The organism is Acidovorax kalamii (genome assembly GCF_002245625.1).
GTDB classification, from domain to species: domain Bacteria; phylum Pseudomonadota; class Gammaproteobacteria; order Burkholderiales; family Burkholderiaceae_C; genus Acidovorax; species Acidovorax kalamii.
The window spans coordinates 283,958-340,060 of record NZ_NOIG01000001.1; the positions used below are offsets into that span (position 1 = coordinate 283,958).

Consider the following 56,103-nt stretch of genomic DNA (forward strand, 5'->3'; position numbering starts at 1 on the left):
CGCGCCGATGCTCCAGGGGCGTGATCCAGGTGCGCAGGTGGCAGAGGATCAGGCGGCCTTTTTCAGGGCCTTGATGGATTTGACGGTCTTGAGGACTTCGTCCACATGGCCGGGCACCTTGAGGCCGCGCCATTCCTGAACCAGCAGACCGTCAGGACCGATCAGGAAGGTGCTGCGCTCGATGCCCTTGACCTTCTTGCCGTACATGATCTTGTTCTTGACCACGCCGAACATGTGGCACATCTTCTCTTCGGTGTCGGCGATCAGCTCGAACGGCAGTTCCAGCTTTTCCTTGAAGTCGTCGTGCGACTTCATGTTGTCGCGCGACACGCCGAACACGGCAGCGCCCGCCTTCACGAAATCCTTGTACTTGTCGCGAAACTGCATGGCCTCCGTGGTGCAGCCAGGCGTGTTGTCCTTGGGATAGAAGTACAGAACCAGAATCTGGCCAAGGTGGGAGGTGTTGGAAACCTTGATTCCACCGGTCGCGTTGGCTTCAAATTCAGGGAGGGGTTTGTTGACAACGATCGCCATATCACTTCAATCTCTCAGGATGTAGTCGTTGGTAAGCCGGGGGAGTGGGGTGTGTTATTGCTCTTGGTGGTGCCCCCGACCGCAACCGGTGATTTTACCCCGAAATCGATTGCCAGCCAAATGTAAGACTGTGTGTCTTGCCTCGTGTGGCGGGCACTTTGGCAAGGGTTTGCATAGGTGCGCCCCGCCTGTTGCAAGGGGCTGCAGGCAGGCTTTCAGGTTTCCAGAATCAGCGCTGCCACCACATTCCGGCCTTCTCCGGCCAGGATGTTGTAGGTGCGGCAGGCTGCGGCCGTGTCCATGGTCTCCAGCCCCAGCCGCCGCGCCATCAGCGGGGCCAGCCAGGCGGGGGGCGGAAAACGGTTGCGGGTTCCGCTGCCGAGGATCACCAACTCGGCCTCCAGGGTGGCCAGTTGCACGAAGTGGTCCGGGGTCAGGTCCTCGAAGCGCGTGCAGGGCCAAGCCTGGCGCAACCCGCCGGAGCCGAGGATGACGCTGTGGGTGATCTTCTCTGCGTCCACGCCGATCCAGCCGGGGCCGTAGCCGCTGATGGTCTGTGCGTTCGAGCGGTCAGGCTGAAATTTCATGGAGGTCGGAGTGGCAGGCAGGGCGGTTGGCAGGGCGTGGCCAGAGGCGCTTGCGCCAGGGGAGGGCGCCGGTTCTGTGGTCAAATTATAGGTTTCGCCAAAGTACCCGTTGCTTTGGCCGCCCCCTGACCCCACCGCACCACCGTCAGCGCATGAAAACCGTCCAAAAATCCGCCAAGCTTGCCAACGTCTGCTACGACATCCGGGGGCCGATCATGGACGCGGCCAAGAAGATGGAGGAAGACGGGCACAAGATCATCAAGCTCAACATTGGCAACCTGGCCGTGTTCGGCTTCGATGCGCCCGAGGAAATCCAGCTCGACATGATCCGCAACCTGCCCAACTCGGCAGGCTACTCGGACAGCAAGGGCATTTTTGCCGCGCGCAAGGCCGTGATGCACGAGACCCAGAAGCAGGGCATCAAGGGCGTGGCGCTGGACGATATCTACCTGGGCAATGGCGCCAGCGAACTCATCGTGATGGCCACGAACGCGCTGCTGGACACGGGCGACGAGCTGCTGCTGCCCTCGCCCGATTACCCGTTGTGGACGGCGGCGGCCAGCCTGTCGGGCGGCACGCCTGTGCACTACCTGTGCGACGAGGCCAATGGCTGGATGCCCGACCTGGATGACATCCGGGCCAAGATCACGCCCCGTACCAAGGGCATCGTGGTCATCAACCCCAACAACCCCACGGGCGCGCTGTACTCGGACGCGCTGCTCAAGGGCATCGTAGCCATTGCGCGCGAGCACGGCCTGGTGATCTTCGCCGACGAGGTGTACGACAAGGTGCTGTACGACGGCGCCAAGCACACGGCGATTGGCTCGCTGAGCGAGGATGTGCTCACACTCACCTTCAACTCGCTGTCCAAAAGTTATCGCTCCTGCGGCTACCGCGCGGGCTGGCTGGTGGTGTCGGGCGACAAGAAGCCCGCCAAGGACTACATCGAGGGCTTGAACATGCTCTCGAACATGCGCCTTTGCGCCAACGTGCCCGGCCAGTGGGCCGTGCAGACCGCGCTGGGCGGCTACCAGAGCATCAACGAGCTGGTGGGCGAGGGCGGCCGCCTGCGCAAGCAGCGCGACTTGGCCTATGAGCTGATCACCGCCATTCCGGGCGTGAGCTGCGTGAAGCCGCAGGCGGCGCTCTACATGTTTCCGCGCCTCGACCCGGCCGTGTACCCCATCGAGGACGACCAGCAGTTCTTCCTGGAACTGCTGCAGGAGACCAAGGTGATGCTGGTGCAGGGCACGGGCTTCAACTGGGCCGCACCCGACCACTTCCGTATCGTGTTCCTGCCCCACGAAGACGACCTGCGCGACGCCATTGGCCGCGTGGCGCGTTTCCTGGAGCAGTACCGCAAGCGCTGCGGCACCGATCTGCGGCGCGTCGGCTAATACTCATTTTTTGATAGCTGCTAGCGCTTGCTGGACAGGCGCAAACACCATTTTTGACTGGTAAATCTTCCATGAAACCCATCCAAGTAGGCCTCCTGGGCATCGGCACCGTCGGCAGCGGCGTGTTCAACGTGCTCGCACGCAACCAGGACGAAATCAGCCGCCGCGCGGGCCGTGGCATCGAGATCACCATGGTGGCCGACCTGGACGTGGAGCGCGCCAAAGCCGTGGTGGGGGATGGCATCCAGGTCGTCAACGACGCCCGCGCCATCATTGCCAACCCTGACATCGACATCGTCATCGAGCTGATCGGCGGCTACGGCATTGCACGCGCGCTGGTGCTCGAAGCCATTGCGGCGGGCAAGCATGTCGTCACCGCCAACAAGGCGCTGCTGGCCGTGCACGGCACCGAGATCTTCGCGGCCGCATCGGCCAAGGGTGTGATGGTGGCCTTCGAAGCCGCCGTGGCCGGTGGCATCCCCATCATCAAGGCACTGCGGGAGGGCCTCACCGCCAACCGCATCCAGTGGCTTGCCGGCATCATCAACGGCACCACCAACTTCATCCTGTCCGAGATGCGCAGCAAGGGCCTGGACTTCGATGTGGTGCTGAAGGAAGCGCAGCGCCTGGGCTACGCCGAAGCCGACCCCACCTTCGACATCGAAGGCGTGGACGCCGCCCACAAGGTCACGCTGATGAGCGCCATCGCCTTCGGCATCCCGGTGCAGTTCGACAAGGCCTATGTCGAGGGCATCACCAAGCTGGGTGCGGCCGACATCAAGTACGCCGAGCAACTGGGCTACCGCATCAAGCTGCTGGGCATCACCAAGCGCGCGGACAAGGGCATCGAGCTGCGCGTGCACCCGAGCCTGGTGCCCTCCAAGCGGCTGATCGCCAACGTCGAGGGCGCCATGAACGCCGTGGTGGTGCAGGGCGATGCCGTGGGCACCACGCTGTACTACGGCAAGGGCGCGGGCAGCGAGCCTACCGCCAGCGCCGTGATCGCCGACCTGGTGGACATCGCCCGCCTGCACACCGCCGATCCTGAGCACCGCGTGCCCCACCTCGCCTTCCAGGCCAACACGCTCGCCGACGCCATGGGCACGCTGCCTGTGCTGCCCATGAGCGAAGTGGTCACCAGCTACTACCTGCGCTTGCGCGTCGCTGACCAGGCGGGCGTGCTCGCCAAGGTCACGGGCCTGCTGGCCGAGGCGGGTGTGAGCATCGACGCGGTGCTGCAGCGCGAGGCCGACGAAGTGGGCGGCGAAGGATCGACGCAAACGGACCTGATCATCCTGACCCACGACACCCGCGAAGGCACCATGGACGCCGTGATCGCCCAGATGCAGGCCCTGCCCACGGTGCTGGCCCCCATCACGCGCATCCGCAAGGAAGAGCTGAACTGACCCTGCGCTACACAGGGCCCCAACGCGCCATGATGCCGCCCCGCCATGCCCACCCTGGTTGCCGCCCTCACGTTGTCGGCGCTGTTCAAGATGGCGCATGTCGATCTGCCGCGCTGGCACCTGGCGTTCTGGTTCGGCCTGCTGGTCATGCTGGCCCTGTTCGGGTCCATGCCACGCGGGCAGGCCATCCTCAATGGCGTGGGCAGTTTTCTGGCAGCCTGGCTGTACTTTGTGCTGCTGGAGCGCACGGACAATTACGAGGACAAGCCACTGCACTGGCTGATCCTGATCGGCGGCTTCCTGCTGCTGATCGCCTCACGTTTTTACCTTGATATCCGCGTGTACGGCATCAGTCTTTGAGCGACACCGACGGGAACCCCCTCATGAAATACCTCAGCACACGCGGCCACGCAGACCGCAAACAGTTCTGCGACATCCTGCTTGAAGGCCTGGCGCCCGATGGTGGCCTGTACCTGCCCGAGCACTACCCGCAGATCAGCGACGCCACGCTCACCCAGCTGCGCAAGGCCTACCACGAGCAGGGCTACGCCGAGCTGGCGTTCCGTATCCTGTCGCTGTACATCGACGACATCCCTGCCGCCGACCTCAAGGCCCTGTGCGCCAAGACGTACACCGCCGAAGTCTTTGGCACAGGCGAGATCGTGCCCCTGCGCCACCTCGAAGACGGCCTGTGGCTCGAAGCCTTGTCCAACGGTCCCACGCTGGCCTTCAAGGACATGGCCATGCAGCTGCTGGGCAACCTGTTCGAATACGAACTGGGCCGCCGTGGCGAGCAGCTCAACATCCTGGGCGCCACCAGCGGCGACACCGGCAGCGCGGCCGAATACGCCATGCGTGGCAAGGCGGGCGTGCGTGTCTTCATGACCAGCCCGCACGGCCGCATGAGCGCCTTCCAGCAGGCGCAGATGTTCAGCCTGCAGGACGAAAACATCCACAACATCGCCATCGAAGGCGTGTTCGACGACTGCCAGGACATCGTCAAGGCTGTGAGCAACGACCACGCCTTCAAGCACAAGTACAAGATTGGCACCGTCAACTCCATCAACTGGGCGCGCCTCTTGGCGCAGGTGGTGTACTACTTCGCGGGCTACATCCAGGCCACCGAGACCAACAACCAGAAGGTCAGCTTCACGGTGCCCTCGGGCAACTTTGGCAACATCTGCGCAGGCCATGTGGCGCGCATGATGGGCCTGCCCATTGCCAAGCTGGTGGTGGCCACGAACGAGAACGACGTGCTCGACGAGTTCTTCCGCACCGGCGTGTACCGTGTGCGTGGCAGCGCCGACACGCACGAGACATCGAGCCCCTCGATGGACATCAGCAAGGCCAGCAACTTCGAACGCTTCATTTTTGACCTGCTGGGCCGCAACGGCCAGCGCACCAAGGCCTTGTTCAGCGCCGCGCTGCAAACCTATGGTCGCTTCGACCTGAGCGCCGAGCCGCTGTTTGCCGATGCGGCGGGCAAGTACGGCTTTGAAAGCGGCAAGAGCACCCATGCCGACCGCCTGGCCACCATCAAGGACACCTTCGAGCGCTATGGCGTCACCATCGACACCCACACTGCCGACGGCGTGAAGGTGGCGCGCGAGCACCACAGCGATGCCAAGGTGCCGATGATCGTGCTGGAGACCGCCCTGCCCATCAAGTTCGCCGAGACCATCATCGAGGCCCTCGGCCATGCGCCCGAGCGGCCCGCCAAGTTTGCAGGCATTGAAGACCTGCCCAAGCGGGTGCAGGTCATGCCTGCCGATGTGGAGCTGGTCAAGGCCTACATCGAGCGCCACTGCGTCCCGGCCGCACAGGGCTGAGGCGACGCCCCTTTTGAGGGGGATTTGAGAAAAAAACGCCCCTGGCGCGCGTCTGGTAAGCGCTAGTAGCTATAAAAAATATAGCTAACCAAGGAGCACTGGATGAAGGTTGTCGGTTTTGCCGGGTTCTCCGGCAGTGGCAAGACCACGCTGGTCGAGCAGCTGATCCCCGAGCTGCGGCTGCGCGGGCTGCGGGTGTCGGTGGTCAAGCATGCCCACCACAGTTTCGACATCGACCACCCGGGCAAGGACACCTACCGCCACCGCGAGGCAGGGGCCTTTGAGGTGGTGGCCGCATCGGACAAGCGCCTGATGCTGGTGCGCGAGTTCGAGCAGCCCGCCACGCTCAGCGTGCACCACCTGCTGGCCGAGCTGTACCAGGGTGTGGACTGGGTGCTGGTGGAGGGCTTCAAGGACAGCGACCTGCTCAAGATTGAAGTCTGGCGTGCCCCCGAGCCCGGCCAGGTGGCCAAGCCCGTGCGCTATCCCGAGGACGACTTCGTGGTGGCCGTGGCCACCGATGCCGCCGCGAGCCTGCCCCAGCCCACCCAGCTGCCGCTGCTGGACCTGAACCAGCCCGCGCAGGTGGTGGACTGGCTGATCGAGTACGGGCACCGCTTTGAATACAACTGGGAATTGCACGGAGGCCTGCTGCCATGCGCCCCCCAATGAAGCCCCTCAAGGCGCTGGACGACGCACTGGCCGAGCTGCTGGCCCATGCCACCCCGCTGCCGGGCACCGACACCGTCACCACCTTTGACGCCGACGGCCGCGTGCTGGCACAGGACTGCGTCTCGGCCCTGCAGGTGCCCCCGCAGGACAACAGCTCCATGGACGGCTACGCCGTGCGCTGTGCCGATGTGGCGGCCGCGGGGGTGGTGTTGCCCGTGTCGCAGCGCATTCCTGCGGGCAGTGCGGGCGACCCGCTGCAGCCCGGAACGGCAGCACGCATCTTCACCGGCGCGCCGGTGCCTGCTGGCGCCGATGCGATCCTGATGCAGGAAGACTGTGAGGCCCTTGCAGCCCCCGATGGCCTGGGTTCGGTGCGTATCAACGCCGTCCCCCAAGCTGGCCAGTGGATCCGCAGCGCGGGTGAGGACATCACCCGGGGCGCCGTGGTGCTGTCTGCGGGCACACGCCTGACCCCGGCCGAGCTGGGCCTGGCCGCCAGCATCGGCCAACACCAGCTGCAGGTGGCGCGCCGCCCGCGCGTGGCGCTGTTTTCCACTGGCGACGAACTCGTCATGCCCGGCGAAGTGCCGCCCGAGCAGATGCGCCCCGGTGCCATCTACAACAGCAACCGCTTCTTTTTGCGCGCCATGCTGCAGCGCCTGGGCTGCGAGGTGACGGACTTCGGCATCGTGCCCGACCAGCGGGATGCCACCATCGCCGCCCTGCGCGACGCGAGTGCCGCGCACGACCTCATCCTGACCAGCGGCGGCGTGAGCGTGGGCGAGGAAGACCATATCAAGCCCGCCGTGGAAACGCTGGGCACGCTGGACCTGTGGCAGATCGCCATGAAGCCTGGCAAGCCCTTCGCTTACGGTCGCATTGGGGCGGCGCATTTCATGGGCCTGCCCGGCAACCCGGTGTCGAGTTTTCTGACCTTCGCGCTGCTGGTGCGGCCCTTTGTGCTGCGGCTGCAGGGCGTGCGCGATGTGGCACCCCAATCCGTGGCCGTGCGGGCAGATTTCAGCTGGCCCAAGGCCGACAAGCGCCGCGAATTCTTGCGCGTGCGGCACAACGCGGCGGGTGGACTGGACCTGTTTGGCAACCAGAGCTCGGGCGTGCTGACTTCGGCGGCCTGGGGCGATGGCGTGGTGGACAACCCGGCGGGCCAGACCATTGCTGCGGGCGATACCGTGCGGTACATCGCCTTCTCGGAGCTTCTGGCATGAACGTTAACCCCCACGCTTCCCACTTCGTGTGGTCGCTGCCCCCCGAGGGGGCTGCTTTTCATCTTGGGGCGGCCCGGCGATGAACAGGATCACCGTCCGCTATTTCGCCTCCATCCGCGAGGCCATCGGCCAAGGCAGCGAGCCGGTCGAAACGAACGCCGCCACCCTGAGCGCCCTGCGCGACGAGCTGATCGCACGCGGCGGAGCCCATGCCAGCAGCCTCGCCCGTGGCAGGGCCGTACGCATGGCGCTCAACCAGACCCTGAGCGATGAATCCGCCACCCTGCCCGACGGGGCCGAGGTGGCGTTCTTCCCGCCCGTTACCGGGGGCTGAGTCCTGCCTGGGCCTGAAGGCGTTGCCCCAGCGCCTCGGAGGCGGCCATCATCGGTGCGCGCAGCTCGTTGTTCATCTCACCGGCATGGGCCAGCACGGCCTTCAGCGGTGCCGGGTTGGGCTCGGCAAAGCAGACCTCGATCCAGGGCAGCAGGGCCTGCCACACGCGGCGGGCTTCGCCCAGGTCGCCTGCGCGTAGCAACGCCATCAGTTCCACAAAGCGGGGCGTCTGCCAGTGCGCGCTGGCCGAGATCGCGCCCGCGCCGCCCAGCGCCAGCGTGTGGAAGATCTGCGCGTCTTCGCCCGCCAGCACCTGCAGGCGGCCATCGGCGATCAGGGCCTGTGTCTTGGCCGGGTTGCCGCCGCAGTCCTTGATGGCCTGGATGCGCGGATGCGCGGCCAGCGCCTGCAGCGTTTCGGTGCTGAGCGTGGCGCCCGTGCGGTAGGGAATGTCGTAGACCAGCAGCGGCACGGCGCTGGCGTCGGCCAATGTGCGGAACCAGTGCAGCAGGCCCTCTTGCGAGGGGCGGATGTAGTGCGGGGCCGACACCAGCAATCCCGCCACCGGGTAGCGTGCCAGGGCCTGCACTTGCTCCAGCACCTGGCCCTGGTGGTAGCCCGACACACCCATCACCACGGGCAGGCCCTGGGCGGCCTGGAGCACCGTTTCCAGGACCTGCAACTGCTCGGCCTTGTCGAGTGCAGCGGCTTCGCCCGTGGAGCCGCAGGCGACAAAACCTGAAACGCCCTGGGCGCGCAGCCTGGTGGTGAGGGCGGCGAGTGCCGGGTAGTCCACGGCCCCGTCCTTGAAGGGCGTGACCAGGGCGATCCAGAGTCCGCTGAACAGCGGCTGGCGGGAGGGGGTGGTAGCGGTGGCAGACATGCGAAACATCCTTTCAGGGTTCGACCAGGGGAAGAACCGTCCGGAAGGAACGCGCGCGGAATGCCGGGGAGGGAAAGAGAAAAAAGAAGGGAATTTCTCTGCCAGGTGGTTCCGTCGCTCATCCGGACGGAACCACAGCTCCGGTCAGATGAGCTCTGGTTTTTTGGCTTTGCCCACACATTGCAATGCCGCCGCGGTTGCGGCAGTCATGGCAAAGGAGTTGTGTGCGGGCATGGGGCGCAGTATAGCCAAGCGTTGGATCAAGGGCCTGCCACGGGCTGCGGCGTGGGCGCGACCAGCTCCGGGCAGGGCCAGTTAATCAGCTCGGCCAGCCGGGTGGTGATCCACGTGGCCTCGGCCACGGACACGCCCGATTCGGCCGTGCACAGCCCGGCGTGGATGCGCCGCAGGATCTCAGCTTCGGACGGGGCCTGCACGTGGTAAAGCGTCTGCGCATGCTCCACCAGGTGGCCTGCCAGGTCTTCGCACAGCTCGTAGCGGGCGCGCACCACGGCGGGCTTTTCGGTCAGGCGCTGGCGTGTGTCGCTGTACACCGCCATGAACGAGGGCGGCACGTGGATCTGGTTGTCGTCGTCCATGGCGCTCGTCAGTCCGGGGTGAACAGGCGTTCGAACTTGGCCTGGTCTGCCGCCAGCTCGAAGCTCACGAGCTGGCCCATCTTCATGTCCGACAGCCGACAGGCCGCAAACAGCGTGGTCTTGCCGGCCAGCTCCATCACCTCCAGGTCGATGATGGCGTAGGGATAGGGGACAAAAACCTGGTGCTCGAAAACGTCCTTGTGCGTGTTGCGGGGCGAGGGGTAGAGCTTGTACAGGTCGGTCTGAATCGTTTGTGTGGCCATGGTCGTTGATGCGAGCCTGTTCAAAGAGGGCGGCAGTGCGGGTACAGTGCGGGCGAATCGTACAGTTACTTCAAGCATCCCATGGCAAGACCCAAAAGTGAATGGCCGGGCAAGGTCCTGGCCCTGATCCAGGGCGGCAACCTGCCCGCCGCCATCGCGCAGATCAAGGTGGCCCCTTCGGTGGCCGACGTGACGCGCCTGCAGACCCTGCTGGCCAAGCTGCCCCCCACTCCGGCGCTTGCCCAGTTGAACAAGTTCGTGGAAGAAGAGCGCGCCCTGCTGGCAGCGCCGCGCCTACACCGGTCGCCGTGAGCGCGCCGCCTGCCCCAGTGGTTACCGAATTGCCCGAAAGCCCTGTCGCCATGACTGTGCCCCGCGTTTCCATCCAGACCGAAGACTTCGACCTGTCCGCCGAGGTGGCGGCGCTGCGCCGCGAAAACAAGGGCGTGGGCGCGGTGTGCAGCTTTGTGGGCACAGTGCGCGACCGCAATGAAGGGGACCAAGTGGCGTCCATGGAGCTGGAGCACTACCCCGGCATGACCGAAAAATCCATCGAGGCCATGGTGGACGAGGCCTTCCGGCGCTTCGATATCTTCGGCGCCCGCGTCATCCACCGCGTGGGGCTGCTGCAGCCTCTCGACCAGATCGTGCTGGTGGCCGTGACCAGCGCCCACCGGGGCCAGAGCTTCCAGGCCTGCGAGTTCCTCATGGACTACCTCAAGACCCAGGCCCCTTTCTGGAAGAAGGAAGAAACGGCCCAGGGCGCCCGCTGGGTCGATGCGAGGGTGAGCGATGACGCTGCACTGGCGCGCTGGGGAATCACGCTGGGCAACGCGGGCTGACGCGCGGAGCCCGATGGGGCAGAAATTTGAAAAAATTGGCTGCCTCCGCGCTTTGGCAATGCGTTTGTTGCTATAAAAGTAGTAGTAATTGGTGTTTCTCTGGCGTGGCGAATCACTGATGCAGGTCAACGGCAGGCCATGAGGCGGGGTGGGGGACTGTCTTGAAATCAGGCACACGGTGCCTCAAGTGTTCTGCAATTCGGAGGACATTCCCCATGCGTCTCGACAAATTCACCACCAAGTTCCAGGAAGCCCTGAGCGATGCCCAGAGCATTGCGCTGGGCCATGACAACGCCTACATCGAACCCGTGCATGTGCTGCTGGCCATGCTGCAACAGGACGATGGCCCCAAGGCGCTGCTGCAGCGTGCAGGCGCCAACGTGCCCGGCCTGCTGACAGCGGCCGAGGCGGCCGTCAAGCGCCTGCCCCAGGTGCAGGGCAACGACCAGGTGCAGGGCGGGCCCGAGCTGGGCCGCGTGCTGCAGGCCACCGAGAAGGAGGCCATCAAACGCGGTGACCCGTTCATCGCGAGCGAGCTGTTTTTGCTGGCCGTGATCGACAGCAAGGGCGACGCCGCCAAGATTGCCAAGGACCACGGCCTCACGCGCAAGAGCCTGGAGGCAGCCATCGACGCCGTGCGCGGCGGCCAGAAGGTGGACAGCGCCGAGGCCGAGGGCCAGCGCGGTGCACTCGCCAAGTACTGCCTGGACCTGACCGAGCGCGCGCGCATCGGCAAGCTCGATCCGGTGATCGGGCGCGACGACGAGATCCGCCGCGCGATCCAGGTGCTGCAGCGCCGCACCAAGAACAACCCTGTGCTCATTGGCGAGCCCGGCGTGGGCAAGACCGCCATTGTGGAAGGCCTGGCCCAGCGCATCGTGGCGGGCGAGGTGCCCGAGTCGCTCAAGGGCAAGCGTGTGCTGTCGCTCGACATGGCGGCGCTGCTGGCGGGCGCCAAGTTCCGCGGCGAGTTCGAGGAACGCCTCAAAGCTGTGCTTAACGAGCTGGCCAAGGACGAGGGCCAGACCATCGTCTTCATCGACGAGCTGCACACCATGGTGGGCGCAGGCAAGGGCGAAGGCGCGATGGATGCGGGCAACATGCTCAAGCCGGCCCTCGCGCGCGGCGAGTTGCACTGCGTGGGCGCGACCACGCTCGACGAATACCGCAAGTACATCGAGAAGGACGCCGCGCTGGAGCGCCGCTTCCAGAAGATCCTGGTGGGCGAGCCCACGGTGGAGGCCACCATCGCCATCCTGCGTGGCCTGCAGGAAAAGTACGAGGTGCACCATGGCGTGGACATCACCGACCCGGCCATCGTGGCCGCGGCCGAGCTGTCCAACCGCTACATCACCGACCGGTTTTTGCCCGACAAGGCGATCGACCTGATCGATGAGGCCGCGTCCAAGATCAAGATCGAGATGGACTCCAAGCCCGAGGTCATGGACAAGCTCGACCGCCGCCTGATCCAGCTGCAGATCGAGCGCGAAGCCGTGCGCCGCGAGAAGGACGAGTCGTCGCAAAAACGCTTTGCATTGATCGAGGAAGAGATCGGCAAGCTGCAAAAGGAAATCGCCGACTACGACGAGATCTGGCAGTCCGAAAAAGCCCAGGCGCAAGGCAGCGCGCATGTGCGCGAGGCCATCGACAAGCTCAAGTTCCAGATCGAAGAATTCACCCGCAAGGGCGACTTCAACAAGGTGGCCGAGCTGCAATACGGCAAGCTGCCGGAGCTGGAAAAGCAGCTCAAGGAAGCCCAGGCGCAAGAGGCGGGCAAGGACGGCGCGCCTGCCGCGCGCCGCCTGCTGCGCACCCAAGTCGGTGCCGAAGAAATCGCCGAGGTGGTGAGCCGTGCCACGGGCATCCCGGTGGCCAAGATGATGCAGGGCGAGAAGGACAAGCTCTTGCAGATGGAAGCCAAGCTGCACGAGCGCGTGGTGGGCCAGCAAGAGGCAATAGCCGCTGTGGCCAATGCCATCCGCCGTTCGCGCTCGGGCCTGTCCGACCCGAATCGTCCCACGGGCTCCTTCCTGTTCCTGGGCCCCACGGGCGTGGGCAAGACCGAGCTGTGCAAGGCGCTGGCGGGCTTCCTGTTCGACAGCGAGGAGCACCTGGTGCGCATCGACATGAGCGAGTTCATGGAGAAGCACTCCGTGGCCCGCCTGATCGGCGCGCCCCCCGGCTATGTGGGCTATGAGGAGGGCGGCTACCTGACCGAGGCCGTGCGCCGCAAGCCCTACAGCGTGCTGCTGCTTGACGAGGTGGAGAAAGCCCACCCCGACGTGTTCAACGTGCTGCTGCAGGTGCTGGACGACGGTCGCCTGACCGACGGCCAAGGCCGCACCGTGGACTTCAAGAACACGGTGATCGTGATGACGAGCAACATCGGCTCGCACCTGATCCAGGCCATGGTGGGACAGGACTCGCAGGACATCAAGGATGCGGTGTGGGGCGAACTCAAGAACCACTTCCGTCCGGAGTTCCTGAACCGCATTGACGAGACCGTGGTGTTCCATGCGCTGGATGCGCAGCACATTGCGTCCATCGCCAAGATCCAGCTGCAGTTGCTGCAATCCCGGTTGGCCAAGATGGATTTGGAGTTGCAGGTGTCGGATGCGGCCTTGGCAGAATTGGCCAAGGTGGGGTTTGACCCCGTGTTTGGTGCGCGGCCGCTCAAGCGGGCGATCCAGCAGCGCATCGAGAATCCGCTGTCCAAGCTGCTGCTGGAGGGGCGCTTCCCGCCCAAGAGCGTGATCCCCGTCACCGTAAACCCGGTGCTGGAGCCGGGCGTGTTCCAGTTCGGCGTGGCCCCGCAGGGGTGATGCGGGTGTGGGAAGGGGTGGTGGCGCGCATCCGCGCTGCCGCCCCTTTCCCAAATTGTGAAGGAGAGGTGTCGTTTGAATGATTTTGTTGCGGGCGCTGTGCGCCTGTTGCTGCGTGTAGTGGTCATTGCCATGGGGCTGGTGCTGTTTGCCAGCCTGCTGGTGGCTGCCCTGGTGCTGGCCCTGGTGTGGGTGCTGCGCGCAGGCTGGGCGCGCCTCACGGGGCGGCCGGTGACACCCTGGGTTATGCGCATGGATCCGCGCACGGGTTTCAGCACCGTGTTCCGCTCTACCGAGCGGTGGTCTTCAAGCCGCCGTGGCGCCGCCGCACCGGCCGATGCCGGTGAAGAAGCGGCTGCGTCGCGCCGGGGCGGCATCCTGCCGGGTGCGGCCCAGGTGACCGACGTGGAAGCGCGCGAAGTCCGTTGACGAGGCATGGCCCCACGGGCCGCGCCCACCTCTGTGTGTGGGCGCCTGCCAGCAGTTTTTTGACGGCGGCACACCCGCCTGGTGCGTGATGCGCCCACGGGGGTGTCTTCTATGATCCAAGCATGACACCAGCCGATATCCACGCCCATTTCGATCTCCAACGCCAGGCGAGCCGCGCGCATGTGGATGTGCCACTGCTCGTGCGCCGGGAGCGGCTGTTGCGCATCGCCAAAATGCTCGACGAGCATGGCCCCGTGCTGGCGGCGGCGGTGCAGGCCGACTTTGGCATGCGTTCGCCGCGCCTGACCGAGGTAGCGGATTTTTTTGTGCTGCGCACGCTGCTGTCGCACACCCTGAGCCACCTCGCCCACTGGATGAAGCCCCGCAAGGTGCGCACCCCGCTATACCTGCAGCCCGCCAGCGCACACATCCAGCGCCAGCCGCTGGGGGTGGTGGGCGTGATTTCGCCATGGAACTACCCGGTGCAGCTGGCCCTGGCGCCCGCCATCACCGCGCTGGCCGCAGGCAACCGCGTGATGCTCAAGCCCAGCGAACTCACGCCCCACACCTCGGCCCAGCTGGCGGCCCTGGTGGCCCAGTTTTTTGCCCCCGACGAGTTCTGCGTGGTGCAGGGCGATGCCAACCTGTCGGCGCTGTTTGCCTCGTTGCCGTTCGACCATCTGGTGTTCACCGGCTCCACGGCGGTAGGGCGCAAGGTGGCGCAGGCGGCGGCGCAGAACCTCACGCCCACCACGCTGGAGCTGGGCGGCAAGTCGCCCTGCATCATCGACGGCCACTGCGACATGCAGGACGCGGCGCTCAAGATTGCGCACGGCAAGCTGCTCAACGCCGGGCAGACCTGCATTGCGCCCGATTACGTGCTGCTGCCCCGAGGGCGCGAGGGCGAGTTTGCGCAGGCCTACCGCGCAGCGGTGGCGCGCCTGTTCCCCACCATCGAGGGGAATGCCGACTACGCCTCCATCATCACGCCGCGCCACCATGCGCGCCTGCGCACCATGCTGCAGCAGGCCCAGACGCAGGGGGCCGAGGTGCAGACCATCGACCCGGCTGCAGGCAAGCCCGTGGTGCACACCGTGGGCACGCTGGGCGATGGTGCCAGCCGCCAGATGCTGCCCACCCTGGTGTTCGGCGCTACGTCGCAGATGCAGCTCATGCAGGAGGAGATTTTTGGCCCCATCCTGCCGGTGATCTCTTACGAGCGGCTCGACGATGCCATAGCCCACATCAACGCCGGGCCCCGCCCGCTGGCGCTGTACTGGTTCGGGCAGAGCGAAACCGTGCGCGATGACGTGCTGCGCCGCACCGTGAGCGGCGGCGTGACGGTGAACGACACGCTGATGCACATCGCGCACGACAACCTGCCCTTTGGTGGCGTGGGGGACAGCGGCTGGGGCGCCTACCACGGCGAGCAGGGCTTTCTGCGTTTTTGCCACCAGAAGTCGGTGCTGGTGCAGTCGCGCTGGGCGATGGGCTCGCTTTTCTATCCGCCCTATGGCGCCCGGTTCGACCAGATCATGGGCTTGTTGCGCCGCTGGCTGTAGTCGAGGCCGGCTCGCTCTCGGGCCCCTTTTGTGCTGGCGCCGCTGCGGGCCCGCCATCCGGCGGGGCCGGGGGGCGGGTGATGAGCTGCACGATGGCATCGCGCAGCTGGCCGGTGGACACCGGCTTGTGCAGCAGCAGGGCCGATGTGGACTGCGCATCGCGCAGGCGCTGGGGCGATGTGTCGCCCGTCATGATGATGGCGGGCACGGGCGTGCCCAGGTAGGTGCGCAGCGCCTGCAGCACCTGCTTGCCTGTCTCTTCGTGGCGCAGGCGGAAGTCCGTGATGATGATGTCGGGGGTCACATCCTCCAGGGCCTCCAGCGCGTCGGCACTGGACTCGGCCGTGAGGCATTGGCAGCCCCAGCTTTGCAGCAGCGACTGCATGCCCAGGCGCACGGCCTCGTCGTCGTCGATGGCCAGCACCTTCAGCCCGGCCAGGCTGCGGGCCGAGGGGGTGGGGCTGGCGTCGTCCTCCAGCGCGCCCTGCCAGCGGTCCAGCCACAGCCGGAAGACGGAGCCCCGGCCGGGGTGTGAGCGCAGCTCCACCGAAGTCTTCATCTCACGCGCCAGCCGCTGCACGATGGCCAGGCCCAGGCCCAGGCCCTTGCGCCGGTCGCGCTCGGGGTTGCCGAGCTGGTGGAACTCCTTGAAGATGTCCTCCCACTGATGCACGGGAATGCCTGCCCCGGTGTCCCACACCTCCAGCGCCAGCCGCTTGCCACGTGTGCGGCAGGCGATGAGCACACCGCCCCGTGCGGTGTAGCGCAGGGCATTGGAGATGAAGTTGTGCATCACCAGCCCCACCAGCGAGCGGTCGGCAAAGGCTGCGGCCGAGGTTTCGCGGGTGCGGTACACCAGCCCGGCCGTGTCGGCCTGCACGCCGAATTCCTGCTCCAGCGCCGTCAGCAGCGGCTGCACCGCAAAGGCCTCTGGCCGCACCTTCACCACACCGGCCTCCAGCCGCGAGTAGTCCAGCAGGGTGGTGAGCATTTCGGCCGCCGCACCCGAGGCCGCGTGCGCGTGCTGGAGCACCGTGCGCTGGTGGTCGTTGAGGGGGCTGCGCTGCAGCGATTCAAGAAACAGTCCCATGGCGTGCAGGGGCTGGCGCAGGTCGTGGCTGGCAGCGGCCAGGAAGCGCGATTTGTCGCGGTCGGCCTGCTCGGCCGCCCCCTGCGCGGCCAGGGCGCGCTGTGATTCGGCGCGCAGCTCGTTCACCAGGCGCTCGTTCTCGAGCTTGAGGGCAATGCTGCGCCGCGTGGCCCGGTCAGCGGTGCGGGCCTGCAGGCAGGTGAGGATGTAGTACACGCTGGTCAGGAACAGCGCCGGCCACATCACAGGCCCCCCGGCCAGCGCCACGGACACCATCACCCCGCCGATGGCGCTGGTGAGGTAGGTGACGTAGGCCCGGTACAGCGGCGCCCCCAGGCCCAGTGCGCCGGACGAGACGGTGCTGATGATGCCTATGGCGTAGATCACGCTGTCGGATGTGCCCCAGTACAGCACCACATAGCCCAGGCTGCCCCAGCTCAGTCCCATGGCGGCCATGCAGGCAATCAGCTTGCGCGCGGCCTGGGGCGCGGGGTCGGTGAAGGGGGAGATGCTGCGCAGCGTGAGGTAGACGCCCGCAATCACCAGCGCATGGGTGGACAGCCAGACGGTGGTGGCCTGCGTGTCGGCCACCCGGGCCATCACCCACAGGGTGCCCAGTGCGGTGGCCAGCGACGCCAGCAGCGTCATCGGAAAGTTCTGCCGCAGCAGCGCCACCTGCTCGCGCAGCACCTCGTCGCGCTCCCACACCGGCCAGCCCCAGCGGGTGGGGGGCTGCGCGCCTGGAGGCTCGGGCGTGGTCTCAGAGGGGGTCATGGAGCTGCGGTGTGGACAGGCCCAGGCGCTGCGCGGCCAGCAGCGCGGCGCTGCGGCTGTTCACGCCCAGCTGCGCAAAGATGGCCGCCACATGCACGCGCACCGTGTTTTCGCTCAGGCCCAGGTCGCGGGCAATTACCTTGTTGGGTTTGCCGGTGCACAGCAGCGACAGCACATCCAGCTGGCGCGCCGTGAGCGAGGGTGCATCGGGCCCGCGTGTGGTGGCGCTGTTGCCGCTGTTGATGGGGAAGCAGGGCTGGCCCGACAGCGCGCAGGTGATGGCTTCCAGGATGTCTTCGGCGTTGGCCGACTTGGGCAGAAAACCATCGGCGCCCCGGGCCCGCGCCTCATGGACTGCGTCGGGCGCCACGCTGGCGGACACCAGCACGATGCGGGCCTGGGGGCAGGCCTGGCGCACCAGGCGCAGGCCGTCCAGTCCGCTCATGCCGGGCAGCTGGATGTCGAGCAGCACCAGATCGATATCGGCCCGCTGCAGCGCGCAGGCGTCGGCAATCGACCCCGCCTCGGCAATCGCGCCCACGCTGGGGTGGTCCTGCACGATCAGGCGCAGCCCGGTGCGGAACAGGGCGTGGTCGTCCACCAGCAGGAGGCGGGCATTCGGACGGGCACTTTGGAGGGCACTCATTGGACAAGTATTGCGCACAACCGGGTGTTGCGGGCTAGTCCATTTGTGCGATGGACGCAGGCTAGGTCAATTTCTAGACTTTCCGTCAAGCATTGAAAAGCACTTTGGGTGCCCGCCGATGCGCAAACCTTCGTCGTCTCACCTCGTTTTCAAAGGGCTTCCCCATGACCACCACTGCGTTGATCCACGGCTCCACCCCTTCTGCAAGTGCCCACCGGGGGGCCGAGCGGCGACCGGCCGCCCCTGCGGGCAATGGCCTGGGGGGCAATACGCTGGCACAGATCATCGAAGAGAACTGCTCGGACATGCTGGCCGCTGCGGGCGTGGTGATCGAGCACCTGGATGCCCAGGCCGGGGCTTGGCAGTTCTCTGCCGACCAGGGACAGACCTGGCGCGCCATCCGCACCGACCTGATCAACCGCCCAGGCAACCTGGGGCTGGCGCTGGACCGCGATGCACGCCTGCGGGTGCTGCCCTTTGGTGGCCACCGGGTGACGGGCGCCCGGGTGGCTTTCCATGCCGTGCAGCGCAGCCATGGTGCAGGCAACGGCAGCTACCGCGCCTATGCCCCCGACGATCGGGACGGGGACTCGCGCACGGTGACCCTGGTGCTCAGCCTGGCGGCCATCAACGGTGCACCGCCGGTGGTGCATGTGCCGCGCCCACGCAACAAGCGGGCCATGGTTCAGCGCGCGGCGGCTTCGGTGGGGGTGGGGGCTGCGCTGTCGGGCTCGATGGCCATGGCCTGAACAAGGCCGCAAAGCGTGGCCGGGTGCCCGGCCGTGCATGCCACAAAGACCGCATTTTGGGGAGCGAAGCCGAACGTTTGACGAGGATAAAACAGGGGCCTCTGGGAGGCAAAAAACCGTTTGCGGCGACAATGCCGACCTTTCGCATTTTCATTCTCTGTTTTCGTTCGGTTTTTTCATGTCCAGTATCCAGGTTCGTCCCGCCACGCTTCGCGATGCAAAAGCCATCGCCCAGATCCACACCGCTTCCGCCCAAGAGGCTTACAAAGGGCTGGTGCCAGACGAGCAGTTGAAATCCATGTCGTCGGTCGAAAAGCGCCAGGCCTACTGGCGCGAGGCCATTGAGTATTGCGAGCCCCAGGTGCAGGTGGCGGTGGACGGCGAGAAGATCGTCGGCTTTGTGGGCTACGACCGCTCGCGCGATGAAAAGTCCCGCCCCACCACCGGCGAAATCTGGGCCATCTACGCCGCCCCCAGCCACTGGAACCAGGGCGTTGGCCTGGCATTGTGGGATGCCGCCCGTGACGGCCTGCACGAAGAAGGCTGCACCAACGTCACCGCATGGGTGCCATTGCGCAACGAGCGTGCCATCCGTTTCCACGAAATGGCGGGCTTCAAGCAAGAACTCTCTACCGCCAAGACCAATGTGATTGGCGGCGTGAAGATCGAAGAAGTGCGCCTGAAACGGCCCATCAACGCATAGGGCACACGATGATTGAATGGAGCCGCCAGGGCCAGACACAACAAGCCCAGTGGCGCTCCGAAGCTGGCGCCCCGGCGCCGCGCCGGGTGGTCACCGCCGACGACACGCTCCCCGCCGACACGGCCTACCGCATGGCTTGTGAAGGCACGGGCCTGCTGTGGCAGGGCGATTTCCAGAACGCCCGGCACCTGCTGCAGGCGCTCATGCGGCGCACCGATTCCAAGACCGGCAAACACCGCCGCGCTGCCGCCAAGGCCGCTCAGAAGGCGGCGGTGGCCACTCCCTCCGAGGTTTTTCACCTGCACCGCCAGGCCCAGGCGCAGCGCGCGCGGGTTCTGGCGTCGGTGCTGATTCCGCTGGAGGGCGACTACAGCATTGCACTGCGCCGCGCCCCCGATTGGCGCGAGGCCTGCACCCAGGCCTGGGGGCCTGCCACCGGTGAGCGTTGCGTGGCCACGCTGCGCGAATTGCTGGGCCTGGTGGGTGCCTACGAATGGCGCAAGAAAGGCGTGGAGGTGCCCGCACTGGGCGCAGCGCCCCGCAACCGGATCCATCCGCACTACGGCGTGTTCTCGCCCGTGCGGGGCGAGTATGTGGACCTGGTGGCCAGCACCCCGTTGCCCAGCCAGGCGCTGGCGTTTGACATTGGCGTGGGCACGGGCGTGTTGTCTGCGGTGCTGGTGCGCCGGGGGGTGCAGCGGGTGGTTGCCACCGACCAGGACCCCCGGGCCCTGGCCTGCGCACACGACAACCTGCAGCGCCTGGGCGTGCTGCCCCAGGTCGAGCTGCTGCAGGCCAATCTGTTTCCGCCCGGCCGTGCGCCGCTGGTGGTGTGCAACCCGCCCTGGGTGCCGGCGCGTGCCAGCTCGCCCATCGAACATGCGGTGTACGACGAAGGCAGCCGCATGCTGCGGGGTTTTCTGGCGGGGCTGGCCGAGCACCTGGAGCCTGGTGGCGAGGGCTGGCTGATCCTGTCGGACCTGGCCGAGCACCTGGGCCTGCGCCCACGCGAGCAGCTCCTGGGTTGGATTGCCGAAGCAGGTCTGGTGGTCCGGGGGCGGCACGATGTGAAGCCGGTCCATGCCAAGGCGGCCGATGCGGGGGATGCCCTGCACGCGGCGCGGGCGGCCGAGGTGACTTCGCTCTGGCGGCTGGCAGCAGTCGTCTGAGGCGACCTGAGCCCGCTTGAACCCGCTGAGGCCCGCCTGCGGTGGCGGCCCTCAGCCCTCCAGCAGTGCGGGCTGCGTGGCCGCGTAGAGGCCGGGCGTGGCCTCGGGGGACCGGGGCAGCAACTGCTCCAGCCGCTCGCGCAGGCTGGCCGCGCGTTCTGCCCCTGCGGCCAGGGCCACTTCCTCGAACATGGCGTCGCCCACGTCCAGCATGCTGGCGCGGTCCCGCGCGGTGCGCAGAGCCTCGCGAAAATGCTGCGCCAGCACCGGGTCGCGGCGGGCAAACAGCCGCTCGCAGGTGTCGAACAGGTACATGCGCGCACCGGCCAGCGAGCGCAGGGATTCACCCGGCTCCGGCCGCTCGATGGAGGGGGCCTGGCTGGTGGCTTCGGCCCCAGCTGGTGGGGGGAGGAGGGCGGTGGAGGGCGTGGGCAGCTCGGCCGGGCCCGTCAGGTAGCCCTGGCGCATGAGGTTGTCCACAATCTGCGCGCCGATGCCGTTGTACATGGCCTGCAGGTCGGACAGCGGTTTGCCGTCAGCCAGCAGCAGCAGCGAACGTTCGCGCAGGCTCAGGGTGCGCACACCGGGCGATAGCTCTTGGCGGGCTTTGTCGGTTTTTTGCAGCAGCATGGAGGGGCTCCGTTCAGGCACGAATGCCCGCCATTGCAGCCGTCTGCCATGACGCCGTGATGACCCTTTGCCGCACAATCCGGAGGCTTGGCCCCGGCTCGCCTGGCCGTGGAACGGGGTTTGCTCATTTTTTGATAGCTAAAAAGGCATACCTATCAGGCGCAAAGGCCTGCTTTTATTCATATTTTTGAGGCTGTGGCGTGTGTGCCCAGCCTTGCAAAGCCCCCAACTGCGATGACCTTGCTGCTTGCCCCCATGGAGGGGCTTCTGGATTTTGTGCTGCGCGATGTGCTCACGCGCGTGGGGGGTGTGGACCGCTGCGTATCAGAGTTCATCCGCATCACCGGCACGCTGCTGCCCGACAAGGTGTTTCTGCGCTACCTGCCCGAGCTGCGCAACGGCAGCCGCACGCTGGCGGGGGTGCCCGTGCGTGCGCAGCTGCTGGGCTCCGACCCGGTCAGCATGGCCGAGAACGCCGCACGCCTGGCCGCGCTGGGCCCCGAGGGTATCGACCTGAACTTTGGCTGCCCGGCCAAGGTGGTCAACCGCCATGGCGGCGGGGCCGCGCTGCTGCAGGAGCCTGAGCGTATCGCTGCGGTGGTGGGGGCTGTGCGCCGCGCCGTGCCTGCGCATCTGCCGGTGTCGGCCAAGATGCGCCTGGGCTTCAACGACACGGGGCTGATGCGCGAATGTGCCCAGGCCATGCAGGCCGGTGGCGCGGCCGAACTCGTGGTGCATGCCCGCACCAAGGCCGATGGCTACCGCCCACCTGCGTACTGGGAGCACATCCCCGCCATCCGCGCGGCCGTTGCCATCCCGGTGGTGGCCAATGGCGAGATCTGGACTGTGGCCGACGCCCTGCGCTGCCGCGCGGTGTCGGGCTGCGACGCCCTCATGCTGGGGCGCGGCATGGTGGCCGACCCGGGGCTGGCCCGCGCCATTCGGGCATTCGACGCCGGGTTGCCGGATGCAGACCCGGTGGTCTGGGCCGATTTGATCCCCCACCTGGCGGCCTTCTGGCAACTGGTGTGCGACGACCTGGAACCCCGCCAGCGCGCGGGGCGCCTCAAGCAGTGGCTCAATCTGCTGCGCAGGCGGTTTGTGGAGGCCGAAGTGGCCTACCAGCATGTGCGCACGATGACGGACCAGCGCGCCATCACCGCCTGGGTGGCAGCGCAGCAGGCCGAGGCCCGCAACAGCGCCTGATCCGCCCCGGACCGCAGGTGCTGGCTACAGCAGGTGGTCGGGCGCCAGGGGGCCCAGCAGCTGCAGCATCAGGCGCAGGGGCAGGCTGGCGTCGGGCTCCGTGGTGGCGTCGACCAGGCCGCTGTCCTTCGGAGCGCGCCACACCAGGCCCTGGTCTGTCTGCTGCACCTGCCAGGCGGCGTCTTGCAGGGCGGCGTCGATCTGTGCCGTGGCCCGGCGCGACAGCTCGCCGCTGCGTATCAGCAGCGCCACCTCGGTGTTCTGCCGCTGCGAGCGCATGTCCAGGTTCATCGAGCCGATGACCAGCAGGCGTCCGTCCACGATCATCAGCTTGGAGTGCAGCATGGCGCGCGAGCTGCCACCGGCCCCGGCGGCGCCCTGGCTGCCCATGCTGCCGGTGCCACCGAAGGCCCCGCGCAGAACCCCCGTGAGCTCGCTGCGCATCTCATACAGCTCCACCCCCATGGCCAGCAGCGTGGGCCGGTGGCGCGCGTAGCCAGCGTGGGCAATGGGCGCATCGTTGGAGGCCAGCGAGTTGGTGAGCACCCGCACGCGCACGCCCCGAGCCCGCGCGGCCGCAAAGGCACGCTCCATGTCAGGCCCGGGCACAAAGTAGGGCGAGATGATCAGCAGGTCGCGCCGCGCCTGGCCCATGAGCTGCAGCAGGCCGTCCACCACGGTGTCGGTCTGGGCCTCGGTGGTCTCGCTGTCTGGTGCGGGCGGCGCAGGCGGGTTGCCATTGCCATTGCCCGGGGGGGCATTGGCGGGCGCGGTTGGCAGCGCTGCGGCCAGGGCCGTTTGCGGGGTGGCGGCGACGGCATCTGCCGATGGGGCGGTCGCCGTCGTCGCTGCGGTGGCCGAGGCCCGGGGCCGGACCAGTGCTGCGATGGTGGCGGGGCTGGGCCGGGGCGGGTTCTGGTCGGGCAAGGGAGCGGCGGATATGCCGTCGGGCGGGATCTTGGCAGGCCGGTCTACCAGCACGGCGGCAGGGGCCCAGACAAGCGGCACCTGCTGCAGGTCCATGGGCTCCTGGTTCCAGATCCGCGCACGCCGCGTGCCCGGGGTGGTGCTGCGCCCGGTGGTGAGGGGGGGGCTGGGGGCTCCTGTGGCAGCAGCGCTTTCCACACGTTCTTGCTGTGTGGCCTCGGCGGTGCGGATGCTGTCGCGCAGGCGGTCCAGTTCCTCGCGGGTGATGAGCGACTGCACGGGGTAGGCGCGCTCGTTGTTCCAGTAGCTGTCAAAGCTGCGCGACATGTCCTGCACGATGCTCCCGGCGGCCAGCACGTCCAGGTCCACAAAATTGCCGGAGTCCGAGTTGCCGAAGTAGGCGTCCCCCAGGTTGCGCCCCCCTGTCACGCCCACGGCGTTGTCGGCGATGAAGAGCTTGTTGTGCATGCGCTGCTGCACCCGGGAGAAGTCGCCCAGCAGGCTGAACATGCGGCCCACGGGCGAGCCGCGCGCGCCGGTGAGCGGGTTGAACATGCGCATCTCGACATTGGGCACAAAGGCCAGGCGCATCACCAGCGCATCGCGCCCGGTGCTGTGAAAGTCGTCTAGCAGCAGCCGTACGCGCACGCCGCGCCGGGCAGCGGCGGCCACGCTGAGCAGCAGGCGCTCGCTGCTGGCATCGGCATGGATGGCGTAGTACTGCAGGTCCAGTGTTTTCTGGGCGGCATCGACCAGCGCCAGGCGGCTGCTGTAGGCCGCCTGGGGACCGCTGAGCAACACAAACCCCGAGGGGTGGCGCGCCTTCTGCGCTGTGCGGCGGGCCTCTACCCATTGGCCCAGTGTGGTGTCGCCGGGGTTTTGCAGGGCGGTGGAGATGGGCCGCTCCACATCCTTGGGCAAGCCCGCGCAGCCCATCAGGGCCACGGTGGCCACCAGGGCAAGAGCCCACAGACTGCGGCGGGCCAGGGATGTCAGCAGGGGGGAGAAGGAGGGCAGGTGGGGCATGGCGCGATGGGCGATTGTGACCTTGGAGCCGCCAGGGCGTTGCTCCAAGGTGTATCCCGGTGCCCGGCCCGGGCCTGTCGGACGAGGCCCCAAGTCGCCCAATAGATGCACCAACCCGGGGCCTGCCCATGCCCCGCCAGACTCGGTGCTGTGGGTTTACCAGCTCACTTCGCGGTCGGGTGTGGCGCTGATCTTGTGGATGGAGAGGTCGGCCCCGTCGAACTCTTCTTCCTGCGTAAGCCGCAGGCCCACCGTGTGTTTGAGCAGGCCATAGACGATGAGACCTCCCAGCAGTGCCCAGATCACCCCGAGGCCCGTGCCAATCAGCTGCGCCGACAGGCTGACGCCGCCCAGGCCCCCGAGCGCCTTGCTGCCAAAAATGCCCGCCGCCAGCCCGCCCCAGGTGCCACACAGGCCATGCAGGGGCCACACGCCCAGCACGTCGTCGATCTTCCACTTGTTCTGGGTGAGGGTGAACATCAGCACAAAGATGGCGCCCGCCACCGAGCCCACCACCAGCGCCCCCAGGGGATGCATCAGGTCCGAGCCTGCGCACACAGCTACCAGCCCGGCCAGCGGGCCGTTGTGCACAAAGCCCGGGTCGTTCTTGCCCAGCACCAGCGCCGCCAGCGTGCCGCCCACCATGGCCATGAGCGAGTTGACCGCCACCAGGCCCGAGATCTTGTCCAGGGTCTGCGCACTCATCACGTTGAAACCGAACCAGCCCACCACCAGGATCCACGCGCCCAGCGCCAGAAAGGGGATGTTGGAAGGCGGATGGGCCGAGATCGCGCCGTCCTTGCGGTAACGGTTTGCGCGCGAGCCCAGCAGGATCACAGCAGGCAGGGCAATCCAGCCGCCCATGGCGTGCACCACCACCGAGCCCGCAAAGTCATGAAACTCTTCGCCCGTGACGGCCTTGATCCAGGCTTGCACGCCGAAATGCTGGTTCCAGGCAATGCCCTCAAAGAAGGGATAGACAAACCCCACAATCACCGCCGTGGCCATGAGTTGGGGCCAGAACTTGGCCCGCTCGGCAATCCCCCCGGACACGATGGCCGGAATGGCGGCCGCAAACGTGAGCAGGAAGAAGAACTTGACCAAGGCATAGCCGCTTTGTTGTGCCAGCGACTCTGCCCCCATGAAGAAATGCGTGCCATAGGCCACGCTGTACCCCACCACAAAATAGACGACCGTGGACACCGAGAAGTCCACAAGGATCTTCACCAGCGCATTCACCTGGTTCTTCTTGCGGACCGTGCCAAGCTCCAGAAAGGCAAAACCGGCGTGCATGGCCAACACCATGATCGCCCCGAGCAGAATGAACAGAGCGTCCGTGCCCTGTTTGAGTGCTTCCATAACATCCTCGCGCTAGTGATTGATCGACTCTGGTGCATTGCGGCTGTCTGCAACAGATTTGCACCAGATTGATGCAAAAGTCGTGCCAGATATTGGTGCGAATGTTTGCACTGATATGGGGCGTTGCGGGGGGTGGTGCGTGGCTGTGTGTAGTCCGGTGCCGTGCATCGGGGGGCGGGAGATTGTTTCTCTGGCAAGGTCCTCGCTCGGCCCGGCTTAGGGTGTCTACCGGGTTAGTCATGAAGGTGTGGCGTCTGGAAGCCGCCTGTGCCAGAGGGATGGCAGGCATCGGTCGCCATGCCGCGAGCGGTTGCTACCACTGCGCCCTCATCCACCCGGTGCGACAGCAGGGGGCTGTGTGGGGGGGAGGGGCAGGCGGTCCCGACACTGAATCGGCCGTGCGACTACTGATTTCAGCGCACCGGCATGTCGAAAAAAAGCAGGGGAGGGGCCGGGTCCCGTCAGAAGGTGTCGTGCCCTGGCACCCGGGCCACGATGCGCAGGTCAGGCCCCAGCCGCTCCACCGACATGAAGTCCAGCTTCAGCCCCTGGGCCAGGGCTTCAAAAGGCCCCACCTGGGCTAGTCCGAGCCCGGGGCCCAGCAGCATGGGAGCCATGTAGATCAACAACTCATCGACCAGCCCCTCGCGCAGCAAAGAACCGTTGAGCTTGTGGCCGGCTTCCACATGCAGTTCGTTCACTCCCCGCGCAGCCAGGTCGCGCAGCATTGCGGCCAAGTCCACTTTGCCCTGGGCGTTGGGCAAACAGATCACGGTGGCACCGCTCGCCTCCAGAGCGGCCTTCTTCTCGTCGTTCTGGATGGCTGCGTAGATGTAACAAGCGCGGCCAGCCATGAACAGGCGGGCGTCTGGAGGGGTTTGCAACTGGCTGTCCACCACCACCACATGGGGTTGGCGCGGCGTGGGCACCTCGCGCACGTTCAGGCGGGGGTTGTCGTCCAGCACGGTGCCGATGCCGGTGAGCACTGCGCAGGCGCGTGCGCGCCAAGCATGGCCGTCGGCGCGCGCCGCGGGGGAGGTGATCCACTGGCTTGTACCGTTGGGCAAAGCGGTGGCGCCATCCAGCGAGGTCGCAGCCTTCATGCGAACCCAAGGGATGCCCCGCACCATGCGACTGAAAAAACCGATATTGAGTTCGCGGGATTCAGCGGCCCCGGGACCGACTTCCACGGCCACCCCCGCCGCACGCAACCGGGCAAATCCCTGTCCCGCCACCAAAGGGTTGGGGTCTGTGAGGGAGGCCACTACCTTGCCAATCCCGGCAGCCACCAGCGCATCGCAGCATGGCCCCGTGCGCCCCTGGTGCGCGCAGGGCTCCAAGGTCACGTAGGCGGTCGCGCCTTGGGTGCTGTGCCCCGCTTCTTGCGCAGATCGCAGCGCCATGACTTCCGCATGGGCCCCTCCCGCCTGCTGGGTGTGACCGCTACCTATTTCCAGCCCATCCGGCGCCACCAGTACGCAGCCAACGCGCGGATTGGGGTTAGAAACAAAAAGCGCCTGGGCGGCGAGCCCAAGCGCTTGCTTGATATAGCGGAAAGTATCTTGCATAGCGCCGCGATATTAGCGCTCTTTCCCGACTATTTACCCCAACAGTCTGGGTTGTAGCCTGTTTGGCCTGATGTTTTGTTAGCCGCTCCACGCAAGCCTGTATTGCTCAGTGTGTAAGTTCCACATTTATCGCTGGCTTGGGAGCCAGCTTTGGGCGTCGCCGTCAATGTATAGGCGGTTGTTGTATTGCTCGCCGCAAATGCGATGGTGTAACGCTTACTGTCGTCCGAGGACCACGTCAGCGCAGAGGGAAGAGAAGCGGTTGGGTAACTGCCGGTGGCAGTCGCTGCCCGCTCAAGCCATTGCTGTGCCTGAAGCAGGCCCGCGCGTGCCTCTGCGCGATGACCTCTGCGTACATATTCTTGATAACTGGGGTATGCAACGGCAGATAGGATGCCCACAATCGCCACAGTGATCATCAATTCAATCAGCGTGAAACCTCGGGCATTGCTTGGTAATGGGCTGTAGTGCATAAAATTTCTCATCAATACTTCAATGGTTACTTCAATTGCCGCCATCCTGGGCGCAGAAGCAACGGAGGATAGATTTTAAGAGCATCGGTCTTACCGTCGTTGCCTTTGCGGATCTGCTTCGTTCCTGTAGTGAAGCGGAGTTCTTTGCTGGAGGAGGACATGCGCGCATAGTTCAAACTACCACTCATATCGGAAGTGTTATAAAGCCCGTCCCCGTTAACATCCATGATCGGCAATGGAGCCGGTGCCCCGGAGGCGATATTGATGATCGTTCGGTACGTTTTGGCGGCACTTGGTTGAGGGGCACATACTTCTTGGCCGCTTGCCGTAGCGCTGCCGGAAGCTGGTTTTTCGCTGATGATTTCCAAGTTATTGCCACCGTTGTAAAAGGCAAAACTCGATGTGACCCGTTCACCCGCTACCGGCAGATCCATGTACCAGCCCATTTTGACTGTGCACCCCACGTCGGTTGGCTTGCAGGCGTAGGTCACCTCCTGGGTGGAAAGTGTCCAGAATGAACGACCAGCACTGGCACCCGTGCCTGCGGTGCCCAGGCCGGTTCCTGCGGTTGTGTTGTCCGCACCATTGTTTACCGCTTCGGCCTGCAAAGCACTGCGGCCACTGACAGTAGCAGGTGTTGGGGATGATGTCTTGATCTTTACCTTCCCCTTGTTGGCTCCTGTAGCTTCGATCAGGTAGCTGGTATTGTCCAATATGGAATACACGGTCTGAACTGACGTATCGCTACGATCTCCTTCAGTAAGATTTTGGCCGGTGCCGAACGCTACCATCAATCCGCCCACGGTGCGATTGGGTCGCAATACCGGAGGAGAGGTAATGGGCTGCCGACTCGTCGAACCACCTGATGTATACGTTGCAGTGAACAATGGGCTGCCACTGAAAGCCACGCCCCATTGGTCCGGATCCACATTGGAAATATCAAATTTCCACATGTTTCCACGCAAATCGCCGGCATAAACAAAATCTGGTGAACCATCACCATTCACATCCAAGAGCTGTGGTGTAGAGAGGCCGTTGCCCGTTGCTTCTGCCGAGCCAATATCTGCAGCAGGAATGGCCTTAAGCGACTTGTCTCCATCCAGGTATTGAATCAGAAGGACCGGGCGCTCATTGGTGCTGTTATACCCATTGCCAGTGATGTAGGCCCAGCGACCATTGTTGGTGCGAGCAATTTGAAGTGCAAGTTGCTGATTGCTTTCGGCAACAACAGGGGCTCCGAAAATATGTCCAATATCTGCGTGTGCATTTGCATCGGCAGGCTTGCTTGGGGGAACTGCATCGCTGATAGGCGCAGCGGTCTTGTCCATGACCACCAAGCTAGCTGCATTGGCCTCAGAAAAATTGGTGGCGGGCGAAGGTATCGTAGAAGTTGCGTCCAACGGCCCTGGCTTGGTTACATCCAAGACGAAGAACCCTCTGCCGCCTGCTCCCAGGGTTCCTACAAGGTAAGTACGCCAATCTGGAGTGGCGGTGGTACCGATATCAACATCTCCAGATAATGGCGAGCCATCAACATAATAGCGGTGCTCATAGCTGGTGTTTGTCAAAGAGGAGAGGTTTTGAACCACTCCATGCGGTACGTAAGCAATTTTCTCTGTGCCGTCTTTGGCAGAGAAGCCATGCAGCATGCCGTCATTGCCACCGACATACAGCATGGGCAAACGCCCACGGTTGTCAGCGGCGAATGTGCCGTACGAACTTGAGGAGTTGCCGCTGGCGGGGGCGCCCACATACCAGATGGCTGAATTGACAATATCACCCTGGCGATGTTTTCGATTGCGAAATGTGGCTGTTGTATTAGAGGCACTGTAGTTGCTTGCCTCTTTGGTTCGATCGCCACGGATGAAGTTGAGTCGGTCTTGGCCTCTGCTGTCCCCAGCAATAGTGCTGGCGGAGCCCACTGTTCCATTGTTGAGCCACATCTGCTGGGATGCCCCAGATGCCGAGGTACTCAAATTCGCCCATTTAAAAGAAATTCCGGTGGATGGTGGCGTCGTTTGAACTTTATACGACAGTATCAGACGATCGTTGACATTCACAGCTGCCAATTTGTCTGCTGTAGAAAGGCCCCTGGTGGTGCTGCCGCTCACCAATCCCCAGTCGGAGTTAGGCGTAAAGTTTCCGGAGGTGTCAATCGAATTGGAGGTTACGTTTCCGTACCAGCGGTTGTCGTTTGAATTTCCGTCATCGGCTGCGATATAGCTTGTCTGAAATGACTGGGTCCCTACGCGACTCACTGAGCCGGATGCTGAGGTAAACCCTGAAATAGGTGCTGTGGTATCGACAACGATATCATCGAAGATATCTGCGAAAACAGATGTCAAATCCCCAGTGACGGGATAGTATTTGCCTCGGCTGTTGATTGCCATATGCCACATTTCTTGTGGTCGGAAATCGTCATAGTCTCCATCTGCATTCTCAGATGTTGCGTCATCCCACTTTGTATTTCCTGTGGCAAGACTCGAAAAGCCTGTGTCGTACATGCCAAATATTCCACCAGCCCATTGAGGAGAGGTAGATGAATTTTGGCAAGTTGTTCGATTCGAACCGGTGTAGTTTGAGCAGGCTTCTCCATTATAAGTTGAAGATGAAGCTCCTCCGATTTTTCTTAGTGTGCTTGCAGTATTTCCATATCCAATGGTGTATTGAACCAAGTGCTGCCATTCGGCGGGGTCGTTTCTTGGGTTCCAATATTCATTCAAGGTAACGGAGCTGCTGCCGCTGGTGAACGTTTCATTTCCTGTTTTTCTGATTTTTGGAATTAATTCATTGCTAATGCTGGGTTGTAAATCTGTGGCCCAGTAGTAAAATCCGATATCGGCCAAGGAAGGATACGCATAATAGGTGTGTGTGTATCTCCTGCTTCCTCCGGATCCTGTAGATGTCGTTGTGGTAACGATTCTATCTCCGTAAGCATCACGGTAAATTCTTGTTTGGTCTACCGTTGGATCTGAAGTGGGTGTGACCGAATAGGATTTGACCCCATATGGTGATGCAGGGTGTGTAGAGGAAGCGGGGGCGGGTGTTGGTAAAGCTGCAATGTCTTTGCCATCAAAATTCCGCACCGGGACATTTGCCGGGCTCGTAAGTGTTGGTGGGGTGCTGCTGGTGGAGTTGCTGATAGTCCCCAGCAACATGTCATTCTTGAAGGCTGTACCGGTTAGGAGGCCGCTTGAGAAGGTGTAATTCCAGCCGCCATCAGTAAGCAAAATGTGGTAGGCGCGGCGGCATGCAATAGGTGAGCTGTCCGCCGTCCCCGGGGTTGCATTCCACGGACTATCATTGCCGGTCGTTTGCAAGTACTTTCCGGCACTCCAAGCCAAGACCTGTGTTGGTGTGGCACCTGAAGCTGAGAGTTGGCCAATCCATGTATCAAAATTGGTTTTCTTGGTCCCGGAAAATTTCCCCATTGTATTGTTATTAGAGCAACCACCAGAGTTTGAAGGAATCCCATTGCAGGCAAAGGATTGCCAGGCAATGCGAAATTGGTCATCGTATTTCGTGCTGTTGATAAGGACGGATCGCAATCCATTCTTTACATGGTCTATACGAGATGTGGTGCCATCGTCCGCTGTGGCCATACTGCCTGATGTGTCAATTGATATAACTACATTAGGGATGGGTGCTTTGTATGCGGTGCCAGCAGGGTATTGGACCAGGGGGATTTGCGCTGACCATGCGGTGAAAGGCCCCCAAATGGCGGCTACGAGAATCGCAATGGTCTTGCGTTGCGGAAGACGGGTAATTCGCATGGCAAAGCTCCAGTAATTGAGTTTGATTAGCCGTTTTGGGTTATTTTGAATTGTTCGGGTCTTGCAGCGATAAGGTAGACTGCAGAACAACTTCACTGCCCGGCTTGTTTCCACGTGCTATCGCCGTAATGCGATAGACAAAGAGTTTTGTGCGCATTGGTGCAAATCGCTCTACATTGGCACCAGGCGGCATTCCAGATAAAAGCGATACATTGGGGTCTAGGTAAGGCAATATTTCCACCCAGTACCAAGCCCCTCTTCCGGCGGTTGTTTCGGCCAGCACAGGGTTTGCTGTTGCCGCGGCACTAACCCCTGTGAATTGTCCGTATCGGGCTCCCACGTTGGTTGCAATCATTGCTGCCATTGCGGTGCTGTCATTCCAAAAGTCCTGCGGATCGCCCCGTTTGGGGCAAATGCCTTTGTAGCAGCCAGAGCTGTTGGGGCTGAGGGCGCGCACAGTGGCAAGCATGTTTCCAAGATCCTTGGTTTCAAAATCAAAGTACACGTCTGCGCCGATAGTTGCAGGCACGGCTGGCGTTGCTCCGCTTGCTGGTACGGCTGGGGCTGGGGGGGGGCGGCAAATGTCACTGTTGCCCGCTGTGCGAGTACATGCACCACCGTTGGGTTGAACCCCGCGAATGTCGAACTCTGCATCCTGGAGCATGGCCTGCGCGGCCTCAAAGGTACGGCGGTAGTCGGCATCGTTGCCCACAAGGATTTCGTTGAATAGTGCGCTGCGCGCAGCCCACAGTGCCAACAGCATGGACAGAAGGACGAAAACGATGACAACGTATAGCGCCATGCCACTTTGGCGGTAGCGCCTCGCGGATGGTTTGAGTGTGGCTGTGGTATGCATGGTGAGATGCTTTTCTGAACGAAGTGGCTCCATCAAACCTGTCCTTGGCTACGGATCTGGTAGATGTTGCGAAAAACCATCTTGAGGCGGTCGCCGTAGGTCGTGGCTACTCCGCTGCAGTTCGTGTAGGTCGCCCCAGCTGTGGGGGCGGGTTCTGTGCCGGTGAGTTCAAGACATACTTCCACGGCATAGACATTGGTCCAAGTGCCTGCCGCGCTGGCTGCATTGGCAATAACGGCAGATGCTGCTAGGTACTGCAGATTGGTTGTGTTGGGCGCCTGTTGAACATACCGCACTTGCATGTCGGTCACGTTGCCGATGATGGGTTGGCTTGTCCCTCCGGAACCAACGCAGGTCAGTTCGTTCGTGCTGGTGTTGCGCTGGAACTTACTGCTCAATACGGGCGTTGTGCCCAAGCTACCGCTAGCCGCTAATGCTGGATTCTGTCCCAGGCAATCGCGCAGCAGCGAGGATGAAACCGGTATGGAAGCTGGCGCTGGCGGAGTAACAGTCTCAATGTAGTTTTGATACCCCAGGGTGAAACTAGGTACGGCGTCTGCCACCAAGGTGCTGGAGGCTCGGCTAAACGGAGGGCGAACCCCGGTTGGGTCTGGCGGATCAAAAGCGACAGGGGCCATGGCCGCATTGGCGTCAGATGCTACGGGCGCGACACTGGGGCTGAGGCTCAGTTCAAGGCTGCCTGCTTGACGAATTTGTTGTCCGATTACCCTGAACGCGTACGATGCCTGTTGTTGCAAAGACGTGGCCTCGGAAACAGTTCCGGACACGCCGCGCGATGCCATCAAAGCCCCTACAGCAACGGCAACCACGAGCAGACCGATGGCGATGCCGACCATGAGTTCAACCAATGTCACGCCGCGTTGGCGTGGCATGGTTGGTGTCCTGAGCGCAAATGTGACGGGTTGGAGTTTCATGGGCTGGCCGCTTAATTGGGGCAGTACAGGGTGCCCGCAACGTCCCCTGGGGTACAGCGTTGGGTGGGCTGGATGTATTGGAGGTGACAGGTGAAGTTGGCGGGGCAACTGACAGCCGCACCATTAGAGTCTGTACCGGATACAGAGAGAGGAGCGATCAGCGTCGATACGTCGCTGGCACTAAAACTTTGACCATTTTGGTTATAGCGGTTTTCGTTCCAACCAATCAGCACTCCCAATTGGCGTGGTCCGCCCTGGGGGGTAAAAACGGCCATCTTTGCTCCGGGCAAAGTCTGGTCTACGCGTAGCCGCCATAGTCTGATGTCACATGCCGCCAAGGCGGATGGTGTGCAGGCTGCACTTGAGCAGCAGTCACTGGTGTCTGTTGGCAGGGCGTCGGTAAGTGCCACTTTGTACGCATCTAGATTGTTCAGTGCATCAGGGCTGTTTTCCAGGCGCTCACCGAGGTCTTCTATGAAGCGAATGGCTTGGGCGCGACGCACACCTCCCTGGGTGTCTGTGAGTGTGCGCATTTGCATTCCCAAAATGCCAAGAATGCCTAGGGTCATGACAACGATGGCAACTAAAGCTTCCATCAGGCTGAAACCGCCTTGGACTTGAGTTGACTTCGCAGTTTTCAATTGGAGCATGGAACGTCCTCAATGATTCTGATTCGACCACCCGCTGCCATGCAGATGCCGCGTGTAGCAGGGGATGAAATGCCAGTGGATGCCGGAGAAATAACGAAGCCCTTGGCATTCAATCCGTCCATTTTCCCATTTCGATCCAATGAAATTGTGGGTCCGCCGGACTGATGAATAACATCAATTTTGTTGGAGGTATCAAAGGTCTGCAGAATCTCTTCACTAGCTTTGCGTTTTCCATTTCCGTCACTGTCTACAAAAACAATCCATCCGCATCCCCACTCTTGATTTGTACCGGCTAGTTGGCAGCCACCTGTGACATTGGGTAATTTCTGAATGCCAATTTTTCCCCCTCTCTTGATGGCTTCAGATCTGGCGAAATAAATCGAATTAACCAGTGCTTCTGTGGTGCTGCGAACTTGCCATCGATCCACAAGTGTCCTAAATCTGGGAGTTGCTAACGCCATGAGTGTTCCCAAGATGGTGACAGCGATTAATAGTTCTAAGGAAGTAAAGCCCCGTGACAGCGGTGAGGGCGCTGTCAGCATGTATCGCTTCCCTTCTTCTGAGCAATTCTTCCCCCTGTTCCTGCGCACAGCCGTGCCGAACTGCTTGCTGTGGAGCCTTTGCCCTGCGGGGTAATCAGAAAATCCATGGAGGAGGGGGCTGTTGCGTTCACGGTGTTGGCCAGCATGCCCCATCGATTGATAGCGATAAGCCCCGTGCTGCCGGTCAGTGTGATACTGACTTGCGAAGGGCTGGAGCTTGTTTTGAGGTCGCATTCATTCGGAGTGCTGGCCGTATTACATGTGTCTTGCGTTCCATTGTTGTTGGTGTCATAGAACACGTGCCAACCACAACTCCAATCGGTATTTCCTGATGATGTGCACCCGCTATCACTTGATTTTTTGGCGATGACAATGTTTCCGCCCAATCTGATGGCTTCCGAACGGGCGAAGTACAGCCCGGATGTGATGCTTTCCGTGGCGTCGCGAACTCTCCACCGTTCGATGATGGGTGTGAAGCTCGGGGCCGCCAAAGCAGCCAGTACTGCGATGATGGTCATCGTCACCAGCAATTCAATGGCTGTGAAGCCTTGTAGGCGGGCGAACTTTAGTGAGGAGTGGGCTGGCATTGAGGTATCGTAAATTCGTTTCACGTGGGCGGCAGTTCGGTGCGGATGAGTGGTTTTGGTTGCATGACGACCGGCTTTTGAGACTTTCTTTAAGCTTTTGCTTTTAAGGCTTTGCGTAGCCTAGACAGGCCCCTGCATTGGGTCTTCCTTTGCATTCGCGATGTAGCCTGCGGTCTCGCGCTGCAGGGCTCTCTTCTGAGGGGCTTCGCAGATGCTTTACCTTGACCTGTTTGGCTGGTGCAGTTGCCGTTTGAGGGGAGTTTTTGCGCTTGGCAAGTACAGTTTTGGGGCTGCCAAGGCAGATGGCTAGCAGTAGGACGAAAAAAGTAGTCGAGATTTGTGAGTGTTGCTTTGCTGGACAAGCGCGGGTGTGCATGGTTTTTCTTGGGGCTAGCGTTCTGGGTTGGCGAGGGTGGTGGGCCGTTTTGTTGTCATGTGTCTGGCTATCTTTATCCCCCTTGAATGCGGTGAGTTTTTTTGTGCTGACAACTCGTGGTTGCTTGCAAGGCGGGCTGAGACTGCCGTTTGCGTAGGTTACCTGCTCTGATCCTCTCCTGCGATTGATGGAGTAGCAGTGGATTCAGAGATGGGTGACGTGCCGGTTAAGGCGACAAAAGCGTTGTCGAGGGTTGGGTCGTGTGTATGACGCAGCCGCGATCATGGGGTGTGTCTGTGCTGTGCTTCGTTGAAGCTATAGGCGCTCCTACTGGCTGTATGTCCAGTTTTTTGAATCTGGACGGGGTGGACGGTCGTCTGATTTGTGGTGCGAAGGCTTTTCCGGGGCTTTCTCTTTCTGGTGGTGGGTTGGCGGCTGGGGTGGAGGCATAGCACAGCGCCCCTTGGTCTTCGCATGGGGTTGCTGGGGGGATTTGCGTTTGCATAGAGCGTCGGCTGGTATGGCGCGGGTGCATGCGGGGGTATTCGAAGCATCGCCGTGACGCGCTGATGCTGCTCTTTGGCATCGGTGTACGGCGCATAGGCAGCGGCAGCGCCTGTTGAAATCTGTGCCTTGTCTTGCATGGCTGAACTGTGATTCGTTGAAGGTCGCCGACCGGCAAGCGGCGGAGGGGTGGTCGGGTTTGGCTCCTGGCGGTGCGCCTTGCCTTGGGGCGGCGGCGTGGGTCTTGTTTGTGTTTTACCTTTAGAGATCCTGTGAGGTTTGGTTGGCGGGGTGAAAACCTGTCTCAGGGTATAATCCAAAGGTTTTGCATGGTGCAAGACGCACGCCAGCGGCCGTTCCAGCTGCTGGCGCAAGTAAAACCATGGCCTGCTTTCACGCTAGGCCACATCAAAGGAAAAACATGATCGCATCCTCCATCAAGGCTGAAGTTGTCAAGGCGAACGCCCGTGCTGCCAACGACACTGGTAGCCCAGAAGTGCAAGTGGCTCTGCTGACCGCTCGCATCAACGAACTGACCCCTCACTTCAAGACACACGCCAAGGACCACCATGGTCGCCGTGGCCTGCTGCGCATGGTGAGCCGTCGTCGCAAGCTGCTGGATTACCTGAAGGCCAAGGACGCTGACCGTTACACCGCGCTGATCGCCAAGTTGGGTCTGCGCAAGTAATTTTCATTGCATGCCAAAACGCCTGGGTTAGTCCGCTAGCTCAGGCGTTTTCTACTTCGGAGCCGCAAAACAGAGCGAAGCTGTGTCATTCCAATGAAGTTGTTGCCGCTGCATTGTGCAGCACTTCCCTGGAATGGCATCGTGTTCTGAATTGCTCTCCAAGCCAATCTGGTAGGGCACTACCAGCTATTAAAACAGGAGCTGAACATGAGCATTTTCAACAAAGTCACCAAGACCTTCCAATGGGGCGACAAGACCGTCATCATGGAAACGGGCGAGATCGCCCGCCAGGCCTCCGGCGCCGTGCTGGTGAACATTGACGACACCGTGGTGCTGGCCACTGTGGTGGCTTCCAAGTCCGCCAAGCCCGGTCAGGACTTTTTCCCGCTGACGGTGGACTACATCGAGAAGACGTATGCCGCTGGCAAGATCCCCGGCAGCTTTTTCAAGCGCGAAGCCAAGCCCAGCGAACACGAAACCCTGACCAGCCGCCTGATCGACCGCCCCATCCGCCCGCTGTTCCCCGAAGGTTTCTTCAATGAAGTGCACGTGGTCATCCACACCATTTCGTTGAACCCCGAAGTGGATGCTGATATTGCTGCCCTGATCGCTACCAGCGCAGCCTTGGCCATCTCTGGCATTCCGTTCAACGGCCCCATCGGTGCCGCCCGCGTGGGTTACATCAACGGCGAATACGTGCTGAACCCCGGCCAGACTGCGCGCAAGAACTCGCAGATGGACTTGGTGGTGGCGGGCACTGAAGCCGCTGTGCTGATGGTCGAATCCGAAGCCCAACAGCTGTCTGAAGAAATCATGCTGGGCGCCGTGGTGTTTGGTCATGAGCAAGGCAATGTGGCCATCAACGCCATCCACGAACTGGTGCGCGACGCTGGCAAGCCCGTGTGGCAGTGGGAGGCACCTGCCAAGGACGAAGCCCTGATCGCCAAGGTGGTCGCACTGGCCGACGACAAGCTGCGCGCTGCCTACCAGATCCGCAACAAGCAAGCCCGTACCCAAGCCTGCCGTGAAGCCTATGCCGCTGTGATGGCTGGCCTCAAGGCTGACGGCGTGGAGTTCGACTCCGTCAAGGTCGAAGGCATGCTGTTCGACATCGAAGCAGGCATCGTGCGGAGCCAGATTCTGACTGGCGAACCCCGCATCGACGGCCGCGACACCCGCACCGTGCGCCCCATCGAGATCCGCAACAGCGTGCTGCCCCGCGCCCACGGCTCGGCCCTGTTCACGCGTGGCGAAACCCAGGCGCTGGTCGTGACCACGCTGGGCACCGAGCGCGATGCACAGCGCATCGACGCGCTGGCCGGCGAGTACGAAGACCGCTTCATGATGCACTACAACATGCCTCCCTTCGCCACCGGCGAAGTGGGCCGCATGGGCTCGACCAAGCGCCGCGAAATCGGCCACGGCCGTCTGGCCAAGCGTGCTCTGGTGGCTGTGCTGCCGACCAAGGAAGAATTCCCCTACACCATGCGTGTGGTGTCGGAAATCACCGAGTCCAATGGCTCCTCGTCCATGGCTTCGGTGTGCGGCGGCTGCCTGTCGCTGATGGATGCCGGCGTGCCCATGAAGGCGCACGTGGCCGGTATTGCCATGGGTCTGATCAAGGATGCCAACCGTTTCGCCGTGCTGACCGACATCCTGGGTGACGAAGATCACCTGGGCGACATGGACTTCAAGGTGGCGGGTACCACGGGTGGTATCACGGCCCTGCAGATGGACATCAAGATCCAGGGCATCACCAAGGAAATCATGCAGGTGGCGCTGGCCCAGGCCAAGGAAGCGCGCATGCACATCCTGGGCAAGATGCAAGAGGCCATGGGTGAAGCCAAGACCGAAGTGTCGAACTTTGCTCCCAAGCTGTACACCATGAAGATCAACCCCGAGAAGATCCGTGACGTGATCGGCAAGGGCGGCGCCGTGATCCGCGCGTTGACCGAGGAAACCGGCTGCCAGATCAACATCGAGGAAGACGGCACCATCACCATCGCCGCCACCGACGCTGCCAAGGCTGACGAAGCCAAGCGCCGCATCGAGCAGATCACGGCCGAGGTCGAGATCGGCAAGATCTACGAAGGCCCTGTGACCAAGATCCTGGACTTTGGCGCACTGATCAACCTGCTGCCTGGCAAGGACGGTCTGCTGCACATCAGCCAGATTGCGCACGAGCGCGTCGAGAAGGTGTCCGACTACCTGGCCGAAGGCCAGATCGTGAAGGTCAAGGTCATGGAAACCGACGAGAAGGGCCGCATCAAGCTGTCGATGAAGGTGCTGGCCGAGCGCCCCGCCGGTGGCAGCGACCGCCCCGCTCCTGCCGAGCGCGGTGATCGCGAGCCTCGCCGCGACCATGGTCGTGATGGTGGTCGCCAGCCTGCGGAGCAGCAGCAACAACAATCGCTGTTGTCGGACGGTGCGTCCGAGCAGGTGATTGGCTGAGTTGTTGGTTGCTATTGATTTTGTAGCTGTCTGCGCTCATCCATAGAGCGCAGGCGGCCTAAATCATTTCAATCTGACTTTCCATGGATCGCAATATGCGTGCAGTCGAGATCACGTCTTTTGGCGGGCCTCAGGTGCTGGCCCTGGGGAATCGCCCCAGGCCGGAGCCAGGCGCGGGTGAGCTGCTGATCCGCGTTGCCGCCAGTGGCATCAACCGTCCTGACGTGCTTCAGCGCATGGGGCACTACGCGCCACCGCCGGGCACCTCGGACCTACCGGGGCTGGAGGTGGCGGGGGTGGTGGAGTCTGGTGATGCCGCGGCGCTGGCCAAGGCGGGCATTCGTGTGGGCGACCGCGTGTGCGCGCTGGTGGCTGGTGGTGGCTATGCCGAATGGTGTGTCGCCCCTGCGGCTCAGTGTTTGCCGGTGCCCGATGGGCTGAGTGACGTGGAGGCAGCATCGCTGCCGGAGACGTTCTTCACGGTGTGGAGCAACGTGTTCGATCGAGGTCGCCTGCAGGCGGGTGAGACCTTGCTGGTGCAGGGTGGGACCAGCGGCATTGGCGTCACGGCGATCCAGTTGGGGCGGGCGCTCGGTGCGGTGGTCATTGCCACGGCGGGCAGCGACGAAAAATGCGCAGCCTGCCTTGCGCTGGGTGCGCACCACGCTATCAATTACAAGTCGCAAGACTTTGTGGCAGAGGCGCGGCGCATAACGGAAGGGCGGGGCGTGGATGTGGTGCTCGACATGGTCGCTGGCGACTACGTGGCGCGGGAGGTGGAGTGTCTGGCCGAAGATGGCCGCCTGGTCATCATCGCGGTGCAGGGCGGGGTCAAGAGTGACTTCAATGCGGGGCTGGTTCTGCGGCGCCGCCTCACCATCACCGGGTCTACGTTGCGTCCGCGCTCCGTCGCATTCAAGGGTGCTATTGCCAATGCGTTGCGTGAGCGGGTGTGGCCCTTGTTGGCGGCGGGCAAGGTGCGCCCAGTTATTCACAGCACGTTTGCTGCGGCAGATGCATCTCAAGCCCATGCCCTGATGGAATCGAACCAGCATATCGGCAAGATTGTTTTGACGTGGTAACCATGAACAACAAGAAAAAACTCATCGCAGGCAACTGGAAAATGAATGGCAGCCTGGCTGCCAACGAGGTGTTGCTGAAGGCGCTCATCGCAGGTCTGGATGATGTGGCTTGCGACGTGGCAGTGGCGGTGCCCGCGCCGTATCTGGCACAAGTGCAGGCGCTCACCGCTGGGACGGTGGTCGCGGTAGCGGCCCAGGACGTTTCCCGGTACGAGTCGGGGGCCTACACCGGCGAGGTCTCCGTGGCGATGCTGAAGGACTTTGGTGTGCGTTATGCCCTGGTGGGGCACTCGGAGCGTCGCCAATACCATGGCGAAACCGACGTGGCGGTGGCGGAGAAGGCGCAGCGTGCCCTGGCCGCCGGCGTCACTCCCATCGTTTGTGTGGGGGAAACCTTGCAGGAGCGCGAAGCAGGCCAGACCGAAGCCGTGGTCAAGCGCCAGTTGGCGGCGGTGATCCATCTCAATGGTCACTGCATCAGCGAGATCGTGGTGGCGTACGAGCCTGTTTGGGCCATTGGCACGGGGCGCACGGCATCTCCAGAGCAAGCGCAGGCGGTCCATGCGGTGTTGCGCGCGCAACTCTCGGCAGCCAGCGAACATGCCGACCGCATTCGCCTGCTGTATGGCGGCAGCATGAATGCGGGCAACGCGGCACAGTTGCTGGCCCAGCCGGACATCGATGGTGGACTGGTGGGGGGCGCCTCGTTGAAGGCGGCCGACTTTTTGCAAATCATTGCGGCAGCCCGCTAAGGCTGCCGAAGCTATTCAATCAGGAGTGAACAGAGAATGAACGTGATCGTGAATGTGATTTTGGCGGTGCAGATGTTGGCGGCGCTGGTGATGATTGGCCTGATCCTCATCCAGCATGGCAAGGGGGCTGACATGGGCGCCGCATTTGGCAGCGGAAGCTCGGGCAGCCTGTTTGGCGCCAGTGGCAGTGCCAACTTCTTGTCGCGCAGTACGGGGGTGTTGGCCGCAGTCTTTTTTGTGTCCACGCTGGCGCTGGCCTATTTTGGCAACGCCCGCCCGGCCAGCTCTGGCAGTGTGCTGGAGGCGCCTGCTGCTGTGGCGCCCGCCGCTGCGACTCCAGATGCTGCAGTTGCTCCTGCTGTGCCTGCATCGGGCGCGGCGCAAATTCCGACCAAATAATCTGCACTAAATTGGGCCCTGCAAGCTGAAGCAGGGTTTTTCCGGAGTAGAATCCGGGATTGTCTGGAAAGCCAAAACCGCAAGGTTCCTCATGCCATCCAGACGCAGCAACCAGCCGTCGTGGTGAAATTGGTAGACACGCTATCTTGAGGGGGTAGTGGCGAAAGCTGTGCGAGTTCGAGTCTCGCCGACGGCACCAAAACAAAGGCCTCCCCGCATGACCCATCCGGGCTCATGTCGGGCAAGGCTACAGCGGTGAGCACATCCTCAAGATGAACCTCGATCAGTACCTCCCCGTCCTTTTGTTCATCTTGGTTGGCATCGCCGTTGGCGTTGTCCCCCTCGTACTCGGTTACATACTGGGCCCCAATCGCCCGGATGCCGCAAAGAACTCCCCCTACGAATGTGGCTTTGAAGCCTTCGAGGATGCGCGCATGAAGTTCGATGTGCGCTACTACCTCGTGGCCATTCTCTTCATTCTGTTCGACCTCGAAATCGCATTCCTCTTCCCCTGGGCGGTAACGCTGCATGATGTGGGCATGGCGGGCTTCGTGGCGGTCGTGATCTTCCTGGCCATCCTCGTCGTGGGCTTTGCCTACGAGTGGAAAAAGGGTGCCCTGGATTGGGAATGAGCGGGCTTCAACAAGGATCGATGCAATGATTGAAGGCGTGATGAAGGAAGGCTTCATCACCACGAGTTACGACTCCGTGGTGAATTGGGCCAAGACCGGTTCTCTGTGGCCGATGACTTTTGGTCTGGCCTGTTGTGCTGTCGAGATGATGCACGCGGCAGCGGCCCGCTATGACATCGGCCGCTTCGGCGCCGAAGTGTTCCGTGCCAGCCCCCGCCAGTCCGACCTGATGATCGTGGCCGGCACGCTGTGCAACAAGATGGCACCGGCGCTGCGCAAGGTGTACGACCAGATGTCCGAGCCCCGCTGGGTGCTGTCGATGGGTTCATGCGCCAATGGCGGTGGTTACTACCACTACAGCTACTCCGTGGTGCGTGGGTGCGATCGCATTGTGCCTGTGGATGTGTATGTGCCAGGCTGCCCACCCACGGCAGAAGCGCTGATCTACGGGATCATCCAGCTGCAGCAGAAGATTCGCCGCACCAACACCATTGCTCGTGTCTGAAGGGTTGATGATGACTGCTGTTGCCATTCGGCCTGAAAAACTCAAAGACAATATCGCTGCAGCGCTGGGCGCCAAGGTGCGCCAGATCACGGTGGCTCTGGATGAAGTCACGCTGGTGGTGTCTGCTGCCGACTACCTGGATGCCATGCGCCTGCTGCGCGACGCCGAAGGATGCCGCTTCGAGCAATTGGTGGATCTGTGCGGTGTGGATTACTCCGCGTATGGCGATGCGGTGAACGAAGGGGCACGTTACTGTGTGGTGTCGCACCTGCTGTCGGTGAGCCTCAATCAGCGTGTGCGCGTGAAGGTGTTTTGCGCCGACGATGACTTCCCTGTGGTGGCGTCGGTCTCCGATCTGTGGAACTCGGCCAACTGGTACGAGCGCGAGGCGTTCGATCTGTTTGGCATCGTGTTCGATGGTCACAACGACTTGCGCCGCATCCTGACCGACTATGGCTTCATTGGCCATCCCTTCCGCAAGGACTTCCCGTTGTCGGGTCATGTCGAGATGCGCTACGACGCCGAGCAGCGCCGAGTGGTCTACGAACCCGTCTCGATCGAGCCGCGCGAGATCACGCCGCGCATCATCCGTGAAGACAAGTACGGAGGCCTGCACTGAGGCGCTCGGCGCCCCATGTGAACCATCATGGCTGAAATCAAGAACTACTCCCTGAACTTTGGTCCGCAGCATCCGGCAGCGCACGGTGTGCTGCGCTTGGTGCTGGAGCTGGACGGCGAAGTCGTGCAGCGTGCCGACCCGCACATTGGCCTGCTGCACCGTGCTACCGAAAAGCTGGCCGAGCACAAGACCTACATCCAGTCGCTGCCCTACATGGATCGTTTGGACTACGTGTCCATGATGTCCAATGAGCACGCGTACTGCCTGGCCATCGAGAAGCTGCTGGGGCTGGAAGTCCCGGTGCGCGCACAGTACATCCGCGTGATGTTCTCCGAGATCACACGCCTGCTGAACCACCTGATGTGGCTGGGCTCGCACGGCAACGACTGCGGCAGCTCCACCATCCTGATCTACACCTTCCGCGAGCGTGAAGACCTGTTCGATATGTACGAAGCAGTCTCCGGCGCGCGTATGCATGCGGCGTACTTCCGTCCGGGGGGCGTCTATCGCGACCTGCCGGACAGCATGCCGCAGTACAAGGTCAGCAAGATCAAGAATGCCAAGGCATTGGAGGCGCTGAATCAGAACCGCCAGGGTTCGCTGCTGGACTTTATCGACGACTTCACGAAGCGCTTCCCTGGTTGCGTGGACGAGTACGAGACGCTGCTCACCGACAACCGTATCTGGAAGCAGCGCACCGTGGGTATTGGCGTGGTGCCACCCGAGCGTGCGCTGAATCTGGGCATGACCGGTCCCATGATCCGTGGCTCCGGCATTGCCTGGGACCTGCGCAAGACGCAGCCCTACGATGTGTACGACCGCGTGGATTTTGATGTGCCTGTGGGCAAGACCGGCGACTGCTACGACCGCTATCTGGTGCGTGTGCAGGAGATGCGCGAGTCCAACCGCATCATCAAGCAGTGCGTGGACTGGCTGCGCGCCAATCCGGGCCCTGTCATCACTGACAACCACAAGGTGGCGGCACCTGCTCGCGAATCCATGAAGTCCAACATGGAAGAGCTGATCCACCATTTCAAGCTCTTCACCGAAGGTTTCCACGTGCCCGAAGGCGAAGCCTATGCCGCTGTGGAACACCCCAAGGGCGAGTTTGGCATCTATCTGGTCAGCGATGGCGCCAACAAACCTTACCGCCTCAAGATTCGTGCGCCTGGTTTTGCGCATCTCGCCACCTTGGACGAAATGGCCCGTGGCCACATGATCGCCGACGCCGTGGCCATCATTGGCACCATGGATATCGTGTTCGGGGAGATCGACCGATGAACAGCAGCAATACCAAGATCACCGAGGCGACGCTGGCGCGCTTTGCACGAGAAGTGGCCAAGTACCCGCCCGAGCAAGCGCAGTCGGCCGTGATGGCCTGTCTGTCCATCGTGCAGCAGGAGCAGGGCTGGGTCAGCGCCGAGAGCGAGGCCGTGATCGCCGACTACCTGGGCATGGCCCAGATCGCGGTGCACGAAGTCACCACGTTCTACAACATGTACAACCAGCAGCCGACGGGCAAGTACAAGCTCAACGTTTGCACCAACCTGCCTTGCCAGTTGCGCGACGGTCAGAAGGCGCTGCACCACCTTGAAAAGAAGCTCGGCGTGGCCATGGGCGAGACCACGGCTGACGGCCTGTTCACCCTGCAGCAGTGCGAATGCCTGGGCGCCTGCGCCGATGCGCCCGTGATGCTCGTCAATGACCGCACGATGTGCAGCTTCATGGACAACGACAAGCTCGATCAACTGGTAGACGGCCTGCGCGCGGCGGAAGGACAAGCATGACCACTGCTGCACAGATCCTCTCGCAGTTCCAGGCCACAGGCGTCCAGACCTGCTTCCACGACCGCCACATCAACCCGCAGATTTACGCGGGCCTGGACGGCACGAACTGGAGCATCAAGGACTACGAAGCGCGCGGCGGCTACGCGGCGCTGCGCAAGATCCTGGGCACCGACGGCGCTGAGTCGCTCACACAGGACCAGGTCATCGCTACCGTCAAGGAATCGGGCCTGCGTGGCCGCGGCGGTGCGGGCTTCCCCACCGGTCTCAAGTGGAGCTTCATGCCCCGCTCGTTCCCTGGCCAGAAGTACCTCGTCTGCAATTCCGACGAAGGTGAGCCGGGCACGTGCAAGGACCGTGACATCCTGCAGTTCAACCCGCACATCGTCATCGAAGGCATGATCATCGCCGCCTACGCGATGGGCATTTCCGTGGGCTACAACTACATCCACGGCGAGATCTTCCAGACCTACGACCGCTTCGAGGCGGCGCTGGAAGAGGCGCGCGCTGCGGGATACCTGGGCGACAAGATCCTGGGCAGCAACTTCAGCTTCCAGCTCCATGCGGCGCACGGCTTCGGTGCCTACATCTGCGGCGAAGAGACTGCGCTGCTCGAATCGCTGGAAGGCAAGAAGGGTCAGCCCCGCTTCAAACCACCGTTCCCTGCGAGCTTCGGCCTCTACGGCAAGCCCACCACGATCAACAACACCGAGACCTTCGCGGCTGTGCCGTGGATCATTCGCAACGGTGGCGCAGCGTATCTGGAGTGCGGCAAGCCCAACAACGGCGGCACCAAGATTTTCTCGGTCTCTGGCGACGTCGAGAAGCCCGGCAACTACGAAGTGCCTCTGGGTACGCCGTTCGCCAAGCTGCTTGAACTGGCCGGTGGTGTGCGCAAGGGCCGCCAGCTCAAGGCCGTGATTCCTGGTGGCTCGTCTGCCCCCGTGCTGCCCGCGTCCATCATCATGGAATGCACGATGGACTATGACTCCATCGCCAAGGCCGGCTCCATGCTGGGCTCGGGTGCTGTGATCGTGATGGACGACTCCCGCAGCATGGTCGAGAGCCTGCTGCGCCTGTCGTACTTCTACTCGCACGAATCCTGCGGCCAGTGCACGCCCTGCCGCGAAGGCACGGGCTGGATGTGGCGCGTGATCGACCGGATCCAGCATGGCCAGGGACGCGAAGGCGACCTTAACCTGCTCAATTCGGTGGCGGACAACATCCAAGGCCGCACCATCTGTGCGCTGGGTGACGCGGCGGCCATGCCGGTGCGCGCCATGATCAAGCACTTCCGTCCGGAATTCGAAGCGCTGATCCGCCAAGAGAAGACCCCTCAGGCTTCCACCTCCGCCTGATCGCGAGAAACGCATATGGTTGAAATCGAACTCGACGGGCAGAAAGTAGAAGTCGCTGAAGGCTGCATGGTGATGCATGCTGCCGAAAAAGCTGGCACCTACATTCCCCATTTCTGTTACCACAAGAAGCTTTCCATCGCCGCCAACTGCCGCATGTGCCTGGTGGATGTGGAAAAGGCTCCCAAGCCCATGCCCGCCTGCGCCACGCCGGTGACGCAAGGCATGATCGTGCGCACCAAGAGCGACAAGGCCATCAAGGCCCAGCAGTCGGTCATGGAGTTTCTGCTGATCAACCACCCGCTGGACTGCCCCATCTGCGATCAGGGCGGTGAGTGCCAGCTGCAGGATTTGGCCGTGGGCTATGGCGGCTCTTCTTCGCGCTATGAAGAAGAAAAGCGTGTGGTGCCTGTCAAGGATGTGGGCCCGCTGATTTCCATGCAGGAAATGAGCCGCTGCATTCACTGCACCCGCTGCGTGCGTTTCGGCCAGGAAGTGGCCGGCGTCATGGAGTTGGGCATGATCCACCGCGGCGAGCATTCCGAGATCACGACGGTTACGGGTGATACGGTGGACTCCGAGCTGTCGGGCAACATGATCGACATCTGCCCTGTGGGTGCCCTGACCAGCAAGCCGTTCCGCTACAGCGCCCGCACCTGGGAGTTGTCGCGCCGCCGTTCGGTGAGCCCGCATGATTCGACCGGTGCCAACCTGATTGTCCAGGTCAAGAACCACAAGGTCATGCGCGTGGTGCCCCTGGAAAACGAAGCTGTCAACGAGTGCTGGATTGCCGACCGCGACCGTTTCTCCTACGAAGCGCTCAACAGCGACGACCGCCTGACCCAGCCCATGCTCAAGCAGGGTGGGGTGTGGAAGGAAGTCGATTGGCGGACCGCGCTGGAATACGTGGCCAATGGCCTGAAGAACATCAAGAACGACCACGGCGCCAGCAGCATCGGTGCGTTGGTCAGCCCGCACAGCACCGTGGAAGAGCTGTACCTCGCCTCCGCGCTGGTGCGTGGCATCGGCAGTGACAACATTGACTACCGCCTGCGCAACGCCGAGTTCGCTGCACCCGAAGGTATCCGCTGGCTGGGCACGTCCATCGCCTCCCTGTCCACGCTGCAACGCGTGCTGGTGGTGGGCTCGAATCTGCGCAAGGACCATCCGCTGTTTGCCCAGCGCATTCGCCAGGCTGCACGCCACGGCTGCCTGGTCAGCGCCATCGCATCGGTGGCCCAGGACTGGGCCATGCCCGTGCAATCCTTCGTGGCGCAAGGCGCTGCGGAATGGATGCAGACGCTGGGCGGTATTGCGTCCGCAGTGGCCCAGGAGAAAGGCATTGCTGCGCCCCAAGGCGCGACTGCTGCCAGCGAGGCTGCCCAAGCCATCGCCCGCTCTTTGCTGGGCGGCGAGCGCAAGGCTGTGCTGCTGGGCAATGCCGCTGCACACCATGCACAGGCCAGCCAGCTGCTGGCGCTTGCCAACTGGATCGGTGAGAACACTGGCGCGAGCGTGGGTTACCTCACGGAAGCCGCCAACACGGTGGGTGCGCAGTTTGCGGGCGCTCACCCTGTCAATGGCGGTCTGAATGCGGCTCAAATGCTCTCCGGTGGTTTGAAGGCGGCAGTGCTGCTGAACACAGAGCCAGTCCATGACTCGGCTGCGGGTGCGCAGGCTGCCACTGCCCTGTCTGGTGCAGAGATGGTGGTCACGTTGAGCCCCTTCAAGGCCAACATGGAGTTCAGTGACGTTCTGTTGCCAATTGCTCCGTTCACGGAAACCTCGGGCAGCTTCGTCAATGCCGAAGGCCGCCTGCAAAGCTTCCATGCCGTGGTGCGTCCCCTGGGTGATACCCGCCCTGCGTGGAAGGTCCTGCGCGTGCTGGCCAATCTGCTGGGCGTGCCGGGCTTCGACTTCGAAACCTCGCAGGACGTGCTGGCCCGCGCCACCAATGCCCCAGCGGGCACGGTCACACAAGTACCGGCCGCGCAGCTGTCGAATGCTGTGAAGGCAATGCCTGCGGCCACGGCCGCTGCTGGCGAACCCGTGGTGGCTTCCATCTATCAACTGGACGGCCTGGTGCGCCGTTCCACGTCGCTGCAGCTCACTGCCGACGCGCGCATGGCACGTGAAGGAGTGGCCGCATGATCGACGCGATCTACAACGCGGGCCTGAACCTGCTCTCCTTTGGCTGGTGGACCGGCATCGTCTGGCCGGTGCTCTGGATCCTTATCAAGATCGTCTGCATCCTGGCGCCCCTGATGGGTGCAGTGGCCTACCTCACCTTGTGGGAACGCAAGCTGCTGGGCTTCATGCAAGTGCGCCACGGCCCCAACCGCGTGGGTCCCATGGGTCTGCTGCAGCCGATTGCCGACGCGCTGAAGCTGCTGACCAAGGAGATCATCCAGCCGACCGCTGCGAGCAAGGGTCTGTTCGTGTTGGGCCCTGTCATGGCCATCATGCCGGCGCTGGCCGCATGGGTAGCGATTCCCTTTGGTCCCGATGTGGCGCTGGCCAATGTCAACGCCGGCCTGCTGCTGGTGATGGCGATCACCTCCATCGAGGTGTACGGCGTGATCATTGCTGGCTGGGCATCAAACTCGAAGTACGCCTTCCTGGGCGCACTGCGCGCTTCGGCCCAGATGGTGAGCTATGAAATCGCCATGGGGTTCTGCTTCCTGGTGGTCATCATGGTCTCGGGCAGCATGAACCTGACCGAGATCGTCATGTCGCAGGCCAAGGGCATGGCGGCTGACAAGGGCCTGACCTTCCTGTCCTGGAACTGGCTGCCCCTGCTGCCCATCTTCCTGGTGTACCTGATCTCCGGCGTGGCCGAGACCAACCGCCACCCCTTTGACGTGGTCGAAGGTGAAGCCGAAATCGTGGCCGGCCACATGGTCGAGTATTCGGGCATGGGGTTCGCGATCTTCTTCCTGGCCGAATACGCCAGCATGTGGCTCGTGTCCATTCTGGCCGCGCTCATGTTCCTGGGCGGCTGGCTGTCGCCCATCGACAGCGCGTTGTTCAACTGGATTCCCGGTTGGATCTGGCTGGGTCTCAAGACCTTCCTCGTGGTGTCCATGTTCATCTGGATCCGCGCCACATTCCCACGCTTCCGTTATGACCAGATCATGCGTCTGGGCTGGAAGATCTTCATCCCGGTGACGCTGGTGTACCTGCTCTTTGTGGGCGGCTGGCTGCTCTCGCCCTGGAACATCTGGAAATAAGCGGGGACATCACACATGACTGCCGTTGTTGCTGCTGCACCTTTTTCGTTCAAAGACTTCTTCAAGAGCTTCATGCTCGTGGAACTGGTCAAGGGCATGGCCCTGACCGGCCGCTACGCGTTCCGCCGCAAGGTGACCGTGCAGTTCCCCGAAGAGAAGACGCCCCTGTCGCCCCGTTTCCGTGGTCTGCACGCGCTGCGCCGCTATGACAACGGCGAAGAGCGCTGCATTGCCTGCAAGCTGTGCGAGGCCGTGTGCCCCGCCATGGCCATCACGATTGAATCGGACGTGCGCGCCGATGGTTCGCGCCGTACCACACGCTACGACATCGACCTGACCAAGTGCATCTTCTGCGGTTTCTGCGAAGAAAGCTGCCCGGTGGATTCGATCGTCGAAACGCACATCTTCGAGTACCACGGCGAAAAACGTGGCGACCTGTATTTCACGAAAGACATGCTCCTGGCCGTGGGCGACCGGTACGAAGGTGAAATCGCGGCGGCCAAGGCTGCGGATGCCAAGTACCGCTGAGCGGTGCTGAGCGCGGCCTCTTTGCCAGACTTTCTATAAAGACCCGATTCATGGACGCCAAGACCGGTTTCTTCTATCTCTTCTCGGTGGTGCTGCTGTTTGCAGCCTTCCGGGTGATCACCGCGCGCAATCCCGTGCATGCGGTGCTCTACCTCATCCTTGCCTTTTCGCAGGCTGCCGCTGTGTGGCTGCTGCTCAAGGCGGAGTTCCTGGCCATCGCCCTGGTGCTGGTGTACCTGGGGGCCGTGATGGTGCTGTTCCTGTTCGTGGTGATGATGTTGGACATCCACATCGATACCGTGCGCAAGGGCTTCTGGAAGCATTTCCCGCTCGCTGCTTTCGTGGGCGCGCTGATCGCCCTGGAAATGGCCGCCGTGCTGATGGGTGGTTTCCGCGGTATGGACGAGCCCAAGGCAGTTGCCACTGTCGTGGATGCGGCCGGCCAGGTGGTGCCGTACTCCAATACCAAGGAACTGGGCAAGCTTCTGTACACCCAGTACCTGTACCCCGTTGAAATCGCGGCCGTGATCCTGTTGGTGGCCATGATCGCTGCCATTGCACTGACCCTGCGCCAGCGCAAGGACAGCAAGGCCATCAATCCTTCGTTGCAGATCCGGGTTCGCGCCAGCGATCGCCTGGAAGTCGTGAAGGTGGCTGCCACCCAGAAGGCGCAGCCCGAGGTGCCCGCCGAACCCGCCGCCGAGGAGAAAAAAGCATGACGCTGACTTTGGGCCACTTTCTCTCTCTGGGCGCGATGCTGTTCGCGCTGGCCGTGATCGGCATCTTCCTGAACCGCAAGAACCTGATCGTGCTGCTGATGGCGATCGAGTTGATGCTGCTGGCAGTGAACATGAACTTCGTGGCGTTCTCGTACTACCTGGGCGACATGCACGGGCAGGTGTTCGTGTTCTTCATCCTGACCGTGGCGGCCGCAGAGTCGGCCATTGGCCTCGCGATCCTGGTGCTGCTGTTCCGCAACAAGTCCAGCATCAACGCGGAAGACCTCAACACCCTCAAGGGCTGATGAGCCACCCGTATTCCCAAGGTTCTCAAGAATGAGTCAAACCCTCTCCGCTTCAACGCTCCTGGCCGTGCCACTGGCTCCGCTGGCGGGCGCTCTGCTGGCCGGTATCTTCGGCACAACCTTTGGTGGTAACTGGATTGGTCGCCGCCTGAGCCACACGCTGACGATCCTTGGCGTGCTTGTCGCTTTCATTCTCTCGGCCATGACGCTCAAGAGCGTGGCCGTGGATGGCGCCCGTTTCAACGAGACGCTCTACACCTGGATGGTGGTGGGTGGCTTGAAGATGGAAGTGGGTTTCCTGATCGACAGCCTCACGGCCATGATGATGGTGGTGGTGACCTTTGTGTCGCTGATGGTGCACATCTACACCATTGGCTACATGGAAGAGGATGACGGCTACAACCGTTTCTTCGCCTACATCTCGCTGTTCACGTTCTCCATGCTCATGCTGGTCATGAGCAACAACCTGCTGCAGCTGTTCTTCGGCTGGGAAGCTGTGGGCCTGGTGTCCTACCTGCTGATCGGCTTCTGGTTCAACAAGCCCACGGCGATCTTCGCCAACATGAAGGCGTTCCTGGTCAACCGTGTGGGCGACTTCGGTTTCATCCTGGGCATTGGCCTGATCGCTGCCTACACCGGCACTTTGAACTACAGCGAAATCTTCGCCAAGTCCGGCGAACTCGGCGCCCTGGCATTCCCCGGCACCGACTGGCTGCTGATCACCGTGATCTGCATCTGCCTGTTCATCGGCGCCATGGGCAAGTCCGCCCAGTTCCCGCTGCACGTGTGGCTGCCCGACTCGATGGAAGGCCCGACCCCCATCTCGGCACTGATCCACGCGGCCACCATGGTGACTGCCGGCATCTTCATGGTGTCGCGCATGTCGCCGCTGTTCGAACTGTCGGACACCGCGCTCAACTTCATCCTGATCATCGGCGCCATCACTGCGCTGTTCATGGGCTTCCTGGGCATCATCCAGAACGACATCAAGCGAGTGGTGGCCTACTCCACGCTGTCGCAGCTGGGATATATGACCGTGGCACTGGGCGCTTCGGCCTACTCGGTCGCGGTGTTCCACCTGATGACCCACGCGTTCTTCAAGGCGCTGCTGTTCCTGGGTGCCGGCTCGGTCATCATGGGCATGCACCACAACCAGGACATCCGCTGGATGGGCGGCGTGCGCAAGTACATGCCCATCACCTGGATCACCTCGCTGCTGGGTTCGCTGGCGCTGATCGGCACGCCTTTGTTTGCGGGTTTCTACTCCAAGGACAGCATCATTGAGGCGGTCCATTTCAGCCAGTTGCCTGGCGCTGGTTTCGCGCACTTTGCCGTGCTGGCAGGCGTGTTCATCACGGCGTTCTATTCGTTCCGCATGTACTTCCTGGTCTTCCATGGCAAGGAGCGTTACGACCAGAACCCCGACGCGCACCACGACGACCACCATGGCCACGGCCACGATGACCACCACGAACCCCATGAGTCGCCCTGGGTGGTGACCGTGCCGTTGATCCTGCTGGCCATTCCCTCGGTGGTGGTGGGCTTCATGTTCATCCAGCCCATGCTGTTTGGCGATTTCTTCAAGGATGTGATCTTTGTGGACGCGGCCAAGCACCCCGCGATGGCGAAGCTCGCAGAAATCTTCCACGGCCCCGTGGCGATGGCGGCGCACGGCCTGCAGACGGCACCGTTCTGGCTGGCGCTGGCGGGTGTGGCGGCTTCGTACTACATGTACATGGTCAACCCTGCGCTGCCTGCGGCCCTCAAGCGTTTCTTCGAGTCGATCAAGGTCTACCAGCTGCTTGAAAACAAGTACGGCATGGACTGGTTCAACGAAAACATCCTGGCCCGTGGCGCCCGCCTGTTGGGCGTGGGGCTGTGGAAGGGTGGTGATCAGGCAGTGATCGATGGTGCCCTGGTGAACGGCTCCTGGAAGGTCGTGCGGGGTGTGGCTGGCGTCGTGCGCTGGGTGCAGTCTGGCTTCATCTTCCACTACGCGCTGGTGATGATTCTGGGTGTCTTCGCTCTGATGACCTGGTTCGTCTGGGGCGACACGTTCCTGCAGCTCATCAAATAAGGAAAACAACAAATGGGTCTGTTGAGTCTTGCAATCTGGACACCGATTGCCTTCGGTGTGCTGCTGCTTGCCATTGGGCGGGATGAGCACGCACGAGCCGTGCGCTGGTTGGCCTTGCTGGGGGCGCTGCTGGGTTTCCTGGTCACGCTGCCTTTGTACGACGGCTTCAAGCTCGGCACTGCAGCGATGCAGTTTGTCGAGAAGGCCTCGTGGATTGAGCGCTTCAATGTGCACTACCACCTGGGCGTGGACGGCATCTCGTTCTGGTTCGTACCGCTCACCGCCTTCATCACGGTGATCGTGGTGATCGCCTCGTGGGAGGCCATCACCGAGCGCGTCAACCAGTACATGGGTGCGTTCCTGATCCTGTCGGGTCTGATGATCGGCGTGTTCAGCGCGCTCGATGGCATCCTGTTCTACGTATTCTTTGAAGCCACGCTGATCCCGATGTACCTGATCATCGGCATCTGGGGCGGCCCCAACAAGATCTACGCGGCGTTCAAGTTCTTCCTGTACACGCTGCTCGGCTCGCTGCTGATGCTGATCGCGCTGATCTACCTGTACAACCAGTCGGGCGGCAGCTTCGACATCGCCACCTGGCACCAGCTGCCCCTGAGCCGCCGCGCGCAGACCATGCTGTTCTTCGCGTTCTTCGCTGCGTTTGCCGTGAAGGTGCCCATGTGGCCGGTGCACACCTGGCTGCCCGACGTGCACGTGGAAGCACCTACTGGTGGTTCCGCCGTGCTGGCGGCCATCATGCTCAAGCTGGGTGCCTACGGCTTCCTGCGCTTCTCCATGCCCATCGCCCCCGATGCGTCGCGCGAGTGGGCCTGGCTGATGATCGCGCTGTCGCTGATCGCCGTGATCTATGTGGGCTTGGTGGCTATGGTCCAGAAGGACATGAAGAAGCTGGTGGCCTACTCGTCCGTGGCCCACATGGGTTTCGTGACCCTGGGCTTCTTCATCTTCAACGATCTGGGTGTGTCTGGCGGCCTGGTGCAGATGATTGCCCACGGTTTTGTGTCGGGCGCGATGTTCCTGTCCATCGGCGTGCTCTACGACCGTGTGCACTCGCGTGAGATCGCGGCCTACGGCGGTGTGGTCAACACCATGCCCAACTTCACGGCGTTTGCGCTGCTGTTCGCCATGGCCAACTGTGGCCTGCCGGGCACCGCGGGCTTCGTGGGCGAGTGGATGGTGATCCTGGGTGCGACCAAGGCCAACTTCTGGATCGGCCTGGCGTCGGCCACGGCGCTGATTTTCGGTGCGGCCTACACCCTGTGGATGTTCAAGCGCGTGTACCTGGGCCCCGCGGCCAACGACCACGTCAAGGAACTCACCGACATCAATAGCCGCGAGTTCCTGGTGATGTCGCTGCTGGCGATTGCCGTGCTGGCCATGGGCCTGTATCCACGCCCCTTCACGGACGTGATGGACACCTCGGTCGCGGAATTGCTCAAGCATGTCGCACTGACCAAGCTGAACTGACCAGACTGAACTGAGAGATTCGAGATGATTGACAACATCAGCTGGCTCGCGATTTACCCCGAAATCGTGCTGTTGACCATGGCCTGCGTCATTGCGCTGGTCGATCTGGGGGTCCACAGCGCCCGCCGCACCGGCACCTATGTGCTGACCATGCTCACGCTGGCCGTGGTGGCGGCCCTGCAGGCCATGTATGCCAGCAGCGGCAACACCTTCTATGGCTTTGGCAACATGGTGGTGAGCGACGCCATGGGCAACTGGCTCAAGTGCTTCGCCACTGTGGCCATGATGGTCACGCTGGTCTACAGCCGCCCCTACGCGGCCGACCGCGACATGATGCGCGGCGGCGAAATGTTCACGCTGTCGATGTTTGCCTTGCTGGGCATGTTCATCATGATCTCCGGCAACAACTTCCTGGTGATCTACCTGGGCCTGGAACTGCTCACCCTGTCCAGCTACGCCCTGGTGGCTCTGCGCCGCGACAACGCCACGGCCACTGAAGCCGCGATGAAGTACTTCGTGCTTGGCGCCATGGCCAGCGGTTTTCTGCTGTACGGCCTGTCCATGGTCTACGGTGCCACGGGTTCGCTCGACATCGGCCAGGTGTTCAAGTCCGTCAACTCCGGCCAGATCAAGCACCAGGTGCTGGTGTTCGGCCTCGTGTTTGTGGTGGCGGGGCTGGCCTTCAAGCTGGGTGTGGTGCCTTTCCACATGTGGATCCCCGACGTGTACCAGGGCGCTCCCACGGCCATCACGCTGATGATCGGCGGCGCGCCCAAGCTCGCAGCCTTTGCCATCACCATCCGCCTGCTGGTGGATGGCCTGCTGCCCCTGGCGATCGACTGGCAACAGATGCTGGCGGTGCTGGCCATTGGCTCGCTGCTGGTGGGTAACCTGGCCGCCATTGCGCAGACCAACCTCAAGCGCATGCTGGCGTACTCGACCATTTCGCAAATGGGTTTTGTGTTGCTGGGCCTGATGTCCGGCGTCATCAACGGCAACGTGGATGCCACGGCGGTCGAAAACGCCTACAGCGCGTCCATGTTCTACGTGGTGACCTATGTGCTGACCACGCTGGCCGCGTTTGGCGTGATCCTGCTGCTGGCGCGTGAAGGCTTCGAGAGCGAAGAGATCTCCGACTTCGCGGGCCTGAACCAGCGCAGCCCGCTGTACGCGGGTGTGATGGCGGTGTGCCTGTTCTCCATGGCCGGTATCCCGCCCATGGTGGGCTTCTACGCCAAGCTGTCGGTGCTGCAGGCGCTGGTTGCCTCGGGCCAGGGCCTGTACATCGCGATGGCCGTGTTCGCCGTCATCATGTCGCTGATCGGCGCCTTCTACTACCTGCGCGTGGTCAAGGTCATGTATTTCGATGCGCCGCTGACGGCCACCAACGTGTCTGCCCCAGTGGACGTGCGCGTGGTGCTGACCATCAACGGTGCCCTGGTGCTGGGCTTGGGCCTGCTGCCGGGTGGCCTGATGGCCCTGTGTGCGGACGCCGTGGTGCGTGCGCTGGCGACCTGATCCGCAGCGGGTCCCCCATGCTGATGCCGCAGCGGCGCGCTGC

General features: G+C 62.7%; 53 protein-coding genes and 1 tRNA gene. 36 read left to right on the forward strand and 18 right to left on the reverse strand.

The genetic code is table 11. The annotated features are described in order from the left end of the window. Positions 1-48: 48 nt before the first annotated feature. Together CBY09_RS01260 and CBY09_RS01265 are read right to left on the reverse strand one after the other, a co-directional pair. Positions 49-534, reverse strand: coding sequence for a peroxiredoxin (locus CBY09_RS01260; RefSeq protein ID WP_063461152.1), 486 nt, complete (start codon positions 532-534; stop codon positions 49-51). Between the two features lie 215 nt (positions 535-749). Then, entirely contained in the window at positions 750-1,121 is a 372-nt protein-coding gene (locus CBY09_RS01265) for an Mth938-like domain-containing protein (protein WP_094285586.1), read from the reverse strand. Positions 1,122-1,273: 152 nt separating this feature from the next. Between CBY09_RS01265 and CBY09_RS01270 the strand changes: the two genes are divergently transcribed. From CBY09_RS01270 to moaD, 7 genes are all read left to right on the forward strand, one after another. Then, the gene (locus CBY09_RS01270) at positions 1,274-2,518 is read left to right on the forward strand and encodes a pyridoxal phosphate-dependent aminotransferase (RefSeq protein WP_094285588.1); all 1,245 of its coding nucleotides are present in this window, start codon (positions 1,274-1,276) and stop codon (positions 2,516-2,518) included. A gap of 71 nt (positions 2,519-2,589) precedes the next feature. Continuing rightward, complete coding sequence (locus CBY09_RS01275) at positions 2,590-3,924, forward strand: homoserine dehydrogenase (RefSeq protein WP_094285590.1); 1,335 nt, start codon at positions 2,590-2,592, stop codon at positions 3,922-3,924. Positions 3,925-3,969: 45 nt separating this feature from the next. Next, entirely contained in the window at positions 3,970-4,284 is a 315-nt protein-coding gene (locus CBY09_RS01280; protein ID WP_094285592.1) for a response regulator, read from the forward strand. 23 nt (positions 4,285-4,307) lie between these two features. Further along, positions 4,308-5,753, forward strand: a complete 1,446-nt coding sequence (thrC, locus tag CBY09_RS01285) for a threonine synthase (RefSeq protein WP_094285594.1) — start codon at positions 4,308-4,310, stop codon at positions 5,751-5,753. 102 nt (positions 5,754-5,855) lie between these two features. Next, on the forward strand, positions 5,856-6,425 hold the full coding sequence (gene mobB / locus CBY09_RS01290) for a molybdopterin-guanine dinucleotide biosynthesis protein B (protein WP_094285596.1): 570 nt from the start codon (positions 5,856-5,858) through the stop codon (positions 6,423-6,425). Beyond that, positions 6,410-7,651, forward strand: coding sequence for a molybdopterin molybdotransferase MoeA (locus tag CBY09_RS01295; protein ID WP_094285608.1), 1,242 nt, complete (start codon positions 6,410-6,412; stop codon positions 7,649-7,651). Before mobB ends, CBY09_RS01295 begins: the two co-directional genes overlap by 16 nt. Before the next feature lie 79 nt (positions 7,652-7,730). After that, the gene (moaD, locus tag CBY09_RS01300; RefSeq protein ID WP_094285610.1) at positions 7,731-7,985 is read left to right on the forward strand and encodes a molybdopterin converting factor subunit 1; all 255 of its coding nucleotides are present in this window, start codon (positions 7,731-7,733) and stop codon (positions 7,983-7,985) included. Here moaD and dapA read toward each other — a convergent pair. The 3 genes from dapA to CBY09_RS01315 form a co-directional block, all read right to left on the reverse strand. Beyond that, a complete protein-coding gene (gene dapA / locus CBY09_RS01305; protein ID WP_094285900.1) occupies positions 7,972-8,868 on the reverse strand; it encodes a 4-hydroxy-tetrahydrodipicolinate synthase in 897 nt (298 codons plus the stop codon). The two genes, moaD and dapA, sit on opposite strands and share 14 nt — an antisense overlap. 260 nt (positions 8,869-9,128) lie before the next feature. Then, positions 9,129-9,467 carry a hypothetical protein gene (locus tag CBY09_RS01310; RefSeq protein ID WP_094285612.1) on the reverse strand — a complete coding sequence of 113 codons (339 nt, stop codon included), beginning with the start codon at positions 9,465-9,467 and terminating at the stop codon, positions 9,129-9,131. 8 nt (positions 9,468-9,475) lie between these two features. Beyond that, a complete protein-coding gene (locus tag CBY09_RS01315) occupies positions 9,476-9,730 on the reverse strand; it encodes a hypothetical protein (RefSeq protein WP_094285614.1) in 255 nt (84 codons plus the stop codon). Between the two features lie 81 nt (positions 9,731-9,811). Between CBY09_RS01315 and CBY09_RS01320 the strand changes: the two genes are divergently transcribed. The 5 genes from CBY09_RS01320 (at position 9,812) to CBY09_RS01340 (ending at position 15,385) form a co-directional block, all read left to right on the forward strand. Further along, positions 9,812-10,042 carry a hypothetical protein gene (locus tag CBY09_RS01320; protein WP_094285616.1) on the forward strand — a complete coding sequence of 77 codons (231 nt, stop codon included), beginning with the start codon at positions 9,812-9,814 and terminating at the stop codon, positions 10,040-10,042. Between the two features lie 50 nt (positions 10,043-10,092). After that, positions 10,093-10,572 (forward strand): molybdenum cofactor biosynthesis protein MoaE, encoded by a 480-nt coding sequence (locus CBY09_RS01325; RefSeq protein ID WP_094285618.1) that lies wholly within the window; start codon positions 10,093-10,095, stop codon positions 10,570-10,572. A gap of 215 nt (positions 10,573-10,787) precedes the next feature. Continuing rightward, positions 10,788-13,394 carry an ATP-dependent chaperone ClpB gene (clpB, locus tag CBY09_RS01330; protein WP_094285620.1) on the forward strand — a complete coding sequence of 869 codons (2,607 nt, stop codon included), beginning with the start codon at positions 10,788-10,790 and terminating at the stop codon, positions 13,392-13,394. 75 nt (positions 13,395-13,469) lie between these two features. Next, complete coding sequence (locus CBY09_RS01335) at positions 13,470-13,823, forward strand: hypothetical protein (protein ID WP_094285622.1); 354 nt, start codon at positions 13,470-13,472, stop codon at positions 13,821-13,823. A 122-nt stretch (positions 13,824-13,945) separates the two neighbouring features. Next, entirely contained in the window at positions 13,946-15,385 is a 1,440-nt protein-coding gene (locus CBY09_RS01340) for a coniferyl aldehyde dehydrogenase (RefSeq protein WP_094285624.1), read from the forward strand. On the opposite strand, the gene CBY09_RS01345 is transcribed toward CBY09_RS01340, so the two are convergent. Further along, positions 15,357-17,249: an ATP-binding protein gene (locus CBY09_RS01345; protein WP_094285626.1), complete on the reverse strand. Its 1,893-nt coding sequence runs from the start codon at positions 17,247-17,249 to the stop codon at positions 15,357-15,359. The genes CBY09_RS01340 and CBY09_RS01345 overlap by 29 nt on opposite strands. Further along, positions 17,236-17,895, reverse strand: a complete 660-nt coding sequence (locus CBY09_RS01350) for a response regulator (protein ID WP_094285628.1) — start codon at positions 17,893-17,895, stop codon at positions 17,236-17,238. Before CBY09_RS01350 ends, CBY09_RS01345 begins: the two co-directional genes overlap by 14 nt. 164 nt (positions 17,896-18,059) lie before the next feature. On the opposite strand from CBY09_RS01350, the gene CBY09_RS01355 reads away from it, so the two are divergent. The 3 genes from CBY09_RS01355 (at position 18,060) to CBY09_RS01365 (ending at position 20,516) form a co-directional block, all read left to right on the forward strand. Further along, complete coding sequence (locus CBY09_RS01355; RefSeq protein ID WP_094285630.1) at positions 18,060-18,644, forward strand: hypothetical protein; 585 nt, start codon at positions 18,060-18,062, stop codon at positions 18,642-18,644. Positions 18,645-18,822: 178 nt separating this feature from the next. Then, positions 18,823-19,347, forward strand: coding sequence for a GNAT family N-acetyltransferase (locus CBY09_RS01360; protein ID WP_094285632.1), 525 nt, complete (start codon positions 18,823-18,825; stop codon positions 19,345-19,347). An 8-nt stretch (positions 19,348-19,355) separates the two neighbouring features. Next, positions 19,356-20,516 carry a methyltransferase gene (locus tag CBY09_RS01365; RefSeq protein WP_094285634.1) on the forward strand — a complete coding sequence of 387 codons (1,161 nt, stop codon included), beginning with the start codon at positions 19,356-19,358 and terminating at the stop codon, positions 20,514-20,516. 51 nt (positions 20,517-20,567) lie between these two features. Here the strand turns inward: CBY09_RS01365 and CBY09_RS01370 are convergent, their stop codons facing one another. Continuing rightward, positions 20,568-21,146 carry a hypothetical protein gene (locus CBY09_RS01370; RefSeq protein WP_094285637.1) on the reverse strand — a complete coding sequence of 193 codons (579 nt, stop codon included), beginning with the start codon at positions 21,144-21,146 and terminating at the stop codon, positions 20,568-20,570. A 234-nt stretch (positions 21,147-21,380) separates the two neighbouring features. Here CBY09_RS01370 and CBY09_RS01375 point away from each other — a divergent pair, with 234 nt between their 5' ends. Then, positions 21,381-22,352, forward strand: coding sequence for a tRNA dihydrouridine synthase (locus tag CBY09_RS01375; RefSeq protein ID WP_094285639.1), 972 nt, complete (start codon positions 21,381-21,383; stop codon positions 22,350-22,352). 24 nt (positions 22,353-22,376) lie between these two features. On the opposite strand, the gene CBY09_RS01380 is transcribed toward CBY09_RS01375, so the two are convergent. The 10 genes from CBY09_RS01380 to CBY09_RS01425 all read right to left on the reverse strand — a co-directional run bounded on the left by CBY09_RS01380 (position 22,377) and on the right by CBY09_RS01425 (position 35,072). Further along, a complete protein-coding gene (locus tag CBY09_RS01380) occupies positions 22,377-24,305 on the reverse strand; it encodes a phospholipase D family protein (RefSeq protein WP_094285641.1) in 1,929 nt (642 codons plus the stop codon). A gap of 156 nt (positions 24,306-24,461) precedes the next feature. Beyond that, the gene (locus CBY09_RS01385; protein WP_094285643.1) at positions 24,462-25,664 is read right to left on the reverse strand and encodes an ammonium transporter; all 1,203 of its coding nucleotides are present in this window, start codon (positions 25,662-25,664) and stop codon (positions 24,462-24,464) included. A gap of 461 nt (positions 25,665-26,125) precedes the next feature. Beyond that, positions 26,126-27,232, reverse strand: coding sequence for a bifunctional diaminohydroxyphosphoribosylaminopyrimidine deaminase/5-amino-6-(5-phosphoribosylamino)uracil reductase RibD (ribD, locus tag CBY09_RS01390; protein WP_094285645.1), 1,107 nt, complete (start codon positions 27,230-27,232; stop codon positions 26,126-26,128). Between the two features lie 29 nt (positions 27,233-27,261). After that, on the reverse strand, positions 27,262-27,705 hold the full coding sequence (locus CBY09_RS01395; protein WP_094285902.1) for a type IV pilin protein: 444 nt from the start codon (positions 27,703-27,705) through the stop codon (positions 27,262-27,264). Between the two features lie 26 nt (positions 27,706-27,731). After that, complete coding sequence (locus CBY09_RS01400) at positions 27,732-31,478, reverse strand: pilus assembly protein (protein WP_094285904.1); 3,747 nt, start codon at positions 31,476-31,478, stop codon at positions 27,732-27,734. A 40-nt stretch (positions 31,479-31,518) separates the two neighbouring features. After that, positions 31,519-32,367: a pilus assembly PilX family protein gene (locus CBY09_RS01405; protein WP_240515533.1), complete on the reverse strand. Its 849-nt coding sequence runs from the start codon at positions 32,365-32,367 to the stop codon at positions 31,519-31,521. Beyond that, on the reverse strand, positions 32,367-33,269 hold the full coding sequence (locus CBY09_RS01410) for a PilW family protein (protein ID WP_240515534.1): 903 nt from the start codon (positions 33,267-33,269) through the stop codon (positions 32,367-32,369). The genes CBY09_RS01405 and CBY09_RS01410 overlap by 1 nt, the downstream gene beginning before the upstream one ends. A gap of 11 nt (positions 33,270-33,280) precedes the next feature. Then, on the reverse strand, positions 33,281-33,919 hold the full coding sequence (gene pilV / locus CBY09_RS01415; RefSeq protein ID WP_094285651.1) for a type IV pilus modification protein PilV: 639 nt from the start codon (positions 33,917-33,919) through the stop codon (positions 33,281-33,283). Further along, the gene (locus CBY09_RS01420) at positions 33,907-34,461 is read right to left on the reverse strand and encodes a GspH/FimT family pseudopilin (protein WP_108723905.1); all 555 of its coding nucleotides are present in this window, start codon (positions 34,459-34,461) and stop codon (positions 33,907-33,909) included. The genes pilV and CBY09_RS01420 overlap by 13 nt, the downstream gene beginning before the upstream one ends. After that, on the reverse strand, positions 34,455-35,072 hold the full coding sequence (locus CBY09_RS01425; protein WP_240515535.1) for a GspH/FimT family pseudopilin: 618 nt from the start codon (positions 35,070-35,072) through the stop codon (positions 34,455-34,457). Before CBY09_RS01425 ends, CBY09_RS01420 begins: the two co-directional genes overlap by 7 nt. 1,277 nt (positions 35,073-36,349) lie before the next feature. On the opposite strand from CBY09_RS01425, the gene rpsO reads away from it, so the two are divergent. The 20 genes from rpsO to nuoN all read left to right on the forward strand — a co-directional run bounded on the left by rpsO (position 36,350) and on the right by nuoN (position 56,060). Next, positions 36,350-36,616, forward strand: a complete 267-nt coding sequence (rpsO, locus tag CBY09_RS01435) for a 30S ribosomal protein S15 (RefSeq protein WP_005793232.1) — start codon at positions 36,350-36,352, stop codon at positions 36,614-36,616. A 207-nt stretch (positions 36,617-36,823) separates the two neighbouring features. Further along, complete coding sequence (gene pnp / locus CBY09_RS01440; RefSeq protein ID WP_094285657.1) at positions 36,824-39,067, forward strand: polyribonucleotide nucleotidyltransferase; 2,244 nt, start codon at positions 36,824-36,826, stop codon at positions 39,065-39,067. Between the two features lie 95 nt (positions 39,068-39,162). After that, a complete protein-coding gene (locus CBY09_RS01445; protein WP_094285659.1) occupies positions 39,163-40,149 on the forward strand; it encodes an NAD(P)H-quinone oxidoreductase in 987 nt (328 codons plus the stop codon). A gap of 2 nt (positions 40,150-40,151) precedes the next feature. Beyond that, on the forward strand, positions 40,152-40,901 hold the full coding sequence (gene tpiA / locus CBY09_RS01450) for a triose-phosphate isomerase (RefSeq protein WP_094285661.1): 750 nt from the start codon (positions 40,152-40,154) through the stop codon (positions 40,899-40,901). 36 nt (positions 40,902-40,937) lie between these two features. After that, positions 40,938-41,300: a preprotein translocase subunit SecG gene (gene secG / locus CBY09_RS01455; protein ID WP_094285663.1), complete on the forward strand. Its 363-nt coding sequence runs from the start codon at positions 40,938-40,940 to the stop codon at positions 41,298-41,300. Between the two features lie 114 nt (positions 41,301-41,414). Continuing rightward, positions 41,415-41,499 (forward strand) — tRNA-Leu (locus CBY09_RS01460). A gap of 73 nt (positions 41,500-41,572) precedes the next feature. Beyond that, positions 41,573-41,932, forward strand: coding sequence for an NADH-quinone oxidoreductase subunit A (locus CBY09_RS01465; protein WP_063461100.1), 360 nt, complete (start codon positions 41,573-41,575; stop codon positions 41,930-41,932). A 25-nt stretch (positions 41,933-41,957) separates the two neighbouring features. Beyond that, on the forward strand, positions 41,958-42,437 hold the full coding sequence (locus tag CBY09_RS01470) for a NuoB/complex I 20 kDa subunit family protein (RefSeq protein ID WP_007849129.1): 480 nt from the start codon (positions 41,958-41,960) through the stop codon (positions 42,435-42,437). A 10-nt stretch (positions 42,438-42,447) separates the two neighbouring features. Further along, on the forward strand, positions 42,448-43,056 hold the full coding sequence (locus CBY09_RS01475; protein WP_063461379.1) for an NADH-quinone oxidoreductase subunit C: 609 nt from the start codon (positions 42,448-42,450) through the stop codon (positions 43,054-43,056). Positions 43,057-43,083: 27 nt separating this feature from the next. After that, positions 43,084-44,337, forward strand: coding sequence for an NADH-quinone oxidoreductase subunit D (locus CBY09_RS01480; protein WP_063461099.1), 1,254 nt, complete (start codon positions 43,084-43,086; stop codon positions 44,335-44,337). Further along, a complete protein-coding gene (gene nuoE / locus CBY09_RS01485) occupies positions 44,334-44,843 on the forward strand; it encodes an NADH-quinone oxidoreductase subunit NuoE (RefSeq protein ID WP_094285665.1) in 510 nt (169 codons plus the stop codon). Before CBY09_RS01480 ends, nuoE begins: the two co-directional genes overlap by 4 nt. After that, the gene (gene nuoF / locus CBY09_RS01490) at positions 44,840-46,198 is read left to right on the forward strand and encodes an NADH-quinone oxidoreductase subunit NuoF (protein WP_094285667.1); all 1,359 of its coding nucleotides are present in this window, start codon (positions 44,840-44,842) and stop codon (positions 46,196-46,198) included. Before nuoE ends, nuoF begins: the two co-directional genes overlap by 4 nt. A gap of 15 nt (positions 46,199-46,213) precedes the next feature. Then, positions 46,214-48,346, forward strand: a complete 2,133-nt coding sequence (nuoG, locus tag CBY09_RS01495; RefSeq protein WP_094285669.1) for an NADH-quinone oxidoreductase subunit NuoG — start codon at positions 46,214-46,216, stop codon at positions 48,344-48,346. After that, entirely contained in the window at positions 48,343-49,425 is a 1,083-nt protein-coding gene (nuoH, locus tag CBY09_RS01500) for an NADH-quinone oxidoreductase subunit NuoH (RefSeq protein ID WP_063461095.1), read from the forward strand. The genes nuoG and nuoH overlap by 4 nt, the downstream gene beginning before the upstream one ends. A 15-nt stretch (positions 49,426-49,440) precedes the next feature. Next, on the forward strand, positions 49,441-49,953 hold the full coding sequence (nuoI, locus tag CBY09_RS01505) for an NADH-quinone oxidoreductase subunit NuoI (RefSeq protein ID WP_063461094.1): 513 nt from the start codon (positions 49,441-49,443) through the stop codon (positions 49,951-49,953). A gap of 50 nt (positions 49,954-50,003) precedes the next feature. Further along, positions 50,004-50,672, forward strand: a complete 669-nt coding sequence (locus CBY09_RS01510; RefSeq protein WP_094285671.1) for an NADH-quinone oxidoreductase subunit J — start codon at positions 50,004-50,006, stop codon at positions 50,670-50,672. Continuing rightward, positions 50,669-50,977: an NADH-quinone oxidoreductase subunit NuoK gene (gene nuoK / locus CBY09_RS01515; protein WP_094285673.1), complete on the forward strand. Its 309-nt coding sequence runs from the start codon at positions 50,669-50,671 to the stop codon at positions 50,975-50,977. Before CBY09_RS01510 ends, nuoK begins: the two co-directional genes overlap by 4 nt. A 31-nt stretch (positions 50,978-51,008) precedes the next feature. Next, the gene (gene nuoL, locus CBY09_RS01520; RefSeq protein ID WP_094285675.1) at positions 51,009-53,054 is read left to right on the forward strand and encodes an NADH-quinone oxidoreductase subunit L; all 2,046 of its coding nucleotides are present in this window, start codon (positions 51,009-51,011) and stop codon (positions 53,052-53,054) included. A 12-nt stretch (positions 53,055-53,066) separates the two neighbouring features. Further along, complete coding sequence (locus CBY09_RS01525) at positions 53,067-54,542, forward strand: NADH-quinone oxidoreductase subunit M (RefSeq protein ID WP_094285677.1); 1,476 nt, start codon at positions 53,067-53,069, stop codon at positions 54,540-54,542. Positions 54,543-54,566: 24 nt separating this feature from the next. Next, positions 54,567-56,060 (forward strand): NADH-quinone oxidoreductase subunit NuoN, encoded by a 1,494-nt coding sequence (gene nuoN / locus CBY09_RS01530; RefSeq protein WP_094285679.1) that lies wholly within the window; start codon positions 54,567-54,569, stop codon positions 56,058-56,060. Positions 56,061-56,103 lie beyond the last annotated feature (43 nt).

Bases quoted from the DNA above. Each gene is read 5' to 3' on its own strand.
- CBY09_RS01350 (WP_094285628.1), bottom strand. From the start codon at position 17,895: ATGAGTGCCCTCCAAAGTGCCCGTCCGAATGCCCGCCTCCTGCTGGTG.
- nuoF (WP_094285667.1), top strand. From the start codon at position 44,840: ATGACCACTGCTGCACAGATCCTCTCGCAGTTCCAGGCCACAGGCGTC.
- secG (WP_094285663.1), top strand. From the start codon at position 40,938: ATGAACGTGATCGTGAATGTGATTTTGGCGGTGCAGATGTTGGCGGCG.
- CBY09_RS01480 (WP_063461099.1), top strand. From the start codon at position 43,084: ATGGCTGAAATCAAGAACTACTCCCTGAACTTTGGTCCGCAGCATCCG.
- CBY09_RS01280 (WP_094285592.1), top strand. From the start codon at position 3,970: ATGCCCACCCTGGTTGCCGCCCTCACGTTGTCGGCGCTGTTCAAGATG.
- nuoG (WP_094285669.1), top strand. From the start codon at position 46,214: ATGGTTGAAATCGAACTCGACGGGCAGAAAGTAGAAGTCGCTGAAGGC.
- nuoE (WP_094285665.1), top strand. From the start codon at position 44,334: ATGAACAGCAGCAATACCAAGATCACCGAGGCGACGCTGGCGCGCTTT.
- dapA (WP_094285900.1), bottom strand. From the start codon at position 8,868: ATGTCTGCCACCGCTACCACCCCCTCCCGCCAGCCGCTGTTCAGCGGA.
- CBY09_RS01275 (WP_094285590.1), top strand. From the start codon at position 2,590: ATGAAACCCATCCAAGTAGGCCTCCTGGGCATCGGCACCGTCGGCAGC.
- CBY09_RS01405 (WP_240515533.1), bottom strand. From the start codon at position 32,367: ATGGAGCCACTTCGTTCAGAAAAGCATCTCACCATGCATACCACAGCC.
- CBY09_RS01340 (WP_094285624.1), top strand. From the start codon at position 13,946: ATGACACCAGCCGATATCCACGCCCATTTCGATCTCCAACGCCAGGCG.
- rpsO (WP_005793232.1), top strand. From the start codon at position 36,350: ATGATCGCATCCTCCATCAAGGCTGAAGTTGTCAAGGCGAACGCCCGT.
- CBY09_RS01445 (WP_094285659.1), top strand. From the start codon at position 39,163: ATGCGTGCAGTCGAGATCACGTCTTTTGGCGGGCCTCAGGTGCTGGCC.
- CBY09_RS01395 (WP_094285902.1), bottom strand. From the start codon at position 27,705: ATGCACTACAGCCCATTACCAAGCAATGCCCGAGGTTTCACGCTGATT.
- clpB (WP_094285620.1), top strand. From the start codon at position 10,788: ATGCGTCTCGACAAATTCACCACCAAGTTCCAGGAAGCCCTGAGCGAT.
- CBY09_RS01375 (WP_094285639.1), top strand. From the start codon at position 21,381: ATGACCTTGCTGCTTGCCCCCATGGAGGGGCTTCTGGATTTTGTGCTG.
- CBY09_RS01270 (WP_094285588.1), top strand. From the start codon at position 1,274: ATGAAAACCGTCCAAAAATCCGCCAAGCTTGCCAACGTCTGCTACGAC.
- nuoK (WP_094285673.1), top strand. From the start codon at position 50,669: ATGACGCTGACTTTGGGCCACTTTCTCTCTCTGGGCGCGATGCTGTTC.
- CBY09_RS01295 (WP_094285608.1), top strand. From the start codon at position 6,410: ATGCGCCCCCCAATGAAGCCCCTCAAGGCGCTGGACGACGCACTGGCC.
- thrC (WP_094285594.1), top strand. From the start codon at position 4,308: ATGAAATACCTCAGCACACGCGGCCACGCAGACCGCAAACAGTTCTGC.
- CBY09_RS01400 (WP_094285904.1), bottom strand. From the start codon at position 31,478: ATGCGAATTACCCGTCTTCCGCAACGCAAGACCATTGCGATTCTCGTA.
- moaD (WP_094285610.1), top strand. From the start codon at position 7,731: ATGAACAGGATCACCGTCCGCTATTTCGCCTCCATCCGCGAGGCCATC.
- CBY09_RS01360 (WP_094285632.1), top strand. From the start codon at position 18,823: ATGTCCAGTATCCAGGTTCGTCCCGCCACGCTTCGCGATGCAAAAGCC.
- CBY09_RS01410 (WP_240515534.1), bottom strand. From the start codon at position 33,269: ATGAAACTCCAACCCGTCACATTTGCGCTCAGGACACCAACCATGCCA.
- nuoL (WP_094285675.1), top strand. From the start codon at position 51,009: ATGAGTCAAACCCTCTCCGCTTCAACGCTCCTGGCCGTGCCACTGGCT.
- CBY09_RS01265 (WP_094285586.1), bottom strand. From the start codon at position 1,121: ATGAAATTTCAGCCTGACCGCTCGAACGCACAGACCATCAGCGGCTAC.
- nuoI (WP_063461094.1), top strand. From the start codon at position 49,441: ATGACTGCCGTTGTTGCTGCTGCACCTTTTTCGTTCAAAGACTTCTTC.
- ribD (WP_094285645.1), bottom strand. From the start codon at position 27,232: ATGCAAGATACTTTCCGCTATATCAAGCAAGCGCTTGGGCTCGCCGCC.
- CBY09_RS01510 (WP_094285671.1), top strand. From the start codon at position 50,004: ATGGACGCCAAGACCGGTTTCTTCTATCTCTTCTCGGTGGTGCTGCTG.
- pilV (WP_094285651.1), bottom strand. From the start codon at position 33,919: ATGCTCCAATTGAAAACTGCGAAGTCAACTCAAGTCCAAGGCGGTTTC.
- CBY09_RS01475 (WP_063461379.1), top strand. From the start codon at position 42,448: ATGACTGCTGTTGCCATTCGGCCTGAAAAACTCAAAGACAATATCGCT.
- CBY09_RS01370 (WP_094285637.1), bottom strand. From the start codon at position 21,146: ATGCTGCTGCAAAAAACCGACAAAGCCCGCCAAGAGCTATCGCCCGGT.
- CBY09_RS01315 (WP_094285614.1), bottom strand. From the start codon at position 9,730: ATGGCCACACAAACGATTCAGACCGACCTGTACAAGCTCTACCCCTCG.
- CBY09_RS01345 (WP_094285626.1), bottom strand. From the start codon at position 17,249: ATGACCCCCTCTGAGACCACGCCCGAGCCTCCAGGCGCGCAGCCCCCC.
- CBY09_RS01465 (WP_063461100.1), top strand. From the start codon at position 41,573: ATGAACCTCGATCAGTACCTCCCCGTCCTTTTGTTCATCTTGGTTGGC.
- CBY09_RS01420 (WP_108723905.1), bottom strand. From the start codon at position 34,461: ATGCTGACAGCGCCCTCACCGCTGTCACGGGGCTTTACTTCCTTAGAA.
- CBY09_RS01310 (WP_094285612.1), bottom strand. From the start codon at position 9,467: ATGGACGACGACAACCAGATCCACGTGCCGCCCTCGTTCATGGCGGTG.
- CBY09_RS01380 (WP_094285641.1), bottom strand. From the start codon at position 24,305: ATGCCCCACCTGCCCTCCTTCTCCCCCCTGCTGACATCCCTGGCCCGC.
- nuoH (WP_063461095.1), top strand. From the start codon at position 48,343: ATGATCGACGCGATCTACAACGCGGGCCTGAACCTGCTCTCCTTTGGC.
- CBY09_RS01355 (WP_094285630.1), top strand. From the start codon at position 18,060: ATGACCACCACTGCGTTGATCCACGGCTCCACCCCTTCTGCAAGTGCC.
- mobB (WP_094285596.1), top strand. From the start codon at position 5,856: ATGAAGGTTGTCGGTTTTGCCGGGTTCTCCGGCAGTGGCAAGACCACG.
- CBY09_RS01320 (WP_094285616.1), top strand. From the start codon at position 9,812: ATGGCAAGACCCAAAAGTGAATGGCCGGGCAAGGTCCTGGCCCTGATC.
- CBY09_RS01525 (WP_094285677.1), top strand. From the start codon at position 53,067: ATGGGTCTGTTGAGTCTTGCAATCTGGACACCGATTGCCTTCGGTGTG.
- tpiA (WP_094285661.1), top strand. From the start codon at position 40,152: ATGAACAACAAGAAAAAACTCATCGCAGGCAACTGGAAAATGAATGGC.
- CBY09_RS01365 (WP_094285634.1), top strand. From the start codon at position 19,356: ATGATTGAATGGAGCCGCCAGGGCCAGACACAACAAGCCCAGTGGCGC.
- pnp (WP_094285657.1), top strand. From the start codon at position 36,824: ATGAGCATTTTCAACAAAGTCACCAAGACCTTCCAATGGGGCGACAAG.
- nuoN (WP_094285679.1), top strand. From the start codon at position 54,567: ATGATTGACAACATCAGCTGGCTCGCGATTTACCCCGAAATCGTGCTG.
- CBY09_RS01470 (WP_007849129.1), top strand. From the start codon at position 41,958: ATGATTGAAGGCGTGATGAAGGAAGGCTTCATCACCACGAGTTACGAC.
- CBY09_RS01260 (WP_063461152.1), bottom strand. From the start codon at position 534: ATGGCGATCGTTGTCAACAAACCCCTCCCTGAATTTGAAGCCAACGCG.
- CBY09_RS01325 (WP_094285618.1), top strand. From the start codon at position 10,093: ATGACTGTGCCCCGCGTTTCCATCCAGACCGAAGACTTCGACCTGTCC.
- CBY09_RS01385 (WP_094285643.1), bottom strand. From the start codon at position 25,664: ATGGAAGCACTCAAACAGGGCACGGACGCTCTGTTCATTCTGCTCGGG.